Source organism: Candidatus Dorea massiliensis AP6 (assembly GCF_964245105.1).
Taxonomy (GTDB): domain Bacteria; phylum Bacillota; class Clostridia; order Lachnospirales; family Lachnospiraceae; genus Laedolimicola; species Laedolimicola intestinihominis.
Genome location: NZ_CAXTKW010000003.1, coordinates 57,672 through 115,342, shown reverse-complemented (window position 1 = coordinate 115,342; position 57,671 = coordinate 57,672). Strand labels below are relative to the sequence as shown.

The 57,671-nt window shown below is 50.7% G+C and carries 52 protein-coding genes, 1 pseudogene and 2 riboswitches (2 of these 55 cut by a window edge); of the genes and pseudogenes, 4 read left to right on the top strand and 49 right to left on the bottom strand.

Features of this window, described 5'->3' with window-relative positions:
• The 28 genes and pseudogenes from ACESZP_RS04415 to ACESZP_RS04280 form a co-directional block, all read right to left on the bottom strand.
• Positions 1–3,062: the 5' portion of a UvrD-helicase domain-containing protein gene (locus tag ACESZP_RS04415; RefSeq protein WP_499708145.1), read on the bottom strand. Its footprint begins 715 nt before the window's first position; only the first 3,062 of its 3,777 coding nucleotides appear in the window; the start codon lies at positions 3,060–3,062; its stop codon lies off the left edge, out of view.
• On the bottom strand, positions 3,059–6,526 hold the full coding sequence (gene addB, locus ACESZP_RS04410) for a helicase-exonuclease AddAB subunit AddB (protein ID WP_499708144.1): 3,468 nt from the start codon (positions 6,524–6,526) through the stop codon (positions 3,059–3,061). Before addB ends, ACESZP_RS04415 begins: the two co-directional genes overlap by 4 nt.
• Positions 6,527–6,556: 30 nt before the next feature.
• A complete protein-coding gene (locus ACESZP_RS04405) occupies positions 6,557–7,180 on the bottom strand; it encodes a type II secretion system protein (RefSeq protein WP_499708143.1) in 624 nt (207 codons plus the stop codon).
• 951 nt (positions 7,181–8,131) lie between these two features.
• Complete coding sequence (phoU, locus tag ACESZP_RS04400) at positions 8,132–8,779, bottom strand: phosphate signaling complex protein PhoU (protein WP_178039695.1); 648 nt, start codon at positions 8,777–8,779, stop codon at positions 8,132–8,134.
• 4 nt (positions 8,780–8,783) lie between these two features.
• Complete coding sequence (gene pstB, locus ACESZP_RS04395; RefSeq protein WP_499708142.1) at positions 8,784–9,533, bottom strand: phosphate ABC transporter ATP-binding protein PstB; 750 nt, start codon at positions 9,531–9,533, stop codon at positions 8,784–8,786.
• A 3-nt stretch (positions 9,534–9,536) separates the two neighbouring features.
• Entirely contained in the window at positions 9,537–10,412 is an 876-nt protein-coding gene (gene pstA / locus ACESZP_RS04390) for a phosphate ABC transporter permease PstA (RefSeq protein ID WP_499708141.1), read from the bottom strand.
• Positions 10,399–11,274 (bottom strand): phosphate ABC transporter permease subunit PstC, encoded by an 876-nt coding sequence (pstC, locus tag ACESZP_RS04385; protein ID WP_178039698.1) that lies wholly within the window; start codon positions 11,272–11,274, stop codon positions 10,399–10,401. Before pstC ends, pstA begins: the two co-directional genes overlap by 14 nt.
• Before the next feature lie 19 nt (positions 11,275–11,293).
• A complete protein-coding gene (locus ACESZP_RS04380) occupies positions 11,294–12,244 on the bottom strand; it encodes a substrate-binding domain-containing protein (protein WP_499708140.1) in 951 nt (316 codons plus the stop codon).
• Positions 12,245–12,510: 266 nt separating this feature from the next.
• Positions 12,511–13,209 carry a winged helix-turn-helix domain-containing protein gene (locus ACESZP_RS04375; RefSeq protein ID WP_499708139.1) on the bottom strand — a complete coding sequence of 233 codons (699 nt, stop codon included), beginning with the start codon at positions 13,207–13,209 and terminating at the stop codon, positions 12,511–12,513.
• Between the two features lie 51 nt (positions 13,210–13,260).
• Positions 13,261–14,508 (bottom strand): ATP-binding protein, encoded by a 1,248-nt coding sequence (locus ACESZP_RS04370; protein ID WP_178039701.1) that lies wholly within the window; start codon positions 14,506–14,508, stop codon positions 13,261–13,263.
• A 2-nt stretch (positions 14,509–14,510) separates the two neighbouring features.
• Positions 14,511–16,163: a Na/Pi symporter gene (locus ACESZP_RS04365; RefSeq protein WP_178039702.1), complete on the bottom strand. Its 1,653-nt coding sequence runs from the start codon at positions 16,161–16,163 to the stop codon at positions 14,511–14,513.
• 121 nt (positions 16,164–16,284) lie between these two features.
• On the bottom strand, positions 16,285–17,634 hold the full coding sequence (locus tag ACESZP_RS04360; RefSeq protein WP_499708138.1) for an esterase/lipase family protein: 1,350 nt from the start codon (positions 17,632–17,634) through the stop codon (positions 16,285–16,287).
• Positions 17,635–17,656: 22 nt separating this feature from the next.
• Positions 17,657–18,595 carry a DUF3878 family protein gene (locus ACESZP_RS04355; protein WP_178039704.1) on the bottom strand — a complete coding sequence of 313 codons (939 nt, stop codon included), beginning with the start codon at positions 18,593–18,595 and terminating at the stop codon, positions 17,657–17,659.
• A 26-nt stretch (positions 18,596–18,621) separates the two neighbouring features.
• Positions 18,622–19,491 (bottom strand): J domain-containing protein, encoded by an 870-nt coding sequence (locus tag ACESZP_RS04350; RefSeq protein WP_499708137.1) that lies wholly within the window; start codon positions 19,489–19,491, stop codon positions 18,622–18,624.
• A 73-nt stretch (positions 19,492–19,564) separates the two neighbouring features.
• Positions 19,565–20,458: a hypothetical protein gene (locus tag ACESZP_RS04345; RefSeq protein WP_499708136.1), complete on the bottom strand. Its 894-nt coding sequence runs from the start codon at positions 20,456–20,458 to the stop codon at positions 19,565–19,567.
• Between the two features lies 1 nt (position 20,459).
• Entirely contained in the window at positions 20,460–21,185 is a 726-nt protein-coding gene (locus ACESZP_RS04340) for an AAA family ATPase (protein WP_499708135.1), read from the bottom strand.
• 252 nt (positions 21,186–21,437) lie between these two features.
• Positions 21,438–22,460: a hypothetical protein gene (locus ACESZP_RS04335; RefSeq protein WP_499708134.1), complete on the bottom strand. Its 1,023-nt coding sequence runs from the start codon at positions 22,458–22,460 to the stop codon at positions 21,438–21,440.
• Positions 22,457–23,017: an RNA polymerase sigma factor gene (locus tag ACESZP_RS04330; protein WP_499708133.1), complete on the bottom strand. Its 561-nt coding sequence runs from the start codon at positions 23,015–23,017 to the stop codon at positions 22,457–22,459. Before ACESZP_RS04330 ends, ACESZP_RS04335 begins: the two co-directional genes overlap by 4 nt.
• A 78-nt stretch (positions 23,018–23,095) precedes the next feature.
• Positions 23,096–23,938 carry a MerR family transcriptional regulator gene (locus ACESZP_RS04325; RefSeq protein WP_499708132.1) on the bottom strand — a complete coding sequence of 281 codons (843 nt, stop codon included), beginning with the start codon at positions 23,936–23,938 and terminating at the stop codon, positions 23,096–23,098.
• Positions 23,939–24,027: 89 nt separating this feature from the next.
• A pseudogene (locus ACESZP_RS04320) lies at positions 24,028–24,213 on the bottom strand (type II toxin-antitoxin system HicB family antitoxin); the annotation flags it as partial.
• 75 nt (positions 24,214–24,288) lie between these two features.
• On the bottom strand, positions 24,289–24,636 hold the full coding sequence (locus tag ACESZP_RS04315) for a hypothetical protein (RefSeq protein ID WP_499708131.1): 348 nt from the start codon (positions 24,634–24,636) through the stop codon (positions 24,289–24,291).
• Positions 24,637–24,822: 186 nt separating this feature from the next.
• Positions 24,823–26,004 carry a MalY/PatB family protein gene (locus ACESZP_RS04310; protein WP_499708130.1) on the bottom strand — a complete coding sequence of 394 codons (1,182 nt, stop codon included), beginning with the start codon at positions 26,002–26,004 and terminating at the stop codon, positions 24,823–24,825.
• A gap of 12 nt (positions 26,005–26,016) precedes the next feature.
• Positions 26,017–27,123, bottom strand: coding sequence for a trans-sulfuration enzyme family protein (locus ACESZP_RS04305; RefSeq protein WP_499708129.1), 1,107 nt, complete (start codon positions 27,121–27,123; stop codon positions 26,017–26,019).
• Positions 27,124–27,152: 29 nt separating this feature from the next.
• Positions 27,153–27,752, bottom strand: coding sequence for an HD domain-containing protein (locus ACESZP_RS04300; RefSeq protein WP_499708128.1), 600 nt, complete (start codon positions 27,750–27,752; stop codon positions 27,153–27,155).
• A gap of 190 nt (positions 27,753–27,942) precedes the next feature.
• A complete protein-coding gene (locus ACESZP_RS04295; RefSeq protein WP_349164395.1) occupies positions 27,943–29,397 on the bottom strand; it encodes a DUF1846 domain-containing protein in 1,455 nt (484 codons plus the stop codon).
• 139 nt (positions 29,398–29,536) lie between these two features.
• Positions 29,537–30,556, bottom strand: a complete 1,020-nt coding sequence (gene galE / locus ACESZP_RS04290) for a UDP-glucose 4-epimerase GalE (RefSeq protein WP_178039708.1) — start codon at positions 30,554–30,556, stop codon at positions 29,537–29,539.
• A gap of 143 nt (positions 30,557–30,699) precedes the next feature.
• A complete protein-coding gene (locus ACESZP_RS04285) occupies positions 30,700–31,056 on the bottom strand; it encodes a VOC family protein (protein ID WP_178039709.1) in 357 nt (118 codons plus the stop codon).
• Positions 31,053–31,739, bottom strand: a complete 687-nt coding sequence (locus ACESZP_RS04280) for an MBL fold metallo-hydrolase (protein WP_178039710.1) — start codon at positions 31,737–31,739, stop codon at positions 31,053–31,055. The genes ACESZP_RS04285 and ACESZP_RS04280 overlap by 4 nt, the downstream gene beginning before the upstream one ends.
• A 205-nt stretch (positions 31,740–31,944) precedes the next feature.
• Here ACESZP_RS04280 and ACESZP_RS04275 point away from each other — a divergent pair, with 205 nt between their 5' ends.
• Complete coding sequence (locus ACESZP_RS04275; protein ID WP_499708127.1) at positions 31,945–33,249, top strand: TrkH family potassium uptake protein; 1,305 nt, start codon at positions 31,945–31,947, stop codon at positions 33,247–33,249.
• A gap of 11 nt (positions 33,250–33,260) precedes the next feature.
• Positions 33,261–33,977, top strand: a complete 717-nt coding sequence (locus tag ACESZP_RS04270) for a potassium channel family protein (RefSeq protein ID WP_499708126.1) — start codon at positions 33,261–33,263, stop codon at positions 33,975–33,977.
• 43 nt (positions 33,978–34,020) lie between these two features.
• On the opposite strand, the gene ACESZP_RS04265 is transcribed toward ACESZP_RS04270, so the two are convergent.
• The 15 genes from ACESZP_RS04265 to ACESZP_RS04195 all read right to left on the bottom strand — a co-directional run bounded on the left by ACESZP_RS04265 (position 34,021) and on the right by ACESZP_RS04195 (position 49,172).
• Positions 34,021–34,353, bottom strand: coding sequence for a hypothetical protein (locus ACESZP_RS04265; RefSeq protein WP_178039713.1), 333 nt, complete (start codon positions 34,351–34,353; stop codon positions 34,021–34,023).
• Between the two features lie 210 nt (positions 34,354–34,563).
• A complete protein-coding gene (locus tag ACESZP_RS04260; RefSeq protein WP_499708125.1) occupies positions 34,564–35,865 on the bottom strand; it encodes a type II restriction enzyme in 1,302 nt (433 codons plus the stop codon).
• Between the two features lie 52 nt (positions 35,866–35,917).
• A complete protein-coding gene (locus ACESZP_RS04255; RefSeq protein WP_499708124.1) occupies positions 35,918–36,913 on the bottom strand; it encodes a DUF5688 family protein in 996 nt (331 codons plus the stop codon).
• A 395-nt stretch (positions 36,914–37,308) separates the two neighbouring features.
• Positions 37,309–38,424, bottom strand: coding sequence for an ABC transporter ATP-binding protein (locus ACESZP_RS04250; RefSeq protein WP_499708123.1), 1,116 nt, complete (start codon positions 38,422–38,424; stop codon positions 37,309–37,311).
• Between the two features lie 3 nt (positions 38,425–38,427).
• The gene (locus tag ACESZP_RS04245) at positions 38,428–39,471 is read right to left on the bottom strand and encodes a FecCD family ABC transporter permease (RefSeq protein WP_499708122.1); all 1,044 of its coding nucleotides are present in this window, start codon (positions 39,469–39,471) and stop codon (positions 38,428–38,430) included.
• A gap of 102 nt (positions 39,472–39,573) precedes the next feature.
• Complete coding sequence (locus ACESZP_RS04240; protein WP_499708121.1) at positions 39,574–40,716, bottom strand: ABC transporter substrate-binding protein; 1,143 nt, start codon at positions 40,714–40,716, stop codon at positions 39,574–39,576.
• Entirely contained in the window at positions 40,713–41,171 is a 459-nt protein-coding gene (locus ACESZP_RS04235) for a hypothetical protein (protein ID WP_499708120.1), read from the bottom strand. The genes ACESZP_RS04240 and ACESZP_RS04235 overlap by 4 nt, the downstream gene beginning before the upstream one ends.
• Before the next feature lie 137 nt (positions 41,172–41,308).
• The gene (locus tag ACESZP_RS04230; RefSeq protein ID WP_441014973.1) at positions 41,309–41,878 is read right to left on the bottom strand and encodes a hypothetical protein; all 570 of its coding nucleotides are present in this window, start codon (positions 41,876–41,878) and stop codon (positions 41,309–41,311) included.
• Positions 41,879–41,903: 25 nt separating this feature from the next.
• The gene (locus tag ACESZP_RS04225) at positions 41,904–43,127 is read right to left on the bottom strand and encodes a sirohydrochlorin cobaltochelatase (RefSeq protein ID WP_499708119.1); all 1,224 of its coding nucleotides are present in this window, start codon (positions 43,125–43,127) and stop codon (positions 41,904–41,906) included.
• 212 nt (positions 43,128–43,339) lie between these two features.
• A riboswitch (cobalamin riboswitch) is annotated at positions 43,340–43,517 on the bottom strand.
• 82 nt (positions 43,518–43,599) lie between these two features.
• Positions 43,600–45,111 (bottom strand): Na+/H+ antiporter NhaC family protein, encoded by a 1,512-nt coding sequence (locus ACESZP_RS04220; RefSeq protein WP_158361820.1) that lies wholly within the window; start codon positions 45,109–45,111, stop codon positions 43,600–43,602.
• Positions 45,112–45,201: 90 nt separating this feature from the next.
• Positions 45,202–45,373: riboswitch (Lysine riboswitch) on the bottom strand.
• A gap of 57 nt (positions 45,374–45,430) precedes the next feature.
• A complete protein-coding gene (locus ACESZP_RS04215) occupies positions 45,431–46,531 on the bottom strand; it encodes an SIS domain-containing protein (RefSeq protein ID WP_440320672.1) in 1,101 nt (366 codons plus the stop codon).
• A gap of 14 nt (positions 46,532–46,545) precedes the next feature.
• Entirely contained in the window at positions 46,546–47,406 is an 861-nt protein-coding gene (locus ACESZP_RS04210) for a PTS system mannose/fructose/sorbose family transporter subunit IID (protein WP_499708118.1), read from the bottom strand.
• On the bottom strand, positions 47,406–48,191 hold the full coding sequence (locus ACESZP_RS04205) for a PTS mannose/fructose/sorbose/N-acetylgalactosamine transporter subunit IIC (protein ID WP_499708117.1): 786 nt from the start codon (positions 48,189–48,191) through the stop codon (positions 47,406–47,408). Before ACESZP_RS04205 ends, ACESZP_RS04210 begins: the two co-directional genes overlap by 1 nt.
• Positions 48,192–48,227: 36 nt before the next feature.
• Positions 48,228–48,716 (bottom strand): PTS sugar transporter subunit IIB, encoded by a 489-nt coding sequence (locus ACESZP_RS04200; protein ID WP_158361822.1) that lies wholly within the window; start codon positions 48,714–48,716, stop codon positions 48,228–48,230.
• Between the two features lie 15 nt (positions 48,717–48,731).
• Entirely contained in the window at positions 48,732–49,172 is a 441-nt protein-coding gene (locus ACESZP_RS04195; RefSeq protein ID WP_178039725.1) for a PTS sugar transporter subunit IIA domain-containing protein, read from the bottom strand.
• A 210-nt stretch (positions 49,173–49,382) separates the two neighbouring features.
• On the opposite strand from ACESZP_RS04195, the gene ACESZP_RS04190 reads away from it, so the two are divergent.
• Complete coding sequence (locus tag ACESZP_RS04190; protein ID WP_178039726.1) at positions 49,383–50,099, top strand: GntR family transcriptional regulator; 717 nt, start codon at positions 49,383–49,385, stop codon at positions 50,097–50,099.
• 95 nt (positions 50,100–50,194) lie between these two features.
• Here the strand turns inward: ACESZP_RS04190 and ACESZP_RS04185 are convergent, their stop codons facing one another.
• The 6 genes from ACESZP_RS04185 to ACESZP_RS04160 form a co-directional block, all read right to left on the bottom strand.
• Complete coding sequence (locus ACESZP_RS04185; RefSeq protein WP_158361825.1) at positions 50,195–51,190, bottom strand: asparaginase; 996 nt, start codon at positions 51,188–51,190, stop codon at positions 50,195–50,197.
• Between the two features lie 15 nt (positions 51,191–51,205).
• Entirely contained in the window at positions 51,206–51,865 is a 660-nt protein-coding gene (locus tag ACESZP_RS04180) for a GntR family transcriptional regulator (protein WP_441014965.1), read from the bottom strand.
• 149 nt (positions 51,866–52,014) lie between these two features.
• Complete coding sequence (mgtE, locus tag ACESZP_RS04175; RefSeq protein ID WP_499708116.1) at positions 52,015–53,388, bottom strand: magnesium transporter; 1,374 nt, start codon at positions 53,386–53,388, stop codon at positions 52,015–52,017.
• A gap of 406 nt (positions 53,389–53,794) precedes the next feature.
• The gene (locus tag ACESZP_RS04170) at positions 53,795–53,995 is read right to left on the bottom strand and encodes a hypothetical protein (protein WP_178039729.1); all 201 of its coding nucleotides are present in this window, start codon (positions 53,993–53,995) and stop codon (positions 53,795–53,797) included.
• On the bottom strand, positions 53,996–55,132 hold the full coding sequence (iadA, locus tag ACESZP_RS04165; RefSeq protein WP_499708115.1) for a beta-aspartyl-peptidase: 1,137 nt from the start codon (positions 55,130–55,132) through the stop codon (positions 53,996–53,998).
• Positions 55,133–55,209: 77 nt separating this feature from the next.
• A complete protein-coding gene (locus ACESZP_RS04160) occupies positions 55,210–56,535 on the bottom strand; it encodes an MATE family efflux transporter (RefSeq protein ID WP_499708248.1) in 1,326 nt (441 codons plus the stop codon).
• A 270-nt stretch (positions 56,536–56,805) separates the two neighbouring features.
• Here ACESZP_RS04160 and fliB point away from each other — a divergent pair, with 270 nt between their 5' ends.
• Positions 56,806–57,671, top strand: partial view of a flagellin lysine-N-methylase gene (fliB, locus tag ACESZP_RS04155; protein ID WP_499708114.1) — the 5' portion only. The gene runs 307 nt beyond the window's last position; only the first 866 of its 1,173 coding nucleotides appear in the window; the start codon lies at positions 56,806–56,808; its stop codon lies beyond the right edge, outside the window.

Genomic DNA, 57,671 nt, shown 5'->3' with positions numbered 1-57,671 from the left:
AGCTTCGCATACTCCTCGTCTGTTTCCGGAAGCTCCTCCGGGTGGGCGAAAATCTCCCACTGTTCTTCCCTTTCCATCTGCCGGATCAGCGCTTCTTCCGTCTGACCTTCCAGTGTCACTGTTTTTACTTCGAAGGGACTCTCCCCACTTCCCGCCACAGCCGGAAGCACCCAGTCCAGGTAAGTTCCTGCCGTGGAAATCGTACGAAAAGACCGGCTTTTTCCCATCTTTTCCTCCAGCTTCGCCGCACTGCCCAGCAGAATCAATTTTTCCTTCGCTCTGGTAAATGCCACATAAAGGACTCGCAATTCCTCGCCCAGCATCTCCAAATCCAAAGCCTTTTGCAGCACCCGTTTGGGCAGGGAAGCCGTGCGGGTGCGCATCGCCGCGTCCACCCAGTCTACGCCAACGCCCAGTTCCGGATGAATCACTACCCGGCTTCGGATGTCCTGGCGGTTGAAGCTCTTGCCCAGGCCTGCCACGATAACAACGGGGAATTCCAGACCCTTGCTCTTATGGATGGTCATAATACGGACAGCGTCTTCATTTTCACCCAGGATACCGGCCTCGCCGAAATCCTCATTGTAGCTCTGCAGCTGCTCCATATATCTGACAAAATGGAACAAGCCCCGGTAGCTGGTCTTCTCAAAGGCAATGGCCCGCTCGATAAGCATCCGCACATTGGCCTCCCGCTGGGCTCCCGCCGGCTCCGCCGCCAGGTAGTCGCCGTAGCCTGTGGTCTGAAGGAGCTCCTCGATAAGTTCGTGGATGGGGAGAAATTCGGCGCGTTGGCGGTAAGTATGGAGATTGAGGTAGAAATCATGTAGCTTTATCTGAATCTCCTTTTCTAATTGTGGCTGTTCTTCTATTCTTATCCCTTGTTCTGATTTTTTCTCCGTTGAATCCGTATTTTCTATCGTAATTTTCTTTCCTATCAATACGGTTCCTGACTCTTTTATACTGCCTTCTTCGTTGTCGCAAGCTTTCTCCCCTATGGCAGAATTACATTCCCCTGCATACCGCATGCACGCCTCATGAAACTTCACATCCGGATACGCGCTCTTAATCTTCGCCAGTTCCACATCCGTAAATCCGCCAATCATAGATTTCAGCACCGCCGCCAGCGGGATATCCTGTCTGGGATTATCCACGATACGCAAAAGATTTAACAGGGTCTGAATCTCGATCGTGGTAAAATATCCGGTCCTGGATTCCGTATGGGCCGGGATACCCGCCGCGTTCAATACCCGGGCGTACACATCACCCCATCCGGTCAGGCTGCGGAGCAGAATCACAATATCCCCATAGCGCACTGATCTAAAAGCTCCGGCATCCCGATCCCAGACTTTTCCCTCCGCCATGACCCGGCGGATGCAGTCGGCTGCCGCATGGGCTTCCAGTTCCCGGTCGGTCAGCTCGGCCTGGTCCGTGTCCTCTGTCTCGGGCAGGGAATCCTTGTTTTTCTCTAATAATAACAGTTCTGGCACGTTAATTCCACTCTCCGGCTCCGGCATCTCTGCCCCCAGATACAGCGCCGCCGCGCTGTCATAGGTGATGCCGCCCACGGCTTCCGTCATCAGCTTCTCGAAGACATCGTTCGTCCCCTCCAGCACCTCTCTCCGGCTTCTGAAATTCTTATGCAAATCAATCCGAATCTCCGCCGCCTCATCACTCTGCGGATAAGTATGATACTTCTCCATAAACAGCTCAGGTCTGGCCAGACGAAACCGGTAGATACTCTGCTTCACGTCACCCACCATGAACACATTGGGAACGCCCTGTCCGCGGCTTACGCTGTTTAGAATAATCTCCTGGATCAGGTTACTGTCCTGGTACTCATCAATCATAATCTGTGCGTACCGGGCGGACAGCTCCCGCGCCGCGTCGGTCGGCACGATCTTAAGCCCTCCATCCTCTCCGGTCTCCACATCCTCCACCAGAATCTCCAATGCCAGATGCTCCAGATCCGGGAAATCCGCCAGATTCTTAAGCCTCTTCTTCTCCTGATACCGATCCGCGAATTCCGCCGTCAGGAAAAGCAGCACCTCCGTGGTCGGCGCAGCTTTCTGAATGACCTCCAGCACGCCCGCCAGGGGCAGGTTAAAAAACTTTTCCTTCAGGTCCTTCAGGCTCTTTTTCATACCCTCCCGAAAGGCCTTAATCTGATTCTTCCGTTCTTCTTCCACATTCGGATCCTTCTTTGTGGAAAGCCGCGCAAAGGAAAGATCCGTCAACCGCTCCCGGATGTTTTCATAACCACGGCAGCTCAGAAGCTCCTGCACCTGAAGCAAATCCGCCTGTACCGCATCCTCATACATATAGGAACCGCCCGGCAGACGGCAGATCTCCAGCATCCGCCGAATCTCCTGTTCCAGATCCGCAAATGTCTGGTTTACATAATCCATCAAAAAACGCATCCAGGGGCTGCGCTCCAGCGCTTCCTCCGTCTGCGCCCTATAGGGCTCCATGCACTCCGCAAGCCATCGTTTCGGATAAGGATAGCTCACCGCAAACTCATAGAGCTGCAAAATCAGATTTTCAATGACCACATCGCTCTTTCCGGTGGCATAGGCCTCCACAAATTCCGTGAACTTTGCCCGTTCTTCCCCGTAATGCTCCTCCAGAAGCTCCTGCACCACATCACCTTTCAATAGCTTCAGCTCGCCCTCATCCCCGATACGGAACGCCGGATCCAGATCAATCTGATGAAAATAATTTCGAATCACATACTGGCAGAAGCTGTCAATGGTGGTAATCTGCGCGCTGTGAATCAACGTCTGCTGCTTCTGCAGATGTTCATTTTCCGGATCCGCCTCCAGCCGTTTCTCCAGGGCCAGCCCCACACGCTCCCGCATCTCCGCCGCAGCGGCTTTCGTAAAGGTCACCACCAGAAGCCGGTCCACATCCAGCGGTTTTTCGTCCTCGCCCTCTCCGCAGACCAGAGAAAGAATTCGTTCCACCAGAACCGCCGTCTTACCGGAACCGGCAGCCGCAGAAACCAGCACATTTTTATTTCTCACATCAATGACTTTTTTCTGTTCCTCGGTCCATCTGACGCTCACAGTTCTTCCTCCTCTATCCGCTTCCAGATTTCATCATCCCCGAAAATAGGCAGTCTCCGCCTGTGAAAGCCCCCGGTCTTGCTGTCCAGCCCACAGACGCCGCTGTAGGCGCAGTAATCGCAGGCCGTCTTCCCCTTCAGTTCGTATGGATTCACATCCATCCGGCCATCCAGCACCTCTGAGCCAATCTTCCGGATTTTTCGGTTGACATAACGTGAAAGTGCCGCGAACTGTTCGCCGCTGGCCACCGGAGAACCGGCACGCAGGGAACCATCTTTATTATAAGCAATGGGCAGCACCTGTGACCGTCCCGGCATAGACTGATCGAGGCGCTTAATAATCTCCGGATCCCCATTGATAAGCCCATTTGGTTTCAGCTTCTCCAGTACCCGGGCTGTCACATCCGCTTCCTCTCCATCCGTATCCAGTACCGGATCCTGTATCTGATAATACAGTACGCCAGCCGGGAGTACCTCTTTGTCAGGATGCTCCTTCTTCATCAGCTCCATGGCCGCGTTCAGATAAATCACCAGCTGCAGCTGCAGTCCATGGTACAGCGCCAACAGCTGAAACGACGTAGTTCCGGACTTATAATCAATGACCTTCACATACACATGCTCCGCATCCTCGCAGGTATCCACCCGGTCGATCCGTCCCCGGAGCTTCAACTGCTCCTCCGGAGATAATTCGATATTGATGGCTTCCAGATCCGACACGCCGGAAAATGAAATCTCATAATTTTCCGGTGTAAACATCCCTTTTCGAATCTGCTCCCCAAGCGCCCAGACCGTCCGTTTCAGAATCCGGGCCATTCGACGAATCATATAGCTGTTGCGGGCAGAGTTGTTCAATACCGTATTGCCATAATCTACGGTCAAAGAGGCCAGACATTCTTCCACCCATTCATCCGCCACTTCCCGGGGCAGGGTCTTCCAGGTATAGTCGCTGGCATCCAGCTTCTTCGAAAATGCCTCCAGCGTCTCATGAAAAATATTTCCCATGTCCACCGGCGCAAACTCGTACTGCTCCCGCTCGGACAACTTCAATCCATACATGAGGAAATGGGAGTAAGCGCAGGCTGCGTACTGCTCCAGTCTGGTCACGCTGTTCTCCAGCACCGTTCCGTACAGGGCATGGGCTACTGCCTTGCCAAGCTTCGTATCCTGATGGGCAGAAAATGCACCGTCCAGAAGCTGGGTCAGCTTTTCCTCGTACCGCTCCTGCTTCGCGTACCATCGGTACAGCTCATAGAACTGCGCGCTACCCCGACCCTCCCGGTACTCTTTCAGCCCCTCGATAAGCAGGCGCACGCCCTCCCGTTCCGTTCGCGGGAGTCCGTTTTCTCGCTGCACCTTCTCCTGCTTTAATTCCAGTTCCGGGAATAACCGTTTCATCACATTCATCAGATAGGACGGACGAAGCGCCTTGCCGCCGCTGTCCAGCAGCGTACAGGAAAGATAAAGCTGGTCCGATGGCTTCGTCAGATTCAGATACAGATAAAACCGCTGAATATACCCCTGCTCCCGGGCTGTCGGAGCCAGCTCCATACCGGATATCCGAAGCTGTTCCCGCTCCATATCCGATAACAGACCTGCCCGGGACATATTCTTTGGAACGCTGCCCTCATTGACGCCCAGGAAAAAGAGTACCTTAACGTCTTTCAGACGGGTACGCTCCATATCCCCGGCCATGACCTGATCGACTCCGGGCGGGATCACGCCGACCCTGACTTCCGCAAAACCGGCCTCCAAAATCTCCGTATACTCCCGAATGGTCAGTTCTTCCTCGCCCAGCAGATCCACCAGCTTATCCAGCAAATCCATCAAAATACCGTAAATCTGATGATACTCCTTGGCCAGCACCTCATTATGTTCCCGCTTGAATCGTTCCTCAAAAACGGCCAGCCTGCCCTGGATGCCCTTTTTCGCAATCAACTCATAGAGCGCCGTCGTCCTGGTACGGACATCCACCGCCTTTTTCCGCTGTATTTTCACAAAGGGAAGCAAGTCCTCTGCCACTCTTGTCCGGTAACTGTCGATCTGCTCCAGTTCTTCTTCCGTGAGTCCTTTATAACTACGAATAAAACGTTCTTCCCATCGCTTCGCGCCGCGAACACCCAGCGCCAGCACATAATTTTCCAGCAGATCCACCTCTTCCGGCTCCATACCGGACAGACCGCTCCTCAGGTACCGGAACACCGATTCGTAAGAGAAATCCTGCTCCGCAATCTCCAGCAGCGCCCGGATGAATTCTACAAAGGGATTCTTCAGGATGCTGCGCTTATTGTCAAGGAAGCAGGGGATCTCATAATCCGCCAGTATTCGCTCCAGCACCGGGCTGTAGCTCTCCATGTTTCCGGTAATCAGGGCAAAATCCCGGTAGTGATAGTGCTTCTCACGAATCAGCTCCCGGATCCGGCCTGCTGCCCAGGCTACCTCTTCCTCCGGATTTTTGAGAATATGAAGGCTGATCTGGTTGGGTGTCACTTTATTCTCCACTTTGCACTCCGCCGCATAGTCAGAACTCGTCTGTGTATCCGGTTGGGCTGCCTGCGGATATCTCTGCCACCGCAGCCGGAACAGATTCTGCTCAAGCCACCAAAGCTCTCCGCCCGCCGCGAACCGGCTCTTCTCCCCGGGATGAACCCAGACAGGCTCTTCTTCCTTTACGTCCACTTCCTGTGCCAGCCGTTTCAATCCCGCCACCGTCTTCTTACTCAGGTAAAAAAGCTGGTGCTCCCCCTCCACATGATAGGGATTCTCCCGCTCATCGATGGTCACCGTTACTATAACCTTCTTTGCGTACAGCATCAGCTTCTGCATCAACTTATTCTGAATCGGAGTGAAGCCGGTAAAGCCGTCCAGCACAATGACGCTCTCCCGGATCATCTCTGAGCGCTCCACCACCCGGCACAGCACCTCCAGCAGCTCCTCCGCCGTAATATACTGATCCGCCAGATAGGCATGGAACGCCTTGTAAAGCACCTGCACGTCGCATAATTTATAATATAGATGAGGCTTCTCCTTACTCTTCTCCAGGAAATCCGCCAGCGCCTCCTCCGTCACCGCGTACTGGGTCAGCTCGGAAATCAGCGACTTGATCTCGCTGATGTAGCCCATTTTCTTCAGATTCCCACCGAGAACCCTTAACTCCCCCTTTTTCTCCTGGGCGAGCTTCCGAAGCACCAGGTTCTTTCCGGTTTCCTCCAGCACTTTTCCCACCTGGGTTCCGGTCTCCTCGAATACCCGGTAGGCCAGCCGCTGAAAACTTAAGATATCAATATTCAGGATACCGCCGTCCGGATGCAGCCGCACCAGCTCCTTCTGAGTCTGCATGGTAAACTGCTCCGGCACGATCACCAGATAGCTTTGATCCGGATGCCGGATGGAATCCTCGATCACACTCCGAAATAAAGTATAGGATTTTCCCGCGCCGGAATTGCCGAAAATGAATTGCAGGGACATGGCGTTCTCCTTCCTTGCTTTCGCCCATCTTTAAAGCACCTTTCCGTTTTTCTCACAAACAGGATCCTGTCCCTCCGTCATGGTTACCAGATAGCCCTCTTTCCCAAAGTTAAGCGCAAGAATTCTGCAGTTTTCATCATAAAATATCTGGATAAATACTGCATTTCCAGGTACGTTGCTTCCAAAATTATTCAGAATATTTTCTTTTAAGGTTTTCCCCGGTTTTGGAACACTGGCATTGCCAAACTGATACTGGGGATTCGTCTTGTCGGTGCTTTCCAGGTAGATCAGTACCTGCTGGCCAATCATCTGGCTGGCAGTCAAATTTTTTGTATGCCAATTCTTCAGTTCATCCGAAAATGTCGCGTTTGAGATTCTGCCCAGATTACCGTATCTCGTCCCATTGATTGTACAGAAATTTGTCATGGATTTCTCCATGGCCGCATCCGTGATATGCAGTCCGTAATACTCAGAAGCCGCTGCCTGCGCAGCCGTCCAGACTCCCTTTGCTTCCGCTGTAAGCTTCTTTTCCCTGGCTCTGTCAATGTATCCGGTCAAAGCCGGCACAAGCAAGGCTGCAAGAATTGCCAAAATAACCAGTACTACAATAAGCTCCACTAAGGTAAAACCCTGTTTATTTTTTTGAGACTTCATCTTTATCATTCCCCTTGTATATTCTGTGATACTTCATATCGCTTTTCTGCGAATTTCACTGCGTTTATATGATGGTACGCGATGTCTATATGGATTATAGCATATTGTGTTATGCTTTAGTAGGGGAATTTTCCCACACAACAAATCAGCGGGCATCAACTCTGCTTTCATTGATACCCGCTGCTAAACTATGCTGTCCATTGGACTAATACCTCATTTCTTTATTCTGTTTTCAGTTTCTTTTATTTCTTTTTATTTTGAAGTCTCATAGACTTTTTCCGTTCGATTTCTTCTGTCTTCGGTTTTTGTTTTTCGATCTTCTGTAAAGTTCATTTATACCGGTTTGCTTTTTCTTTCTTCTTTCTCATCCGGCTTTTTCTTCTTTTTTACCGATTCTCATCGAACGATTGATTTACGGTTACCTTTTTTCCTGCCTTCCGTAATTCTGCTTTTGATTAAGATTGACATCTTTCTGAAAGCTTTCTTAGGAAGTCCCTCTTAAGTCTTCGGCGGTCCGTACCTCTCTTTTCTCAGATTATAGGGTGATTCGTTACGTTCCTGTTGGACTGTACCTCCTTTACTTAGATTACTCATTCTCTATGTTAAATATAACTGGGTTATATTTAAGAAGATAGTTGAGTTGTTTTTCGCTTCCTTTCTTCTGAAGCTTTAGTCTTGTTTTTCGTGTTCCTTATCTTTAATTGTATTATAGCGGGACTTCTTCCGTTTGTCAATACTTATTTTTAATTTTTTCTTCTTTTATTGTTTTATTTGTGTAAATATTTTATTATTTTCTGATAATTTTAATTAACAAGTCAGCCATAAATGACAAGAAAGCCAGAGAGCTGCCGCTCTCTGGCTTTCATTTTGTATTCTCTCGAAATACTGCTATCATTTGCCTGAGATAACTATATCTCAGCTTTCTCAGGAATTCAAGCATTCAGACGATATTTAGTTCTCGTTGGACCGCTCCCCGGTAATGGAATACTCCACCCACTCTGCAATATTGGTGGCGTGGTCGCCGATCCGCTCATAATACTTCGTGATCATGAACAGATCGAGCACCTCCTCGCCCTTGCTGCCGCCGTCGCGGATGGCGTCCAGGATTTCCCCTCTTACCTTTAAAAACAGTCCGTCCACAATATCATCATCCCGAATTACCTGACGGGCCAGCTCCAGGTCTTCTTCCACATAAGCAGTAACACTGTCTGTCACCATTTTCATGGCAGCCACGCCCATCTTGCACACATGCAGGAACTTATCCGGAAGCTTTTCGTTCATATCAATGACGATGTCTGCGATATCTGCCGCCTGATCGCCGATACGCTCCATATCCGTCACCATTTTCAGGGCCGCGGAAACCCGGCGGAGATCCCCGGCCACTGGCTGCTGATGGAGAATCAGCTTCATACAAAGACTCTCGATGTCACGCTCCTGACGGTTGATGATCGCGTCATTCTTCATAATTTCCTCTGCCAGCTGCAGATCACCGTCTGTCAGCGCTTTTGTAGCATTGGAAATGGCCTTTTCGCACAGACCGCCCATGGCAATCATCTGTGTATGCAGCTCGGTAAGCTGCTCCTCATAAAAATCTCTCATAGCATCAACCAAACCTTCCTGAAATATAATTCTCGGTACGTGTATCCTTTGGCATGGAGAATATCTGATCTGTGTTGTCGTATTCGATGACCTCGCCCAACAGGAAAAATGCGGTCTTGTCAGAAATACGGGCAGCCTGCTGCATATTGTGAGTAACCATAACGATGGTATAGTCCTTCTTCAGCTCCATACACAGATCCTCTATCTTCGATGTGGAAATCGGATCCAGCGCTGACGTCGGCTCATCCATCAACAAAATCTCCGGTTTGACTGCCAATGCCCTGGCGATGCAGAGACGCTGCTGCTGACCGCCGGACATGCCCAGGGCGCTCTTCTTTAAGCGATCCTTAGTCTCATCCCAGATAGCTGCATTCCGCAGAGATTCCTCCACGATTTCGTCCAGCTTTGCTTTATTTCGAATGCCGTGGGTCCGGGGACCGTAGGCAATATTGTCATAGATGCTCATAGGAAATGGATTCGGCTTCTGGAAAACCATGCCGACTCTGCGGCGCAGGTCGTTCACATCCATTCCCTTATAAATGTCCTGGCCATTCAGGGTTACCTTTCCGGTAATCTTACAGCCGGCCACCATATCATTCATACGGTTCAGAGATTTTAAGAAGGTAGATTTACCGCAGCCGGATGGTCCGATGAAAGCGGTAATCTCATTTTTCTCAATCTCCATATTTACATTTTTGAGCGCCTGGAAATCCCCGTAGAACAGATCCAGATTCTCAATGTTCATAATACCCATACTTTATTCTTCTCCTGTCTTCTTCGCCAGCTTCTTTGCGATGAAGCCTGAAAACGCGTTAATTCCGATTACGATGATGAGCAGCACTACGGCTGTGGCTGACGCCTGATCCACATGCAGGGCCTCACTGGTCAGCACATACATATGTAAAGCCAGGGTACGGCCCGATTCCATGGCTCCCGCATACTTGGCCACCGTTCCGGAGGTGTACATCAGCGCCGCCGTCTCACCCACGATACGGCCGATTCCCAGGATCACACCTGCCAGGATACCCGGAATCGCGCTGGGCAGTACCACCTGAAAGACGGTCCGGAGCTTCCCTGCTCCCAGTCCGAAGCTTCCCTCCCGGTAGGAATCCGGTACTGCAAGAAGCGCCTCCTCCGTGGTCCGCATAATCAGCGGAAGAATCATAATCGCCAGGGTGAAAGCGCCTGCCAGCATGGAGTAGCTCCATTTCAGCTTCGTTACGAAAAACAGCATACCAAACAGGCCATAGACGATAGAGGGAATACCCGACAGCGTCTCCGCCGTTACCCGCACCACGCCGACGAATTTATTTCCCTTTTTCGCGTATTCCACCAGATAAATGGCAGAAAAGATTCCCACGGGAACCGCCAGAATCAGCGCCAGGAAAATCATTTCGATGGTGTTGAACAGAGCCGGCATCAGGGATACGTTATCCGAGGTATAATGCAGGGAGAACAGCTCCGGCGTCAGATAGGGGACTCCCCGGATCAGAATGTAGGCTATCAGGAAAATCAGTACGGCAAAGGTCACGCAGGCTGCCAGCGCCACCAGCAGGAACAGAATCAGGGAACCCGGATGCTTCCACAGGGCATGGAGCTTATCGCCTGCCGTCTGCTTATTAATTGCTTCCATTTCCGCCCCTCCTTAACAGTGATACGCTTAAGTTGATAATCAGAATAAATACAAAGAGTACAACCGCCGTAGCAATCAGAGCTTCCCGGTGCAGGTCTGTGGCGTAGCCCATCTCAATGACGATATTGGCCGTCATGGTACGGACGCCCTTAAACAGGCTCTCCGGCATCTTAGTCTGATTTCCGGCTACCATAATAACTGCCATGGTCTCGCCGATGGCCCGGCCGATTCCCAGTACAATCCCGGTCAGCACACCGGATTTTGCCGCCGGGACGATAACCGTAAATACGCTCCGCTCCTTGGTTGCTCCCAGTGCCAGCGCTCCCTCATGGTACATGGCCGGTACGCTCCGAAGAGCCGTTTCCGTGGTTCCGATGATGGTCGGCAGAATCATGATACCCAGAAGGATGCATGCGGTCAGCATGACATTTCCCTTGCAATGGGGAATCTGCCGGAGCAGGGGAACCAGAACCATCATACCAAAGAAGCCGTACACGACCGACGGGATTCCGGCCAGCAGCTCGGTGGCTGCCTTCAGAGGACGGTAAATTTTCTTCGGGCAATAGTACGCCATGAAAATCGAGGTCAGGATTCCGATGGGAACTCCGATGAGAATCGCTCCCGCTGTCACATAGATACTGCCCAGAATAAAGGGCAGGATTCCGAAAATGTTGTTGCCCGGCTTCCATCTGGTTCCCAGCAGGAACTCCATCGGTCCGATTTTTCCGATGGCCGGAAGTCCGTTGGCAAACAGAAATACACAAATGAGTATTACTGCCAGAATAGAGGCGCAGGCGGCTATGAAGAACACCGCCTGCATAAATACTTCCTTGATACGCGCTTTCCAAGCCGCCTGTTTCATATCATTTGCCCTCTTTTGCTTACTCTACCTCGCTCCAGGAAGTAGTCTCGCCTACGTAAATGCTCTTTACCTGGTCTTTGGTCAGGTTGTCGATGGGGTTGTTGTTATTCACAACTACCGCGATACCATCCTGTGCGATAACTGTTGCGGTAAGCTCAGCTGTCTCTGTGTCCTTCAGCTCTCTGGAAGCCATTCCGATGTCGCATACGCCGTCGATAGCGGAGGTCATACCTGTGGTAGAATCACTGGTCTGAATCTCAATCTTTACGTTGCCATTCAGCTTCATATAAGCCTCTGCCAGCTTCTCCATCACCGGAGATACGGAGGAAGAACCTGCTACTGTCACGCTGCCGCTTGCCTCGCCGCCTGCGAATGCCGGAGCCGCGTCGTCGATGGTGATGTATCCCTCATCGCTTACAATCTGCTGTCCCTCTGCGCTCAGGATATAATCGATGAAATCCTGCGCAGCCTCGCTTACCTCGCCCTTGGTTGCGATGTTGAAGGGTCTGTATACCTTGTAGCTGTCGCTCTTGATATTTTCTACGGTCGGCTCTACGCCGTCAATCTTCAGTGCCTTTACGGTATCGTTCAGGGAACCTAAGGATACGTATCCGATTGCGTAATCATCGCCAGCCACGCCGGTCATCATAACGGAGGTATTGTTGGTGATGGTGGCGTCCTCGGTGGTGTTGTCAATCTTTTCTCCGTTGGCGTCCTTCTCTTCTACGCCGAACAGCTCGATGAATGCGCCTCTGGTTCCGGAACCGTCCTCACGGGAATATACGGAGATATCTTCCTCAGTATCAAAGTCGGTTGCTGCTGTATCTGCCGCTGCATCAGTGGTCTCTTCTGCGTCTGCGGTTGTATCAGTGGTTGCTGCTGTATCTGCTGCATTGGAGCTTCCGCATCCTGCAAGCATTGCTGCTGTAAGTGCTGCTGTCATTAATAAGGTAACTGCTTTCTTTTTCATAATGTTTTCTCCTTTTCGCCGGGTGAACGTTTCCGGCCTCTTCTCTCTTTTCTTCTCCAGGGCGTTTGGTTTCTCTTGTCCGCCCTGTGATTACCATCTTAGACCGCCAATGTTAAGGGTAAAAGCCTGGTTTCGTTAAGGGTATGTAAAGAAGCGGTAAGGGTTTTGTTGTGCCATCAGAACTATGTGGAAATAAAAAAAGCCCGGCAGAGGGTCTCTGCACTGACGCCTCCGCGAGCTTTTCTTCTTACATTTCCTATTCTGTTTCAGACGAATTTGTATCCCATTCCGCGCACGGTCTGAATATACTGGGGGTGATCCGGATCCTTTTCGATCTTCTTACGGAGATTCCGCACATGGACATCTACAGTCCGGGTTTCTCCGGAATATTCATAGCCCCAGATCAGTTCCAGAAGCTGCTCCCGGGTGAATACCCGATTCCGGTGGCTGGCAAGAAGGTAGAGAAGTTCAAACTCCTTCAGGGACAGGAATACCGGCTTTCCTTCCATATAAACCTCCCGGGAGGTATTGTTAATGATCAGGTCTCCCGCTGTGATCTTATCCTCCGGTTCCGACTCGATTTTTTCCAGGGAGCTTCTGCGAAGCAGCGCTTTCACCCTGGCCAGCAGCTCCCGGATACCGAAGGGCTTGCTGATATAATCGTCGGCGCCCATCTCCAGTCCCAGGACCTTGTCAATTTCCTCGCCCTTGGCGGTCAGCATAATCACCGGCATAGCAGACAGGTTTTTGTCTGCCCGCAGGCTTTTCAGCACCTCAATCCCGTCCATGCCGGGCAGCATATAATCCAGCAGCACCAGATCCACCTGCATGGTTTTCAGAATCGCCAGGCCCTTTTCTCCTGTCTCAGCCCGCAGGACTTCGTATCCATTTTTTTCCAGATTGTACTCCAACAGATCTAAGATATGTTCTTCATCATCTATGGTTAATATAACTTTTTTTGCCATGATATCTCCTCTGCAATGATTCAGTGCCTTCCATTATTTCTATGATCTTTTTTAGTAGGGCAGCTTCACTGTAAATTCGGTTCCGACGCCCGGTTTACTGGTCACATGGATGGTGCCGTTATACAGCTCCACAATGTGCTTCACGATGGACAGTCCCAGTCCGGTACCGCCCTGGGCCTTGGATCGTCCCTTATCTACCCGGTAGAAGCGTTCGAAAATCCGCTCCAGCTGCTCTTCCTCCATTCCGATACCGGTATCCGAGATTTCCAGCACCAGCTGATTTCCCAGTGTATGACACACTATCGTAACCGCGCCGAACTCCGTGGCCTTCAGGCCGTTGTCTATCAGATTAATCAACAGCTGCTTGATCCGATCCCGGTTGCAGTTATAGGGCTTCAACGTCGGATCCGGCTGAAAAATCAGACGGACATGCTCCTTAACCTTGGGCTGCAGAAGCTCCACCACCTCGGCAATCACTGCGTTGACGTCGCAGGGCTCCCGGTTGGTGTCCTGCTTACTCTCAATCTCGGACAGCAATAAGGTGTCGCTGATCAAGTTACTCAGGCGCTCAGTTTCAATCTCGATAATATCCAGAAATCTATGGGCCATTTTCGGATCCTCAATGGCTCCGTCCTTCAGGGTCTCTACGAAACCCCGGATAGAGGTCAGCGGAGTCTTTAGCTCATGGGTCACATTGGACACAAATTCCCGGCGCATATTTTCCACCTTCTTCATGGCCTGCACATATTTCCGGAAGTAAGCTCCCAGGAAAATAACAACCACCAGAAGCACCAGGGTTGCCAGTATGGTGGAACGGACAAATTCATTGTCCATATTTTTCAGTTCGCTTAAGGGCAGGGCCACACGCATGACCCCGTGAAAATCACCGCTGTCCACCGGTACCGCGCAGTAACAGTAGTCCACGTCAAAGGTGTCCGACTTCCGAATCAGGCTGTTGCTCTGACCTTCCAGGGCCTTCTGTACCTCTTCCCGGTTCAGATGATTGCTCATCAGCTGGCCGGCTCCCTGGGACTCTCCCAGCACATTGCCCTCGGAATCTATAATGGTGATCCGGATATTGTAGGCTTTCGCGTAATTCTCCGCGAACTGCTCGTAACCGTTTTCCCCGGCCACTTCCTCCGCCTGGAACAAATCCCGCAGCATTTCCGCCTGGGTCAGATAGCTTTTCTCGCTCTGATGCTCCAGATAACTGAAGCCATTTGTCCAAAATGCGTATTCAAACGCGACTAACGCAATCATTGCCGCAATAATATAGCCTACCAGAACCTTCTTTTTCACGTTTATCCCTCTTTCTCGTCTGCCACGTAGCCTACCACGTTGTTTGCATGATCGGAAATCCGCTCAATATTGCTGAGCATATCCAGGAAAATGACGCCACGGGCCGCGGAACATTCATTGTGCGCCAGCCTGTTAATATGCTGGGTTCTGAGATCCTCCTCCAGGTCATCGATCTCATCCTCAATCTGAACCACCTGCTGCACGTAGGCCATTTTCTCAGTCTCACGGGCCAGTACCGCCGCCTTCACCGCGTCCACGGTCAGGCTGGCGATTTCTTCAAAGCCGTGCATGGCCTCCATGGAGAAATGCAGTCCTTCGTTAATCATGGTCTGAGTCAGTTCCGCCAGATTATCGCAGTGATCGCTGATCCGCTCCAGATCGCTGACAGTGTAGAACAGATCATTGATGATGAGACGCTGATGATCCGTCAGGGAACCCTTGCTGATTTCCGCCAGATATTCTGTCATCTTTTTCTCGTATTCATTCATATTCTGCTCTAAGCGGACCGCCTTGTCAACCCGTTTCTGGCTGCCGGTCCGAATGGCGTCAAATACAAGCTCCACATGGGCAATCGCCAGCTCGCCCATGCGAACCACTTCCTTCAGGGCGCCCTCCACCGCAAAGGACGGAGTCTCCAGAAAACGAGATTCGATATGGGGAAGCTCGAAGGCCTCCTCTGCCTGCTCCTCCTCCCCGTCGTCCTTCACAATCATTCCGGACAGCTTCACCAGAAGATTGCCAAAGGGATAAAGAAGAAGCGTATTCGTAATATTAAAGAAGGTATGGAACACGGAAATTCCCACGCTGTTGATATCGGAAGCTGCCCACGCTTTATTGATGGAAAATACGATGAACATACCAATGCCGAACACAATTGCGCCAATGGTATTGAACATCAGATGGATGACTGCCGCACGCTTGGCAGTCTTATGGGCTCCCAGACTGGACAGAAGCGCGGTTACGCAGGTACCGATATTCTGTCCCAGGGTGATAAATACCGCCGAGCTCCAGTTGACCAGGCCGTTGGCCGCCAGCGTCTGCAGAATACCCACCGACGCGGAAGAACTCTGAATCAGAGCCGTAACCGCCAGACCGGCCAGCATACCCAAAATAGGATTCCGGCCCAGTACCCGGAAGGCCTCAGAGAAAATCGGCGCGTCCCGGTAAGGAGTAATCGCGCCGGACATAAAGCTCAGTCCGATAAACAGTACGCCGAAACCAATGAGAATTTCACTCACATCCACGATTTTTTCCTTTTTGGAAAACAGCAGCATAAAAGCTCCGATTCCAATCAAAAGCGGAGCGAAAAATTCCGGCTTCAGGAACGCCCCCCATTCGCTCATGGACACCAGCCAGGCCGTCACCGTGGTACCGATATTGGCGCCCATGATGACGCCCACTGCCTGGGTCAGATTCATCAGACCCGCATTTACAAAACCGACGACCATAACCGTGGTCGCCGAGCTGCTCTGAATAATTGCGGTCACTCCGGCTCCCACCAGAATTCCCATCAGACGGTTCCTGGTCAGGAACTCCAGTAAATGTTTCATTTTATTGCCCGCGGATTTCTGCAGTCCGTCCGCCATGACGTTCATGCCGTACAGGAACATACCCAGACCTCCGATAAAACGAAACAGCATTTCTACATGTTGCATGTTCTACTCCCTCCTGATATTACATTCATGATAACTTCTCAAAGTTAATTTTTTCTTTTGTTTCTGTTATCACCTTATCAAGGAGAGGTAAAAGAAGATCGCAGGTTATGTTAAGTTTGTGTTAAAATCCTTTTTCTTTTAAATCCTTTACTAAGTTTACATAAAACTCCCGCACATCAAACCCTTCGATATTCTCCCGGTTCAAATCAATCATATCTCCATGAGAAATGCCGCGGGGGCCGGGCGCAGTCAGATAGGTGTAGGCTTTACCCCATGGGAAGGACGCTTCGCCTACCAGGCCGTCGTTTTCGCCGTCAAATAAATGGACGAAACGGTTGGTCAGGTTCAGCGGAAAGCGGCCGCCGGAGGCGTGCTTTAAGCAGGAACCGGTGCTTTGAATGTAGACGCCCTCCGGATCCGGCAGTTCTTCGTTCAGCTTCCGGCAGGCGCTGGCTGTCAGATCGCCCACAGCCGCCAGAAAATCCGGGTTATCGTCACCCAGCTTCTTCAACGTGGCATTGTAAGCGGCTGCTACAGCATTTTTCTGTTTCTCAGGTATCAGATTCAACAGATAGTCTGCGAATTCGCAGCCCCGGTGGGGTGTGTTGATGGTGGTGAGGGACGCCACATAAGGAGCCATCCCAAGCCTGGAAATGGCGTAGCGGCTGTCCAGACCACCCTTGGAATGGGCGATGATGTTCACCTTCTCACTGCCAGTCTCCTGAAGTACGGCCTTAATCCGGGCCGCAATCTCCGCTCCCGAATCGGCCACAGAGGCCGCCGACTGATGATTTCCATAGTAAATAACGGTCCCATTTTTCTCTAGTTCCGCCGGAATCCGTCCCCAGTAATTCAGGTAACGGAAATCCCGGAAAAAGACGCCATGAACCATTAGAATCGGATATTTCGTCGCGCAGACCTGATCTGCCGCACGGTTTTCGTCCAGCACGATTTTCTCATTTTCAAACTGCACTTCCCGGGCTGCCAGTTTTACCAACCTGCCCAGGACGATGAGATGCACCACCGGAATCATACCGCAGACGATACCGATAAGGCGCCATTTTATCCCGATCTGCGCCGAAGACAGGTAAATCCGTAGAATCCCGCTCCAGAATACCACGGCTTCCACCAGAATCAGAACTGCCGCCGCTCCCAGCCAGAGTCGCCAGTCCGCCTCCGCTTTCACCTGCGGTAACGTCCAGCCTACAAATGTCGCCAGCCAGAATCCACCGGCCAGCACGCAAGAGCTTAGGAACAGATAGATAAGCTCCACACCGTTCTGACAGGTCCGAAGCCGCCGGGAATGTAGAATGTCCATATAACAGCCCGGTTTCATGCAGATGAAAATCAGGCACAGGAATAATAATAAAATTCCCCACGAATTCAGCCAATTACTCTTCCATAGCAATGGGCTGACTGCCAGGGTAGAAATTACTGCAATATTGAAAATTCTGGGGATGTATTTTTTCATCGATGCTCTTTCCCTTCCCTATCTATTTTATCGTCTCAATCCGCACCCTGCGGTCCCGTCCTCTGGTTTCCCAGATCATCAGATATACATGGAATTCCAGATTATCCTGCGCGATGGTAAAGGGTTCCTCCCGTAGCACCTCCGCGCGGATTCCCTGTCGGGCCAGCTCCTGCCGACGCTCTTCGGCCTGCTGCTCCAGCCGTTTTATCGCGTTATCAGTTGCTTTCCCAAAGGAACGTCTGGGATAATCCTGCACTGCTTCCCGCAATCGCCGGGACAACAGGTCTACCACCTCCTCGCATTCCGTGCGATGCAGCATGGCCGCAATCCGTTTTGCCAGAAGGGGCCAGGGATGTCTTCGGTAAAACTTTAGCCGCCACCCAAGCTTTTTATTTCCGCATTCCCGCGCCAGCTCCTCCATGACATTCAACGCTTCTTCCGAAGGATTCCACGGATCCGGAATCGGCACAATGTATTTCGCCGGGACAGCCGGATAACAGCAGTAATTCAGCGGTGGAAAATAGGCCAGATGCGCCAGTCGCCGCTCTTCCGGGGTGCAATATTCCGGCCCCAGATATTCGCATTTATCCCGGAGAATCGCAATCCGATATTCCAACTGCCGCAGATATTCATATCCAGGCACCCAGAAATGCGCGATTTCTCCATAATTATAGAGATGCACCTCCAAATCCAGATTTTCAAACAGCAATGTCACCGCGTTATCGCCCTGCCGGACCACCAGCACATACCTGGCCGCATCCCGACTCATGGACCAGGTCAGCGCTCCCTCATAATCCTCCAGATAATGGCCGGTCAGCGCTGCGCCACGAAATACCAGAAAGCTTTCCACGGCATCGTTCATCAGATAAACTAACCTGCGCTCCGTATCGCCCTCTTTTGCTGGCAATAATTCAAACTGATCCTGCTCCAGCAATTCCTCCAGCATTACAAATGTATCCATGTATAACCTCTTTTGTTTTTCTCATTTTACGCTCTTCTCAGCAGCTCCGCGATCTGCAGATTCCGATCCGGAATCCGATACTCCTCCGCGCTCTTTTCCAGGCGGAAATCAAACTGTATCTTTCCGTTTTTGACTTCCATTCGAACTCCGGCCAGCTTTTTCTTCAATAACGGAATCAGGCAGAAATATAGCCTGTCATCCTCGAAGGAAAGGTGGCCATACTCCGTTCCCTCCCGATCGCGCACCAAAATGCGGTTTTCCTGAAATCCCTTGGGATATAGTAACGTTCCATCCGGCACTAACTTCTTTCCGCTCATTTTCAACCGCGCCGGGAACCGGTAGATGGCCCGCCCCTCTTTGTCCAACCGTTCCGGCTTCGCTATCGCCCGCAGGGTCTTTACCGGATCGATGAACTGCTCCGCCAGGTACTGGAACAGCCTGCCTCGAAACAAAACCTCCTGCTTCGCCTCCGGCAATAGCTCCTTCACAAGTTCGTGAATACTAACCAGAAACAGGGAGAACTCTTCTTCCAGCGGTTCCCACAGATAGCGTCCCCGCGCCGCCCGGTAATAGGGATGGCCCTGCTCGATTTCCATACTGTAATACAGATAAATGTTCCGTTCCCGAAACGCATGCTCGTTGACGGCGCCCAACCAGGTCAGTTCTGGTTCCACTTTTTTTGCCCTTTTCACAAGCGGCGTAAACGCCCGGGGACTGGTTTTCAAAAGCCCATATGCCTCGTTAATCTCCTGCGCCCGTCGGATATGCTCCGGCCGCTCCGACCCCAACGCGTCCGGGTGACAGGCGCTCATCAGACGGTGATATTTCTTTTTTAAGGATTGTAGATCGTCCTCCTCGGTGATGGAGAGAAGGCGTCTGGCCTGGGTGATGTTCATATACGTTTTCTCTGTTTCCTGTTATTTTCTATGTTCGTTCCTGTCCAACCTTTTGATTCAAACGGAGTTTTCTTTAAAAAAGATCCAGCATATTATCCAGATAAATCTCTTCTCTGACTTCCAACTGATGCTCCGGCCTCGTCATGTAGTAAAGCAGAAACTCCAGAATCAGGGCGCTGCCAAGACCCCGGCCTTCGATTTTGAACTGGGAAAATCCCAGGGACAGATAAATGTTCTGGATATCGTCGATGCTGATAAAGGCTGGATTTTTCATAGCTTTTGAAAAGCGATAGCCTTCTGCCGCGTTGGTAGCCTGACAGATGTGCTCCACGTTTTCTCCGAGGTTTTTCCGGCTGACAGTCTCGTAGCACCGTTTCCGGTCCTTGCAGCCAGGCCAGCAACATTCGTTGCAGAGAAATTCGACCTTGTCTTTCTCCGGCTGTGATAATGTCTCCCATTTATCCAGTGCCTTGTTCAGGCGGAAGTCCGGCACTACATAGCGGAACTCCGTTCGTTCAATTTCCTCATGGCATTTCTGAAAATCCGTCAGAACCTTTGTGGTAGAAGAGACAAAATAAAGTCCCGGATAAGTCTTCTTTAAATAATCGAGCAGCAAATCCGAATGGATAATGACGCCGTTTTGTACCGCGTTTTTCTGCTCAAATAAAGCGCAGAGCGCATTACATTTTTTGTCGGAAAGATGCTCCTCCCGAAGCAACGAATTACTGAAGGTCAACCGGGCAGAAATGCCGTATCCCTGCATGAGTTCCAGAACCTCCTCAGGCTCTGCTTCCCCAAACCCGGCGCGGCCGCCGCCCCAGATACAGTCCGCCGGAGCGCCGTAGATGGAGCCGATGTCGCACCAGTCGTAAAACCAGTTCCGGTGCCGACGGAATAATGGCAGGAATACCTGATACAGCTCGTAGAATTCGAACAAACCCGGTAAGTAATAATATGCTTTTTTCATTTTAATTGTCTTCCTCTTCCAAAAGTCTCCGTAGCAAAGCCTCCCGGTTATTGACAAACATCTCCGTTACCTGATAGCTCTCTGTCTCTTCATACGCGCATCGGTGAATCGCTCCATCATCAAAGCAGTAAATATCCGCGCCCGGGATACCAAGCAGGATCGGAGAATGCGTCACGATCAGGAATTGGCTGCCGCTTTTCGCGCAGCGATAAATCTCCATCAGCAATGTGAGCTGCCGCTGGGGTGACAGGGCCGCCTCAGGCTCGTCGAACAGATACAGGCCGCCCGGTCTCAGATAATTCTGGGCCAGCGCCAGAAAGCTCTCGCCATGGGATTTTTCATGATATCTGGCGGATGGATGAAGTGGATCGGCATAGTCCTCCTCCTTGGTCGCCACATTATAGAAGCTTTCCGCCCGCAGGAAATAGCCGATTTTCTCCTTGCGATAGCCCTTTATCAACCGGATGGCGTCGCAGAACTCCGAGTGAGTATCATGGGTGGAAAAGGCATAATTTTTCGCTCCACCTTCGGGATTGAAGCCGTGGGCTACCGCTATAGCTTCTAATAACGTAGATTTTCCGCTGCCGTTTTCACCTACGAAGAAGGTAATCGGATTTGTGAAATTCAGGCGTTCTATGCCCTGAAATGCTTCAATATGGTTTAAATAGCTGTCCGGATCGATTCGGTTCCAGTCGAACTGGACGGCCTGGATGAATTGCTGGTTCATGGTTTATTTGCTCTCCGAAATTATTCTGAATATGATCTTCAAATAATTAATTTATTTTTTACACTTAAAAGCATCCTATCATATATTTACATTCATAAGCAATATGCACTGTTCGTCACTCATACAGATATGCTAACTCATTTGCGCTCATTATACCATATCCCTCATTCTCCCACCATATCAACCACTACTTAACGTGCAAAAAAAGCCCCATAAACAGCTTATCACTACTGTTTATGAGACCTTTTTACTTTACTCCTCTGTAATCGGAAATGTCACCTGCCAGTCGCCTTCTATGAGTTCGCCGCCAGTCCAGAACTCTCCCCAAACTTCATAATTAGAAATTTCTTCCGCTGTAACCAGGAAAATATATTCTTCGTAGCTGTCCACGCCGCTCTCATCCCAGAACGAAATGCTTTTTTCACAATTCAAGATTTCCCCGCTATTGCTTTTCAGATAAATATCACCGTGATTATCGGTATTTAAAATGTCGGCGTACCGGACCTGAACATGCAATTTTCCATCCACAAGCCCATATCCGCTCAATGTTACACCATTTTCCAGCTTCATGGAATTGCTTTCATCCGACATCATGAGCTGCGGCTCTTTCTCATCCACTGCTTCCTCTGTCGCGCTTCCATAACCTCTGATATCTAGATTTTCGATAAAATCCGTTATCTCCGACAGATTTGCGGTATCAATCTGTGTCAGCCGCTCCTCGCTGTGCGTTTTCCCCGTCAGCAGTTCCTTTACCGAAAAAGTGATCTTATCCCCCGGTATCAATACATGCTTCATCTGTTCGATGGTCAGCAGAAACGTCACCGTTCTGGTATCGCTGTTAAAATCCACCAGTTCGCAACTGCCTGTTTGATCGTAGGGCGTGTGAATACTGTAGCTGTCAAACAGATCCGTCGTCTCATCCAGCCGTGAGCCCGCCGTATCCCGCATGGATACCAGAATCTGCGCCGTTTCATTTTCTACCTGCGCCGCCACCACGCGCATTTCAATTCCCTGATCTTCGCAGGCAACCTGAACCGGCTTCAGCTTCTGCGCAACTCCTGGAGCAATCGAATACAGCATTTCATAAGCTGACTCATTTCCTGCTGCCGCCAATGCCGGAACCGACAGGCTCAGGCACAAGCAGATACACGCTGCTACAGCCAGCCATTTTCGGACGTGCGGAACCGCCTTTCTCCTCGAAAATGCTGTCTCCGCTTCCCCAATCAAATCCGCATCCAGCTCCGACATATGATACAATAACTCTTTTCCAGTCATAATTGGTAACCCTCCTTCTCCAAATACCTGCGAAGCTCCTTCCGCATCCGAAACAGCCGTGTTTTCACCTTGCTCTCGGAGCACCTGAAGCCTTTTACAATCGCCTCTATCGTATCCAGATAGAAATACCGCCGCACAAACATGACCCGCTTTTCCTTCGACTGTCCGTGTAAAAATAAGCTGATTACACGGCCCAGTTCCGCGCCGTCCAACTCCTGCCCCACATCGCCGGACGCCGGAATACACTGCTCCAGCTCCTCCGTAAATTCCGTGACCCATGCGCCGCGCTTCAGGCATTCCCGCTCTGCGCAACGGTTCAGTGAAAGATTTCTCACAATCCGCGAAAGGAATGCCGCCAGATAGGATCTCGGTTCATGGGGAGGAATCCGATTCCAGGCTTCCAGATAAGTGTCATTTTCGCACTCCTCCGCAGTCGCCGCGTCGCCCGTGATCCGCTGCGCGATTCCGCGCAGTCTGGATCCGTATTTTTCTGCCGTATGGGAAATGGCGCTTTCGTCGCGAAGCAGATACAGGGATACGATTTTGTCGTCTTCCATGGTTTTTGTTGTTTCCTTCCTGTAATTTTTAAGGCCTTCACCTTATATAGCAGGTTTTATAGGAGGGAGGTTACACTTTTATTTATAAAATAACTCTATAGCTTCAGCAAAATATTCCGCCGCTCCATCGCCGTAGATTTCGTCCGTTTTCTTTTGCGTCAGCGGATCCCGGTAGGACTGCGCCACCGACTGCATCAGCGGCTTTTCATCCTTTATCTGATAAAGCATTTTCATGACGAAGCCGTATTCGGCCACCGGCTCTTTGAATTCGAAGGAATCTCTGGGCAAATTTTTTCGTTCCATCAATTTCCGCAGAATCGAATCTACCCGTTTGCCAAAGCTTTCCGCCACTTCTCTGCTCACTGGATGACCAGCGGCCTCCAAAAACGCATCCTTACTGCCATACCACTCGATTACCTTTGCATAGTTTTCCTGCATTTTCTCCGAAGACATCACTTCCAGATAATGCTTTCTCCATTCCTCTATGCTGCCAAATTCGCTGACCGCCATACCCTTTATCTGCTCCGGCATACGCTCTACCATAGTCTGAAACATTTCTTCGGTCTCCTGTTTTGTAAATACTGAAAAATCCATTCTGTTTTCTCCTCTCAAGATGTCATCGATGCTTGCAATCAGACGCTCCATGCGTTCTTTTTTTGCCACAAGCATCTTCCTCTGCATTTGCAGAATCTGGTTTCGATCAAACACAGGCGAATTCATCAGAGCTTTGATTTCCTTCAGGGGAATATCAAATTCCCGGAAAAACAGGATCTGCTGCAATGTCTCCAGAGCTTTATCGTCATAAAGCCGATACCCCGCCTCACTCTTCGCTGTCGGCTCCAAAAGCCCGATTTCATCATAATAGTGAAGCGTCCGCGCGCTGATATGAGTAAGTTCCGCAATTTCCTTGACTGTCATCATAGATGATAGACCTCCTGTCTTTGATAAAGCTGACTATACGCTATGACGTGGCGTGAAGGTCAAGAGGGATTTTCCATTTATTTTGAAAACAATACTGCCTCTATCCATGCTTTTTTCGCATCTAACGCATTGGCCTCCACACTTTCCACCGTCTCGCCGCAGGTTATACATCCGGGCAAATCAGGATAGGAGGCCACATATCCTCCTTCTTCTTTATCTTCCACAATTTCCATACGATATGGCATTGCCATATACTCATCCAGCGTTTTCCTCATTTTTTGCCTCACTTTCTACAATCTGCCTCACCATTTCCACATATACTTTCTTGATTGATTTGTTCTTTAATATTATCACAACCCCGTAGCCACCCTGACATACATCTTGACCTCTTTCTCCAGCCAGTCACCGTAGTCCTCCATTTTTAGCAGCATCCAGCGCTTGCCGTTTTCCGCGGACTGGATTCCTATATAGGCGTCTTCGTCCTTTCGGTAAAAAACATAATCCTTATGCGATATTTCTCCCATCGCGCCATCTTCCGCTGTAAACGCATCCTGTACTTCCCTTAGCCAGATGTGGGAGCTTGCCCAGAAATTAACCTTGTTCGTAGTTTCCTCCGTTTTCTTTCCGCACGCGCTCATGGTCAATGCCATACACACAATTACCACCAGCAGTCCTAAATATCCCCGTCTCTTCATCATTTTTCTCCCCTCTGAAAATGTATTTTCCCAGTTTTCCTTATTTCCGGTATGAATTACCTTTATTATACTATAGCTTTTTGCGTAAAAAACTGAATTCTTTTTTAGATTCTCCTTAATTTTTACAGATACTTCATAACGAAAAAAGGAGCCGAAGCCCCTTTCTCCAATTCCACTCTATTTCGTTTTTTACAATGCTCTTTCTATTCTCTCCAACGCCTCCTGAAGCGTACTTCTCGGGCACGCCGCATTGATTCTCTGGAAGCCTTCGCCGGATGCTCCGAAGATTCGGCCGCTGTCCAGCCACAGGCCGGCTTTGTGGACAATCAGATTCTCCAGCTCGTCCGCACTGAGACCCAACTTCTGAAAATCCAGCCAGAACAGATAGGTTCCCTCCGGCAAATTCATCTTTACATCCGGGATACGCTGATCGATAAAATTCTTCGCGTAACAGATATTTTCCCAGACATATTTTTTCATGGCCTCATACCACTCGTCTCCATGGTTGTACGCTGCCTGAGTCGCCGCGATTCCAAAGGTGTTGAGCTCGTCCAGGCCGGATACCTGATACTGGTGAATAAAGGCTTTCCGGATTTTTTCATTCGGAATAAAAATATTGGACTGCTGCAGCCCGGCCAGATTAAAGGTTTTGCTGGGGGCTGTCGCCGTAATCGTAAACTCCCGGAAAGAGGGATCCACCTCCTGAAAAACGTGATGCTCCCCGCTCCAGATAAAATCAAAATGAATCTCGTCGCTGAACACAAGTACCTGATGTTCCCTGCAAATGGTTCCGATTCGCAGAAGCTCTTCTTTCGTCCACACCCGTCCCACCGGATTGTGCGGATTGCACAGAATAAAAAGCTTCACCTGATTCTCCACGATTTTCTGCTCAAAATCCTGAAAATCAATGGAATATCTATCCTCTTCATCGCACACCAGATCCGAGCTTACCCGTTTCCTGTCATTTTGCACAATGGTACTGCTGAAAGGATAATACACCGGCTGGTTAATCAGCACCGCGTCGCCCGGCTCCGTCACCGCCCGGATGGCATTCGCGATAGCCACGCACACACCCGGCGTCTTCACATGCCACTCCGGCCACACCTCCCAGTCATGGTGCCGCTTCATCCATCCTGCCACGGCCTCGAAAAAGCCGTCGCCGTCCTGGGTATTGGTATAGCCGTAGATGTTGTGGTGTGCCAGCTGGACAAGCGCGTCCTCCACATAGGATGAGGTCCGGAAATCCATATCCGCCACCCACAGGGGCAGTACGTCTTCGGGATATCCACGCTTCACCGCAAAATCATATTTCAGGCATTTTGTGCCCTTCCGATTCACTATTTCATCAAAATTCAGGTTTCTTTCCGCCATGTTCCTTATCCTCTACTTTTCCGCATTTTCAAACGCCTGTTTCAGATCTGCTATGATATCGTCCGGATTCTCGATTCCCACAGATAATCGAAGCAGCGTATCAGTAATTCCCAATTTTTCTCTCTGTTCCCGCGGCACATCCGGGTGGGTCTGAACCGCCGGATAGGTCAGCAGGCTTTCCGTTCCGCCCAGACTTTCCGCAAAGGTAATCAAACGGATATTTTTCAAAATCGCCACCGCTATCTCCGAAGATGTTACCGTAAAGGAAATCATGCCGCTTCCCGCGTAATACACATTTGTAACCACACTCTGCTCCCGCAGCCACCGGCTGACGGCCTCCGCGTTGCTCTTATGGCGCTCCATGCGAAGAGCCAGAGTCTTCAGTCCCCGCAGACAAAGCCAACTTTCGAATGGTCCCAGAGTCGCGCCCGTGGTCTTTGAGAGAAGCCGGAACCTGTCGGCAAGCTCCTGATTTCCGCTACACAGGAATCCGCAGACCGTGTCATTATGCCCGGATAGATATTTCGTGCCGGAATGTACCACCACGTCCGCGCCCTCCTTCAGCGGATTTTGAAAATAGGGCGTCATAAAAGTATTGTCCACGATCACCAGCGCGCCCGCCTGATGCGCAAGCTCAGCTACCGCCCTAATGTCCGTGATGTGCATCATCGGATTCGTCGGCGTCTCAAAATAAATAGCCCGGGTATTCTCTTTCAACGCTGCCTTCAGCGCATCCAAATCCGTCGTATCCGCGAATTCCACCTCATAGCCATTTTTCCGGCAGACCTGCTCGAGCAGCCGTACCGCGCCTCCATACAGATCTTCCCCGCAAATGATATGATCCCCCGGTTGAAAATACTCAAATACCGTGGAAATCGCCGCCATGCCGGAAGCGAAAGCGATGGTATCACACGCGCCCTCCAACGAGCTCAATGTCTCCTCCAGATAGACCCTTGTGGGATTGGATTCCCGGGAATAATCAAAGCCGGTGGGATTGTGTCCCGGCGTCAGATGGGAAAAGGAGGCCGTCTGATAGATCGGATAACTGATGGCGTAATTGCCGTCCTGATTTTTATGCCCTTCTCCGTGAATACATCGTGTGTCAATTGCGTACGCCATAGTTGTTCTCCTTATATCTGTTTCTGCTTCTATTCCGCTTCCAGCTCCCGGTTGATCTCGTCCTCGCTGTCCGCCATGGCCTGAAGCGTCATGGTCAGCAGCTTCTCCAGCGGCCAGCCAAGCTGCTCCGCGCCCCGCTCAATGACTTCTCTGGAGCAGCCTGCCGCGAAGCCCTTACTCTTGTACTTTTTCTTCAGAGATTTCAGTTCCATATCCTTGGTGCTCTTGGACGGACGCATCAGTGCAGCTGCCCAGATAAGACCGGTCAGCTCATCTGCTGCAAACAGCACCTTTTCCATCTCTTGCACCGGCTCCACATCCAGGGTCTTGCCGCACTCCACGGTGATTCCATAGCCATGGGAAACGACTGCGTGAATGATATCCTCCGACACGCCGCCTTCCCGCAGAAGCTCCGGCGCTTTCAGGCAGTGTTCTGCCGGATACAGTTCAAAATCAATGTCATGCAGCAAACCCACAATACCCCAGTGCTCCTCCTCAGCGTCGTAGCCCAGCTCCCGCGCGTACCATTTCATCACGGCCTCTACGGTCAGTGCGTGCTGAATATGAAAGGGATCCTGATTGTACTTTTTTAATAAGGCAAATGCCTCTTCTCTGGAAATATCGCTCATGCTTCATCGTCTCCTTGTACTCCCTCCGAAAGGCCTGGCGGCTGTCGGAGCGGCTTCTTCTAATTCTGTATTTCATTCATCATATACTTGTATTCCTACTTTGTCAATAGGATTAATATGTGATGAATTTTCTGTTACATAAAAAAGGCAGAGCCGCCTGACGCCAACTCTACCTTTTCATATTCTATATCTATTTCGCCTCAGAGGTCAGCATCACGCCCAGCTTCTGGAAGGTCTTCTCATCGGCTGCACTCAGCATACGGGAGGTGTGGACCTGGCTGCCGCGGAGATTCGGGAGCTGCCGGAGGGCAAGGTCGGCCAGCGGGTTGCTCTCGGAGCTGGATGAAAGGGCGATGAGCACCTCCTCCATATGAAGACGCGGGTTACGGCTGCCCAGATAATCTACCTTCAGCTTCTGAATAGGCTTGATCACATTGGGCGTAATCAGAAGCACATCCTCGTCAATGCCTGCCAAATGCTTCAGGGCCTTGATAAGCAGGGCAGAGCAGGCGCCCAGCAGTTCACTGGTCTTGCCGGTGATGATGGTGCCGTCGGGCAGCTCCATGGCTGCAGCGGTGTGACCGGTGGCTTCGGCACGGGTCAGGGCTGCAGGTACCACCTTGCGGTCCTTCACGGTTACGCCTGCGTTGTTCATCAGAAGCTCGATCTTGTAAGCTTCTTCTTCCTTGGATTTACCCCTTGCAATGTTCACCAGAGTCTGGTAATAACGGCGGATAATCTCCTGTCCGGACGCCTCACGGCAGGCCTCGTCGTCTACGATACAGTTGCCGGCCATATTGACACCCATGTCGGTGGGGGACTTGTACGGACAGTCGCCGTAAATCTCCATGAACATGGCGCGCAGTACCGGGAAAATTTCCACATCACGGTTGTAGTTGACCGTAGTCTCACCGTAGGCTTCCAAATGATACGGGTCAATCATGTTCACATCGTTCAGGTCTGCGGTGGCAGCCTCGTAAGCCAGATTGACCGGATGGCTGAGGGGCAGGTTCCAGATGGGGAAGGTCTCGTATTTGGCGTAGCCCGCACGGACGCCCCGCTTGTGCTCATGATAAAGCTGGGACAGACAGGTAGCCATCTTTCCGCTTCCCGGTCCCGGCGCGGTGACAACTACCAGCGGCTTGGTGGTCTCGATGTATTCGTTGTGTCCATAACCCTGATCGCTTACGATAAGCGGAATATTGTTCGGATAGCCCGGAATCAGATAGTGACGGTACACCTTCACGCCCATTTTCTCCAGACGACTCTGGAACATCTGGGCGCTGTACTGGCCTGCGTAGTGTGTAATGCAGACGCTGCCCACATAGAGGTTCTTGGACTCGAAAATGGCTTTCAGACGAAGCAGATCAGAATCGTAGGTGATACCTAAGTCGCCTCGTACCTTATTTTTCTCGATATCCTCTGCGCTGATTACGATGACGATCTCCACCTGATCGGCAAGCTGCATCAGCATCCGCAGCTTGCTGTCCGGCTCGAAGCCCGGCAGTACACGGGACGCATGGTAATCGTCGTAGAGTTTTCCGCCGAATTCCAGATACAGCTTATTATCAAACTTGGCGATACGCTCCCGGATGTGTTCCGACTGCATAGCCAGATATTTGTCATTGTCAAATCCTTTTCTCATGTTGCTTCTCCCTTTGTATTTTATTTTCACCTGCAGAACCTGCCGGCGACAGCTTCTTCCGGGTACTTTTTAACCCAAAAAGGGGACACTGCCACGCTTAAGCAGCAGTATCCCCAAACAGTTCTATATTATGAAAAATTTAGTCTGCATAACCGTTCGGGTTCATGGTCTGCCATCTCCAGGAATCCTCACACATCTCCTCGATGCCATACTGCGCTACCCAGCCGAGCTCATTCTTCGCCTTGGTGGGATCCGCGTAGCAGGTAGCAATATCGCCCGCACGGCGGGGCTTGATTTCATAGGGAATCTCCTTGCCGCAGGCTTTTTCAAAGGCATGCACCACGTCCAGGACGCTGTAGCCCTTGCCGGTGCCCAGATTGTAAATCAGTACGCCGGGCTCGGTTTCCTCCACCTTCTTAATTGCCGCCACATGGCCCTTTGCCAGGTCTACCACATGAATATAATCACGCACGCCGGTTCCGTCCGGAGTATCGTAATCATTTCCAAAGACGCCCAGACACTTCAGCTTGCCGATGGCTACCTGCGCTACATAGGGAACCAGATTGTTCGGGATACCCTTCGGATCCTCGCCGATGAGACCGCTCTTGTGAGCTCCAATCGGGTTGAAATAGCGAAGCAGTACCACCTTCCACTCCGGATCGGATACATAAATATCGGTCAGTACCTGCTCCAGCATGCCCTTGGTCTGTCCGTACGGGTTCGTAATCTTACCCTTGGGGCATTCCTCGGTAATCGGGATAAATGCCGGATCACCGTATACGGTAGCAGAGGAACTGAACACAATATTCTTTACGTTGTGCTTTCTCATCACGTCACAGAGAATCAGAGTTCCGGTAATATTATTATAGTAATACTCGATGGGCTTGCGTACCGACTCGCCCACGGCCTTGTAGCCTGCAAAATGAATAACGGATTCAACCTGCTCCTTATCAAAGATGGCGTTCAGGGCGTCACGATCCAGAATATCCGCCTCATAGAACGTAACCTTCTTTCCTGTAATCTGCTCCACGCGTTCCAGCGCTTTTTCACTTGCATTATACAGATTATCTACAACTACTACTTCATAGCCTGCATTCAATAACTCTACACAGGTGTGGCTTCCGATAAAGCCTGCACCGCCTGTTACCAAAATTGACATTTGACTGTCCTCCTGTTTTCAAAGGTTAGTTTCTGCTAACATTTGTTTCACTACTATTCACTGCTAAATCATAACATGGTTTTGTAGGCGGTGCAAGTGCCATTTCCTCCAAAAAAATTGCAGCGTTTTCATAACAGACAGCTTTACGGCAAAATTTCAAGCCAGTAGCCATCCGGATCTTCGATAAAATAGATCCCCATTTCTTCATTTTCGAAGCAAATGCAGCCCATCTCCTTGTGCTTTTTATGCGCCTCTTCATAATCGTCCGCCCGGAATGCCAGGTGAAATTCACATTCGCCCAGATTATAGGGCTGCGGATGCTCTTTCAGCCAGGTAAGCTCCAGCTCAAAATCACTTACCTCATTACTCAGATATACAATGATAAAATCATTGGCCGTCTTTCGTCTCACTTCGTGCAGATCGAGAGCTTCGTTATAGAATTTTATAGAACGGTCCAGATCGGATACATTATAGTTTTCATGAATCATCTTAAATTTCATAGCACTTCTCCTTTTGCGCATTCTGTGTTTTTTATACGTGATTTGTATTGCGGATATTCTGTGATAAACCGCTTTATTACGCTGGCGTCCTCCCAATAATGCATGGGAAAAACAGCATTGCAATCTACATTTTCCAGAAAATACAGAATTCCATCGGCATAGTGGGCTTCCTGCCTCGGATCAAGGGGAACGAATGCAGCGTCAAAGTGCATACCCTTAATTTTCCGGATTTCCGCACGATACGCCGAAGTGAGCCTCCGGTTATCCGCTTCCGGCTCTCCTTCCCAATACCAGTCATTTAAGTCGCCGGCATGGTAAATCGTGCCCTCTTTCGTTTGAACGATAAATGCGACGCCGCTATCGTTAGAAAGTAACGTATCGACCCGGGTACCATGATCCAGTTCATAGGTTTGATCGTGATAGGCGTATGTAATTTTTATATTCGACAGGTGGTTCCTGTTGCGTATATCTTTCGCCAAAATTGCCTGATACGTCATCCCCATATGGTCAAGCATTTCGAAGATTTTGGGATTAAAATGATCCTTATGGAAGTGACTGCAAAAGACAATTACCTCTTTTTTTCTGTCGAGAGAGGGCAATTCACCCCTGTAATAGTCGAAAATATAGTAGCAGTCGCCGGATTCAACCAAAAAGCCACTGTGGTTGATATAGGTTATTTTCATGATATCACCTGCATTTTATAATGGAGCGCTTCCATAAAATTTTACAACCTTATTTTATACATTATTACGTTAGTATGTCAACTCTGGTGACCGTTGGCGTTGAAAATAGAGTTTGATTTTTTCTTAAATTTTCCCCGAATCTCTTGTTCCTTCCACCTTTTCCTCGTATAATAGAGACATGTCGTTAAAAATCAAGGGAGATCCTATGAAACATATTTTACGCTTTATTAAAAACCAGCCGCCCGCAAGACTGATTGTCGCGGGCTTTTTCCTGATTATCCTGACCGGAGCCTGTTTTCTCATGCTGCCGGTATCCTTGCGCCCCGGCGTCCATACCAGCTTTCTGGACGCGCTTTTTACCGCCACCAGCGCCACCTGTGTCACAGGCCTGGTGACCGTAGACCCCGGAGACACCTATACGGTCTTCGGCCGGGTGATTCTGGCGCTGCTGATCCAGACCGGCGGTCTGGGCTTCACCTCCATGGGCGCAGGCCTTATGCTAGCTACCAAACGACGGGTAGGCTTTAAGAGCCGGCTTCTCTTAAAGGAAGCCCTCAATGTGGACAACTTCAGGGGCATCGTCCGGCTGTTAAAGGCTATCTTGCTTACCACCTTAATTTTCGAAACAGTGGGCGCGCTTCTGAGCTTTCCGGTCTTTGTCCGGGACTATCCGCCCCTGGAGGCTGTGGGAATCAGTATCTTTCATTCCATTTCCTCCTTTAATAACGCCGGCTTCGACATTCTGGGCGGTGGCCAGAGCCTCATTCCTTACCAGAACGATATCCTGCTGAACCTGGTTACCGGCGGCCTGATTATCTTCGGCGGCCTGGGCTTCCTGGTGATCCTGGACGTCCTGAGAAACCGTTCCTTCCGGAAGCTGACCCTCCACTCTAAGGTAGTCATAAGCACCACCCTGACGCTTCTGATTGCGGGTACCCTGGTCTTTCGTTTTACGGAGCATATGCCCTGGATTGGCGCGTTTTTCAACAGCGTCACCCCCCGGACTGCCGGCTTTGCCACTTACCCTATAAATGAGTTTTCCCATGCGGGACTCTTTGTGATGATTCTGCTGATGTTTATCGGCGCGTCCCCCGGCTCCACCGGAGGCGGTATCAAGACCAGCACCTTCTTCATCCTGATACAGACCATGCGGAGTGCCCTGAATAAGCGGCACATGGGAGCCTTTCACCGGAGTATTTCCCCGGAAAACACCTCCCGGGCCTTTCTGATTACCCAGCTGTCCCTCAGTGTCGTTCTCATCGGAACCTTTCTGCTCTGTCTCCTGGAGCCTTCCTTTGAAATGAGGCAGCTGCTTTTTGAGGTTGTCTCCGCCTTCGGCACCGCAGGACTGTCCACGGGAATCACGGCCAATCTGCATGCAGCCAGCAAGCTGCTCCTGATTTTCCTGATGTTTATCGGAAGACTGGGCGCATTTACGATTATTGCCATGTGGATTGAACGGCCGGAGCAGAACGCCCGATACACGGAAGAATCCATCACCATCGGTTAACATAACATGTTTTGTCAGGCTCTTTTGCCTGCTATCATTATAGAAATGAGGAAGCGAAAAAGATGAAGAAAAATGCAAATTCTACCTTTGGAATCGTCGGCCTGGGCCGTTTCGGAACTGCTCTTGCCATCACTCTGGCGGAGGCCGGGAAAGAGGTCATTGTCGTTGATCAGAATGAAGAAAAGGTCAAGGCTATGCGGCAATACACGGAGTACGCCTTTGTCTGCGACAACCTTTCCAAGGCTACCCTGTCAGAGGTGGGAATCCAAAACTGCGATACCGTCATCGTCTGCATCGGCAGCCGTATCGATACCAGTATCCTGACCACCCTGAACGTGGTTTCCCTGGGCGTGCCCCACGTGATTTCCAAGGCCACCAGTCAGGATCAGGGCGCTGTTCTGGAGAAAATCGGCGCGGAGGTGGTCTATCCGGAGCGGGATATGGCCATCCGTCTGGGCAAGAAGCTCCTGTCCGGAAACTTCCTGGATTTCATTTTCCTGGACAACGATATCGAGATCCAGCAGGTACCGGTCAGCGGCTTTATCGAAGGAAAAACCATCCAGGAGATCAATATCCGTAAAAAATACGGCCTGAATATCATTGCCGTTGAGCACGACCAGAATACCATCATCGAGCTCTCCCCCGACTATAAGCTGCAATCGGAGGATATCATCGTTGTCATCGGAAAAGTCCAGAATATCCGGAAATTAGAGCGGGCATTATCATAAACCAGAAGCTCCGGCCAGCCAGGCCGGAGCTTCGTCCGTTCTATTATACCTCTACATAATCCAGCATCAACGCCAACGCAATCTGAAGTCCATTTTCCAGACTGGAAAGCTCAATCCACTCTTCCCGCGTATGCGCCAGCGCGCCTCTCACGGTTCCTACCGTATTCGCCACGATTCCCAGTGAAAGCGGCACATTACTATCGGTAGAATAAGCCGCAAAATCAATCGGATCCTGATACCAGGTTTCAATGACATCCACCGTATGCTCTGTAAACGCCTTCAGCGCGTCCGCGTCCACCGGTCCGTTACCCGGCCGCACGCCTAAAAGCTCCACCTCGATCTCGCCGCCGCGTCCCAGGCCTTCCGTCGCTACCATGAGGAACCCTCCACCTGGATTATCCCCATCAAAGACTGCGATCTGATGGCCGAATACGGCTGGATCAAGCCCAGCCGCACGATTTTGCCGGAGCTGGGGCAGGAGTATCTGGATATTTTGGTGGGACTGTATTAACCGTTCTCCTCCGCCAGGCGCCGCTGCTATGCCGCATATATGCAGTCCGTCAAAACTAATCTCCTGTGTTCTCTCCTACAGCCTGGTCAGATTAAAAATCCACTCCAACCACCGCTCCACCGAGCTGGCCCGCCGGGCGATCTGCCCTTCGCTGCAGACATGCAATTCCCGCATCCGCCGCCCGATGACCTTCTTATCCGGATACCGGCCCGTCTTAGCGCCCATGTCAAAAAATTCCGCGAAAATCCGGTGCTCCAGCATCAGCTCCACCAGCTTCAGCTGTCGGGGCTTGTAATTCATCCGAAAGACCCTCTCGCCGAGCCCGGTCAGCCGCACCAGCACCTGACCGTCCGCATTTTCCTTCTCGAAGAGTCCCAGATACCGCCCCGCATTATAATAATAATCTGACTGCCGCAGGTCGAAATCCATCAGCTCCGCAATTTGCCCCGGCGTCATGGGATTGCCGTACAGATTCTCCAACAGAGAAATAATACGCTCCATGGAGTTGGCCTGGATAAACGGAACCGACGTATCATCCATGTCATCGTCTGTCCGGATAACTGTCTGCTCCCGCACCTCCCGGAGTTCACGCAGACTGATCCGCGTATCCTGCAGGGAATAATTTTTCGCCTGCACCAGCTCGATGGACGAGTAATCCTCCGGATCCGCAAACCGGTACTCAAACAGTCGATAAATCAGATTGGAATACACAGAAAAAACCAGCCGGATGGGCTTCTTCACCCGCGTCCGCCACAGCCGGTACGGATAGTAAAGCTGCCGCACATGGAAATCGGAATGCACCACATTTTTGGCTTCCATAATCACCACGGAACGGGCGTTTTCAAAGCCGCCGTCGATCTCGCACTGGGCATTTTCCACATGAATCTGCTGCGCCGCGCCCCGCACCGTATGAACCCGGAAGTCAAAAATGCCCGTCCCCATGCGGCCATTAAAGGTAGCGTCATTTCGCCCGTCCCCCAGAAAATCATCGAGAATCCCGGACAGAGTCAGCGCATGAATGGCGTTGGCCTCTGAACTGATGTTATTGACATCGATGGACTCGTACTCCGGCATGTCCACATGGGTCATCCGGGCCACATGCTCATGAAGCTCCGGAATCGGCTCATACAGCAGGAACTCTCCCATCACATAGGAAGTCCTGCTATCCGGCAAAAGATTCAGCTTCTGCTTCCGAAGGGCGTCCGGCAATGCGTCGGAGCTGTCCCATTTGGCCATCAGGCGGGGCTCCCGGAATTCCCGGATCTGGTCCGCCTTGATTCTGTATACACCGTTTTTTTCCACCTCTTCTGCGATAGGGTATTTCTCCAGAAGCCGTTTCCAGGCCTCATTTGCAGAAAGCGTCGTCTTCTCCGCCATATCGGTACCTCATTATTTCCCATAAAAAGAGCTGTTCTATAAAACCACATTTTTAAAATTCGACTGTCTTAAAGCTCCCATTCTCCGCATTATAGAAGAACACCTTCTGGGACAGTCGCTCCTCTTCGCCGCAGGTGCGGTTCAGATGCTTCAGGCTCCGCAAAATCCGGATGGGAAGAATACTCCCGGCCGGATGAATGCAGGCCTCGTGGACACTGGTAAACGCCACATAATAGCTTCCTCCCGACAGCTTGGCCAGCCGTTCCTTCACACCCGGATAAAACATGGCGATGGCTCCGTTCAGCTTCCGGGTGGTGGTCAGAAGCGGCGCCCGCTCCGGACTGAGCATCTGAATTCCACTATTTTCCGACATGAATTCTCCCTTTTCATAGGGAGCGCCCACACAATCCATGGGATCCAGATACAGGCGCGGCGGTGCCGTCACGTAGGTGTTCAGCATGGCGTCCTTCCAGACGCGCTTTCTGGGCAGCCTCCAGCCATCCACGGTCGTTCGGGGAACCTTTATGGTCCCCAGGCCATTTTCACCGTCATACACGGTCAGATAGAGTACCAGAGCCACGTCACCGTACCGCTCATACACATACTCCTTGAGCTCCCGTCTGCAGTCGCTGAAATAGATGGGCCGAATCAGCAGCTTGTCCCTGATCAGCTCATAATTCTGCATCTGTTCCAGCACGCCGGTCTCCAGCATCTCACCTGCCGCTTTTATGCTGCCCTGCACATAGCGCCAGACGCTGTCCCAGCCCTCTTCCTCCTGCCGGTCATAAAGCTCTTCCAGGGAAAACCGGGAAACCTGTGAGAGCTTCTCGCTTTTTGTTTTGGTAACCGTCACATAATCGCCGATCAGCACGTCGGATTCCGTCTGATTGTACCGCAGATTCGTCTCCCTTACAAACCGCTCGTCGTACCCCTCATCTCCATCTGAAAGGCCTTCCGGGTAAAACTGAATCTCGCCGGGCTTCACTCCCAGATCCTTCTTTTCCGTAAGCCGGGTCAGAAAACTGCTGCAAAACTCCTGATATGTCACGCCATATCCTCCTTTATTTTAGCTGTATTGGTCGGAACTTTCAACCTCCTTATCTTCTGTAGGTGTAGACACCCGATGAGCAATGAATTTTGCACGGGCTTTTGAAGCTTGTTTGTCAAAAAAATCATGGGATCATTGGGAAGAAGCACCCTGTGATACAAAAGATTAATCTGATAGTTAAAGAATAGCATATTGTAATGTTTTTGTAAATTATTTCCATCCGGCAAATTTCGTAACGATTCGACAATGAATTTGCTTTTCTGCGAAAAGTCTGTTCTATATTATGAAAGCTTTATACTTGCACCCACAAAAAAACGTGGTCCGTAAGCCCTCTCTCCACTGATTCTGCAGCAAAACCGAGGTTATCACTTTCCACGTTCTCTTTTGACTTTCTACTATATTCCTTCTAATTTACCCTGCCGTGCCGCATACTCCTTAAGCTCGCACAGTCCTGCTGCCATCCCGGCCTCTGCGCCTGTCTCAGGAAGTTTCACGGTACAAATCGCCCGTTCACAGCCATCTATAAGCCGTTTCGCCTCCGCGATCTGCTCTTCTCCGATCGTCCGAAAAGCCGATACCCTCACCGTCTGCACTGCCAGCGCCTTCGCCGACGGATAATCCAAATCATTTTCCCACAAGATCCCGGCTGCAAAGGGGATTCGCTCCCGCTGAAGCTTTCGGAATACCGCCGTGCCCGTGCCATTTCCGGCGATAACAAAGACCCGCGGCTCCCCATCCACAGCCGGGAGCTCCAGGTCGCCGGTCAGCTCGTCGTAGGTTCCCACGGTCATGCCATACAGCTTCGGAATATACCCTTCGGTGAAAATCTCCTCCGGCGTCCCGAACCGATCCACCTTATCGCCCCGCACGCAGGCAATTTTATCCGAGATACGGCCTGCCAGATCCAGTTCATGTAAGGACATGATGACAGACAGATTTCTTGTCCGTGACATATTTTGAATAATGGAAAGGAATTCCAGTTTGTAACGGATATCCAGAAATGAAGTGGGCTCGTCCAGCACAATAATATCCGGCTGCTGGCAGAGCGCCCGAGCCAGCATGACCCGCTGCTTCTGGCCGTCGCTGGTCTTCGTATAATCCCGATCTGCCAGCTCATGGATATGCACCAAATCCATGGCCTCGTCCACCACGGCCCAGTCCTCCCCGGAAAGTACGCCAAACTTGCCCGTATAGGGATAACGGCCTGTGGACACCACGTCCCGGCAGGTCATCATTTCCGGATGGATGCGCTCGGTCAGCACTACAGAAAGCTTCTGAGACAGTTCCTTGCCGCTCAAATCCCCCATAGCCTTGCCGTCCAGCACCGCCACGCCGCCTAAGGGCGCCAGCTGTCGGATGATACTTTTCAGAATCGTAGTCTTGCCCGCGCCGTTGGGGCCGATGAGAGTCAGGATTTCACCCTTTTTCAGGCTGATTCGGATGTCTTTGATCAGGGGAACGCCGTGGTAGCCGACAGTCAGTCCTTCCGTGTAGAAATAATAGGTATCCATATGCTACTCAGCCCTCTCCTTCTTTCTGTGAATCATAATATAGATGACCACCGGCGCGCCAAATACTGCTGTCACCGTACTGATGGACAATTCGGTGGGGGCAAACATGGTCCGGGCCAGTAGATCGCAGAACAGACAGAAAGCCGCCCCGCCCAGGAAACAGGCCGGTATCATCAGGATGGGCTTCGCTGTCCCGAATAAATTCTTGACCAGGTGGGGCACCGCGATTCCCACGAAGGATACCGGGCCTGCAAAGGCCGTCACGCAGGCGGACAGAACACTGGACAACAGCACCAGCAGAATCCGGAACACCTGCACGTTCAGACCCATATTTTTCGCGTAGGCCTCGCCCATCTGGTAAGCACTGATGGGCTTCGACATGAGAAAGACGCAGATAGCCGTGATACCCACCACGATGGCCATAATCAGCACATTGTCCCAGGTCATGCCGGAAAAGCTTCCCTTGGACCAATTGTGCAGATTGACGATGTCCGCATCGTCAGCGAAGGTTACGACAAAGTCCGTCACTGCAGAACAGATATAGCCGATCATGACGCCGCTGACGATGAGCATAGACATCTGATCCATCACCTTCGACATGAGAATCACGAAGCCCATACAGATCATGGCTCCCACAAAGGCCGCGATGATCATGACCCAGGAGCTTAAAACAAAAGCATTTCCCAGGGCCGCCACCATCACCAGAGCTACCACCAGCTTCGCGCCGGAAGAGATTCCCAGGGTAAATGGGCCCGCAATCGGGTTATGGAAGAAGGTCTGCAGCAGATAACCGGACAGGGCCAGGCCGCCGCCCAGGATGCCAGCAGCAGCCGCCCGGGGAAATCGGATACCCATGACGATATCCGTATAGGTATCGTCGCCTCCATTTTTGCCCAGTATCCTTGGAATCTCCGAAAGCGGAATATTTACGGTTCCAATGCAGATGCTAAGAATCAGAAAAACCAGCACCAGCAGGGCCAGTATCAGAAATGCCGCCCAGTATCTTCCTTTGTTTCGGGCATTTCTGCCTCCTGTTGTGTCACGCATCGTTCTCGTTCCCTTCTGTCACTGTGCGAATCCCCACAGCTACCGTGTCTCTGTTATCCGGCGCATACTTTCCGGAGCCTTCTCTTTGCGCTCCGAATCGTATCAGTTTAACTTGTAAAGATAAGTCAAATCTCCGTCGTCCCCCTCCAGCATCCGGTGAATATCCGACGTGATTGTGCCCAGCTCCATAGTGGACTGATACAGGTTCTTGGTCGTACAGTACACATGCCCCTCCTGCACCGCCTTGAATTTCTGAAGCAGGGGGCTCTTGGCCAGAAGCTCATCCACCGAGGAAAGCTGTCCCTCTATGGTGCTGTTGTAAATGATGTAATCCGCGTCCTTCGCTCCTGCATAAAACTCCTCCATCTGCATGGACAGGGTGGACGTGGCGTCATCCTCATCTCCCAGATCCCGGAAAATGTAAGTGCCGCCAGCCAGCTCAATCATTTTCGGCAGATAGTCGGCAGATTTCCGCACGTTGGCCTCGCCGTTGCTGGTGATATAGAAAAATGCCACCGTCTTACCCGTGGCCGCCTCGCCACTGATGGCCTCGAAGGCGTCCGCCTCTTTGGCAAAGGCCGCCTCGGCTTCCTCCTCATGGCCGGTCAGAAGGCCGTAGAGCTTCACCCACTCGGTCCGTCCCAGGGGATTCGGCTCATAACTGGAGTGATCCACCAGCACTGGAATTCCAAACTTTTCCAGCTGTTCCTGTACCTCCGGCGTGTGGGAAATCATGGTATTCTCGATGGCCAGACCACAGTTCTGGGCCAAAATCTGCTCATAATCCGGCGCGGAATATTTGCCTGCATAGAGAATGTCGCCGTTCTCCATGGCCGCCTTCGCCGCGTCGATATACCAGCCCTCCGTCTTGGTGCCGCTGAATCTGATGGTGTCCAGGGCGTCCAGAGACACGAACATGTCCATAACTGCTGAAGCCACCAGATATATATTCTGAATGGGCTGCTGTAACACGGTGATATCCTTCGCCAGATCTGCCGGCGCTTCTTTTCCTTCCGGAACCACCAGGAAACGTCCGTCATCCGCGACGGTAATCAGCGCGTAGCCGCCCTCATAATTGTCGATAGTAAATTTCTGCGCGTATTCCAGCTTTGTGCTGTCTGTATAGGTCAGCTCGTCACTGATATCCGTGCTGTTCTCTGCCGTGCCGGAACCGCCTGCTCCACAGGCCGTAAGTCCCAGACACATAGCCAGGCACAGAAAAAGTGCCATCAGTTTCTTTTTCATGCTTTCGTATTCCTCTTTTTCCGCATTACAGTCGCTGCAATCGCTGCCGCTACTACGATAATCACGATACCTGCTGCCGCCGTGGTGGAACCCGATCCACCCGTGCTGCCGCCGTTCTCTCCCTTGATAGAATTCGACGCAAAGGTCAGCGTATATTCTACCTCATGGGGCGTACTCATGGCCGTGGTATCACCAATCACATCGATCTCCTCGTCAAACACATCTACCGGAATCTCAAAGACAGAATGTTCCTCTGTACTCACCGGAAGATATTTCTCGCCGCCCACGATCATATAATCGTAATGATTGCTGCTCCAGGTAATCTGTGCGGTTGCCTGTCCGTCCTCTACGGACAACGCGGTGGGCGATTCAATGGTGGCCCGGCCACTGCCGCCCTCCATAGTCACTTCTACTGTGTAATTCCCGTCTGCCAGCTGTAATTCATCGATTGTCATAGCTTTACCCCTCGAATCTTATTTGAACAAGGGGGCTGCCGCAAAACGTTCTGCACATTCCACAACAGCCCCTGCATTTTACTTATTCGTAACAGTTCAATCCCCTGAACAGTTACATTTATTCTGCGTTTCGCGTATTAGTCCTGAAGAAGCTCCGGATTGGATACGCTGACCTTATGGTCATACCATACGCCCTTGGTTCCGATCAGCGCCAGATCGAATTCCTCGTCCAGTGCCGGTACCGGTACATCGAAGGCATTGGCCTCCTCCGGCTCTGTACCATCGCCGAAATCTACAGTCTCTACGGTCGGCTGCAGAAGCTCTGCGCCATCCTTCTGGGCGTCCTCTGCCAGACCTTCATACAGATTCACAATGTTCTTGGAAGGCATAACCACATGAATGGTCATCTGTCCGTCTTTTACGGTCAGCGTTCCCTTTCCCTCGTAAAATTCATTTACATGGAACATACTGCTGTCTGTATTGAAATCTGCTGTGTAAACGCCGTCCTCCAGTGTCACAGCTGCAGCTTCTTCTGAATCAGCCTTTTCCGGCTCCGCCGTTTCTTCTGTCTTGGCAGTTTCCTCATCGGAGCTTTCCGCCTCTGTGGTAGTCTCTGCAGCCGGCGTCTCCGCCTTGCTGCCGCAGCCCATCAGCAGTGCGCAGCTTATAACTGCCATTCCCATTAACGCGATGATTTTCTTCTTCATTTCTTTTCTTGTCCTTTATCCTTACTTATTTCATAGCCTCTGCGGTATGAGCAACATAGAGATTCTGGATTGCCTCGATCTCGCCCAGACCTGCGATCTGGCAGTCTACGCTCTCGAACTTACCGGATGCGTTGAACATGCTCTTCCAGGAATCGTCATCGTCGCCTGCCATGTCGTTGTTTGCATGGTCGCCTGCAACTACCATCAGCGGACGAAGTACAACCTTGGTGTAACCAGCCTCAGATACAGCTGCGATCACATTCTCGCATGCGGTCTCCTCCGGCTTGCCCTCTACGGTTCCGATAAATACGTTCTCATATCCCAGATCCTTCATCTGTGCCTGCATCTGGCTGTAGGACACCTTTGCGTTATGGGAAGTACCATGTCCCATAAATACGAATGCAACGCCATCTTCCTTTGCTGCATCCAGAGTATCAAAACCAGCCGTCTTTACAGCCTCAGCAGTAATAGCCTCAGCAACAGCCTTCTTATCTGTATTTACAGCGGAAGCGTCTGCTCCAACCTCGCCCAGAAGCGGCTCAGCTACCTTTACAGACTCAAATTTATCCTTGTATGCGTCTACCGCCTCCATCAGCTCGTCGTACTCAGCGCCGTGCATCAGATGGGTCGGCTGTACAACCAGGTTCTTTACGCCGTTGGCAACTGCGCGATCCAGAGCCTGATCCATGTTGTCAATTGCCTCGCCGTCGCGGGCCTGGATATGGTTGATGATGATCTGCGCGGTAAAGGCACGTCTTACGGACCAGTCCGGATTTGCCTCTGCCAGAGCGTCCTCGATACCCTTGATATCAGCTACACGGCTGTCATTGAAGGAAGTACCAAAGCTTACTACCAGCAGCTCGTTCTCGCCGATCTCGTCCTGGTTTCTCGGATCATCCTTGGAAGCGTCTCCGGTGTCGCGTCCGAAGTAATCCGGGTCAGCGTTCTCGCCCTCTACCAGCTCCTTCTGAGCGTCTGTCAGAGCGTCCCATGCTTCCTTGGCTGCCTTACAGTCAGCGTCTGTGGTCTCTGTTCTCTCCTGCACATAGATCTTGTCAATCAGGGCTGCTACGTTGTCAGCTGCAGCCTGATCTGCGTCCGCGTCGTCTGCAGTCTCCTCTGCAGCGTCTGTGGTCTCTTCCGTAGTAGTAGTGTCTGCAGCCGGCGTCTCAGCCTTGCTGCCGCAGCCTGCCAGCATGGATGCTGTCAGAGTTGTTACACATAACAGTGTTACAAGTTTCTTTTTCATTTTCTTTTCCTCCTGCAAAAATTTTTCAGTTAAATGAAATTCATAAGATCAGAAGGAATCTGCTAAAAAATCCGACGTTCCTGTGGATCGTCGGATTTTCAGTCGTCAGCTTTACATCTGTTCGCCCATCCACGCAAAACAGCGCTGTGCGGAACAGCTGTGTCTATACCCCATCTGGCACTATCAATCCTCGTGATCCGGAATCTTTCGACTCCATGCGCCGCAGTCTGGCAGGTCTCCTGGCTTACAGTACAAGCGCTGCTTATCGTCTTCCCGATGGCTCAGTGACGTATGATAAGCCGCTCCTGCATACAGTGACGAGATCGCGCAGGTCTCTCACCTGCTTCCCTATTCTCCGTTTTTTAACGGCACCAGCTGCTTCTTATTTGATTTCACATAACCTACACAAGCATTATAGCAGTCTTTCTGAAATAATCAACTGTTTTTCCGCTATTTTTTCTTCCTTTTTGCATTATTTCGCCCGTTTTTTCATAAATAACAGATAAGCGAGCAGCAATATGATTCCTACCGGCAGAGAAATCAGCGCAGACTGGGTAAATCCTGCCACAATATAGGTAATAAAGGAAATCACTGCTACACTGACCGCATAGGGAAGCTGGGTGGACACATGGTTTACATGGTTACACTGGGCTCCCGCAGACGCCATAATGGTCGTATCGGAAATCGGGGAGCAGTGGTCGCCGCAGACAGCGCCCGCCATGCAGGCAGAGATGGCCACGGTCATCAACGCCGGATGGGTGGTCTGGAACGCGTCTACCACAATCGGAATCAGGATACCAAAGGTTCCCCAGGAGGTTCCGGTGGCAAAAGCCAGGAAGCATCCAACCAAGAAAATAATAGCCGGAAGCAGAGCAACCATACCCTGAGAGCTGCTCTTAATCAGATTAGCCACGAACTCCGCGGCGCCCAGGCTGTCTGTCATGGCCTTCAGGGTCCAGGCGAAGGTCAGAATCATGATAGCCGGAACCATGGCCTTGAAGCCCTCGGGAATGCAGTTCATGCACTCCTTGAAGCCCAGGACCTTACGGCTCACATACAGCAGAATCGTGATGACCAGGGCGAAAGCACTTCCGATGGCCAGACCGATGGACGCGTCGCTGTTGGAGAAGGCGGTCACGAAGTCCGCGCCGTCAAAGAAGCCGCCGGTGTAAATCATGCCGATGACGCAGCAGATGATCAGGGAAAGAATCGGAATCAGCAAATCTTTTACGGAACCATTTCCCACGTTATCCAGGCCTTCTGCGTTGCCGTAAGGTCTGTCCGGCGTAGTAAACAGGTCGCCCTTCTTTGCGTTGTCCTCATGGACCTTCATGGAACCGAAATCAATGTTCAGAATTGCTATCGTAATCATCATAACGATAGTCAGAATCGCGTAGAAATTATAGGGAATCGCGCTGACAAAAAGCGCCAGTCCGTCCTCACCCTCTACGAAACCGGTTACGGCCGCCGCCCAGGATGAAATCGGGGCGATGATGCAGACCGGAGCCGCCGTGGCGTCGATGAGGTACGCCAGCTTGGCACGGGAAATATTGTGCTTGTCCGTCACGGGACGCATCACGCTTCCTACGGTCAGACAGTTAAAATAATCATCGATAAAAATCAGCACGCCCAGGGCTACGGTCACCAGCTGCGCGCCGGTGCGGGTCTTGATATGCTCGCCGGCCCACCGTCCGAAGGCCGCCGAGCCTCCGGCCCGGTTCATCAGTGACACAATGGCTCCCAGGATAACCAGGAACACCAGAATTCCCACATTGTAGCTGTCGGACAGAACGCCTACGATTCCATCCTCAAAGATGTGAAGCACCGTTCCCTCGAAGCTGAAGCCCGAGTAGAACAGGCCTCCCACCAGGATGCCAAGAAACAGTGAGGAATACACCTCCTTGGTAATCAGGGCCAGAACAATCGCTACTACAGGCGGCACCAACGCCCAAAAGGTAGCATACATAACAGGTACATAATCCATTTTTAAAATCTCCTTCCCTCGAAAACAGTCGAAAAAAAGACCGTGAGCACATACTTCCCGACTGTACTCACGGTCCGAACTTCCCCTTCGACCTATGATAGCTCTCCACAGTCCTGTGACAGTCTGACGCATATTCTGCGGCAGCCCAGAAACCCATCCTTCGGAACGGATGAATCCCTTCGGCGGTCTTCCCTTTCCCGGCTGACTGGTTCCGACCTTATGTCAACCGATACTCCTGAAGCCCCGCGCCTCTATCATTTTCTAAAATTGCCTATGTGGCTATCCTATCACGGAATGGGAGGAAGATCAAGTGTTTCTACTATTTCTCTGCAGGATAATGATCCCGTACTCCATCCAGCTTCTTGCTGCCAATCCGTACGTGGAAATTCGGATCTTTCGGAATATCCGGATTGATACCCAGATCCTGCGGAGCCAGGCATGCAACTACCTGCATGGGAATGATATACTCCCACGCGGAAAACAGCGGATCCTCTACAAAATCACAGAGCAGATACTTGTCACTATATTCCTCTACTCCCTCCGGAGATCCGATGAAGTAATTATGGGGTGTCCAATCGCTCAATATCTCTATCAGCTTTAATACACGGGGCTTGTAATCTCCCTTGGAAGCCAGATAGAAAATATGTGCGCTGTCTGTAATGGAATTGTAGATACCATGGAAAAATTCTTCAATATCATATCCGGTTACACCCTGACGGACAGTTTCCAGAACCTTTAAGGCTCCCTCCAGTACATCGGCATACATTCCATCGTATCCGACTACAATAATTCTCTTAGCCGGGAGGAATTCTTCCTTGATCCTGCCATACCATTCTGTTGCGGCCTTTGTCACATTTCCCAGGTTATCGATGACCTTATTCATTCTTTTCAGATAAGCATCTACAGTAGCCTGATCGGTAATGCCCTTGGCCAGAGCCAGCTCCGTCAGCATCATCATCAGCGTCACAGTAGTTCCTGCATAGCCCTTCGTTTTTGCTCCGCACTTTTCATTACCCACCTCAATCCGGGTTTTCGTATCCGCATGCTCAAAAACAAGTGCTGTGGGATTTTCAGACACTGCTGCTGTATACAGTCCTTCTGCAATAGCAGCGTCCAGGCCTTCTACTGTAGAAAGGCTTTGTCCACCCTGGGACATTCCGATCACCAACGTATTCTTATTGAATACCTTTTCGCTGCGTGCAAACTGTGTCGGATACATGCAGAACACCTTCCGGTTCAGCAGCTCTTCCAGATAATTCTTGGCAGAAAGTCCTGCATGATAACTGGTGCCTGAACCAAGCACATAGATCTGCTCAATATTTTTATCCTTAAAATATTCTACAAATTCCTTTGTGATCTCTTTTCTGTTCTCAATGATTCCTCTCAGAACAACCGGAGTTTCACAAATATAATCATACATTTTTGTCTTTTCCATTAGAAAATACCAATAACAGAACCAATAATTCCTACGATAATCATACCCCAGAGAATTGTGGTTGTCTTAATTCCTTTCTGTAATAATTTGTAAGTCCCGAGTGTCAGACACAACGGCAGGAATCCTGTAATAATCGCATCAAAGATATCCTGCACTACAATTTCCGCACCGGAAATTGTAAATACCAGCGGTGTGGAAAGTGATACCATGGACGCTGCCATAGAACCAACTACCACCAGACCCAGAATCTTTGCGGCCTCGGTTAACGCTGCAATTACGCCTCCCTGAGACAGGCCCGCCAGGAAATTTACACCGCTCTTATAACCAATACGCAGTCCCTGATAACGCACCAGGAAATGCGGGATATTGTAGATAAGGAGGAACAGAATGGCACCTAAAATGCTTCCCTGTGCTGCCAGGCTGGCACCGATACCTGCACCGATACCTGCACCGATAATACGGAAGGTTCCCCAGAAAAAGGAATCACCAATACCTGCCAGAGGCCCCATCAGTGCTGCTTTTACTGCATTGATAGATTCCTCATCACATTCTTCCCCTGCGTCCTTGGCCTTCTTGAATTTTTCCTCCATAGCAATTGCTGCACCTGTGATAAAGGATACAATAGCCGGTGTGGTATTGAAGATAGCCAGATGCCTCTTCAATGCTTCGGAAGCCTCTTTCTTATCCGGATACAGTTTCTTCAGAGCCGGAACCATCTGATAAGCAAAGCCTACATTCTGCATTCTTTCATAGCAGAAGCATGCCTGCAACGGGAAAGAACGCCAGAAAGTTTTCTTAAAGATATCTTTTGTCATAACGGATTCTTCATTAGCCGTTGTGTTCGTCATATTCTCTGCCATTACAGTTCACCTCCCAAATCATCAGATACTGCAGGAGCAGCTGCTTCTTCTGTTTTCTTATTTCCTGCATACTGGAAAATCACATAGGCAATTGTCGTACCGATGACAGCTGCTCCTACGGTATTCACACCGAGAAGTGCTGTAATTGCCCAGCCCATGAAGAAGAAAGCTACATTCTTCTTGTTAAACAGAAGCTGCATCAGAATGGCAATTCCAAGTGCCGGAAGCATACCGCTGGCTACAGAAAATCCATTGATTACACTCTGCGGAATTTTATCAACAAATGCACTGATAACGGTAGACCCAAGCAGTGCACCGCAGAATACCAGCAGGAAATAAGCAACAAAGAACAGAATGGCGCCGCCCCAGAGAGCGCGGTCAATTCCTTTATAATCACCATTTTCTGCTGCCTTATCTGCCTGATGTACGAAGTAGCCATTGGCAGTTCTACAAAGAATACCTACCAGCTGTCCTAAGGTTGCAATGGGCAGTGCCAGGGCTACTGCTGCACTGACATCCAGCTTGGCACTGATGGCAAATACGGTAGCAAGAATACTTCCGGATACGGTGTCAGGCGGTGTGGCGGAACCAATTCCAACTACACCCATCATAACCAGCTCCAGAGAAGCTCCAATAATAATACCTGTCTGTAAATCTCCCAAAATCAGACCTACCAGTGCTCCAAGAACCAATGGCCGATCCAACATACACATTCCGAATACACGGCTGTCCCAAATACCGATACCGCCCAGAATACCAAGCAGTACTGCATGAATTATACCCATAACCTACACTCCTTCTTTTGAATCTCTCTGTTTCTGTTACCTTGCAAAACTTTTTCTGATATCTGCTGTGGTCAGGCGCTTTGATGTAGGATCTGCCTGCATCACAAGCTCAGCCCCTTTTTTCTCCATGCTGTCCATCACAGCGATATCATCTGCATCCATGTAAGAATTCATATCAATTTTTTTCTTTCCTTCTCCGCTTCGGAGTCCGCCCAACAATACATCCTTGATCGCTCCGTTTGTCCGATCGTACAGATATTCCGCATCCTTCATATCTTTGCAGATTACCATAATCGTACGTGCTGCATGCTTTGGGTTGTTGATCACTGCTACTGCTCCATCCAGAGATTTCATGGAAAGTGTTACCTCCGGCGGTGTGGCCAGTTTAAAAGCCATCTGCATGGTCGCATCTGTAATCAGCTTATCGTTTGCCACTACAATCGTGTCAATCTTGTAATAGTTTGTCCATGCCACGGCTACCTGTCCATGAAGAAGTCTATCGTCTACACGCAATACTTTAATCATCGTTTTCCTCCAATCTTACAGTTCCCCGTCATCACTGATGGATACGGGTTCTGCCTGCTGGTCATTGACCAGTATAATCGTATCTCTGGCTTCCGCCAAAGCTGTACGAATCTGCCTCAGATTTTCTTCTCTGTCATCCGTAAGTTCCAGCATAACCAGTGACACCAGCAATCCCAGATTCAGGCCGCTTACCAGATAAATCTCCGGATGCTCCGCCATAATTCCAATGGCTGCCTGTGTGGTACTGCCGCCCGGCAGATCTGTAATCAGAATCGTCGGCCAATCATTCTCAAAGGAAGCGATCGCATCATTCAGTTTTTGCTTCGTCTGTGCAATGTTTTCATCCATGGTAATGCTCAGCGCTTTCAAATTCTGAACTTCACCGAGAATAAATCTGCAGGACTGCGCAATTCCCTTGGAAAATTCCCCGTGTGTCAGTAAAACAATGTTCTTCATAAGCACCTCCTATAAATGTATATACATTTTACTATATGCTACTATACTTTTACCCTCTTGTCAATCCTATTTTTATATACTTTTAATAATTTTTATTCCATTTCCATTATTTATATCTGCCTTTTTTCTATCTCCCTTGACTTTTTTCATTTCCCCAGCTATCATAAGTATATACAAATATGTGTAAATATAGAAACAAGGAGATTACGATTGAAAAATTCACCGCGGTATCTTGCCATCGCACAGGATATCATCACTCAAATTCAGGAAGGAAAACTTCGCCCTGGTGATCAGATTATGACAGAGGCACAGCTGTGTGAAGAATACGTAGTCAGCCGTATGACCGTCAATAAAGCACTGACTACCCTGGTTACTAAAGGATTTGTGCGCCGTGTCTCCGGAAAAGGAACCTTCGTTCTGGACCAGCAGGTTACCAAATACATCGGAGCTGCCTCGCCCGGAAGCTTTTCCCGTGATATGGCTTCCATTCACACCAAGCCCGGTGCCATTCTGGTAGAATATCGTGTAGTCCGTGCTTCTGAATTTCCGTCTGTAGCTCAGCAGCTGGAGCTGCATGAAAATGATTTTCTGCACTATATCCATCGAATTCGTACCAGCGACGGGATCCGGATTGCTTTAAGTCACACTTATATTCCCTGCAAATATCTTCCTGCTGTTGATGTCTCTGCTTTGGAAGGATCCCTCTATGAATATCTGGATGAAACCTACCATGTACATCCCCAGGCACTGGATTACAGCTTTGCAGCCCTGCTTCCTACCAACCGGCAGAAGGAGCTGCTTCAGGTGGACTCCTGTGCCCTGTTAAAATCTTCCCATCGTAGTATTATCGAGACAGGGGAACTGTTCGAATATACAGAGACCTACTATGCGGGCAACCGCTTTACCTACAAATTTGCCCCACGTTAGGAACCAATGATTTTTTTATAAAAATAGAAGGAACTGTGAACCTGTATTTCTCATGCAGCTTCGCAGTTCCTTCTATTTTCATTTTTTTAAATCAGCTATTCTGAAATTTCCCCTGCATAATTCCGCGCAAAGATTTCCTTTACCTCTTCCGGATCCTCTGTCTGTCCCAGCGCCCACATCATTTTCGTCACAATGGCTTCCGTGGTCATATCACGGCCCGGAATGACCCCACAGTCCAGAAGCTTGCGTCCCACCTCATAGAGGGACAGATCGCTCTTCTCATAGAGACACTGGCTGCACACCGCAATGCTGACCCCATGATCCGTCAGCTTCTTCAGCTTGGGAAGGAGGTTCCGCCGCTCAAAATGGGTGCCACCCGCGCCAAAGGCCTCGATGACAACGCCCCGGTACCCCAGCTCCAGCAGGCTGTCAAAAATCTCCGGCTTGGTTCCCGGAATCAGCTTCATCAGAAATACGTCCGTACAGAGCTTATTTTTCAGCTCAAAGGGAGCCGCCGCCTCTTCTCCCGTCCGGCTGTGCTCCAGGTGTACGCCGTCCGCATAGATTTTCCCGATATAGGGCGCGGAAATGCTTTCAAAGGCGTCAAAGCCCATGGTTCGCACCTTTACCGCGCGGCAGCCGCCCATAATCTTATCGTCAAAGGCCACCATTACCCCGCTCAGACCTGCGTCCACCGCCGCGAAGGCCGTCTGCAGGTTCCGCTTGGCATCGGTAAACATCTGGCCGATGGGAATCTGCGCTCCGGTCAGCACCACCGGCTTCGTCAGGTTCTGCAGCATATAGCTGAGTGCGGAAGCCGTATACGCCATGGTATCTGTGCCATGGGTGATGATGATACCGTCATAATCCGGCAGCGCCTCCGCCACCTGCTCTGCCATAAACTGCCATTCCTCCGGCTGAATATTGGAGCTGTCCAGATTCAGGATATCCCGGCTTTCGATCGCGAAGCCTTCCCGCAGCTCCGGCAGAAGTTCCAGAATTCCGTCTCCGGACATTCCCGGGGTCAGCCCCTCCTCTGAATGGGTACAGGCAATGGTTCCGCCTGTCGCCAGCAATAATACCTTTTTCATTCTCTTTGTTCCTCCTTACCCCTGCCAGGGCGCTGCCGCCCGGTCATGAAAATACAGTCGGTATTCCACACCGCTCAGTTCTTTATCCACAAAGGCTCTCGCTTTTTCCACATCCCGTTCCTTCAGGGCCTCCACCAGCTCCAGATGCGCTTCCATCGCCCCCACCGCATCCGCGCTTTTCCAGTCCCGCACCAGCACCCGGCGCAGCTTGTTCAGGGTTCCCTCCAGGGTAGAAATCAGATAGGGATTCCGGGACAGATAGGCGACCGACATATGAAACTGCATATTCATGTCGCTGTACTGCCGGTAGGTGCCCTCCTTCATGGCCGCTATCTGCTTATGTACCTCCGCCTCCAGGTGTGCCAGCTCCTCTTTCCCCGCGTACTGGATCGCCAGCTCTGCGGAGGCCTTTTCCAGGATTCCGCGGAACTGAAACAGGCTCTGCAGCTCCGCCACTGAAAGCCCTCTGACCAGATAGCCCTTGTTGGGAATCTTGTCCAGGAATCCCTCCATACAGAGGTAATTCAGCGCCTCCCGGGACGGCGTCTTGCTGACGCCGAACTTTTCTGAAATCTCCGCCTCGGTAATCATATCATTTTCCTCATAAACCCAGTTGATGATATCCTCCCGCAAGGCTTCGAGGACCTTTTCTGTCATAGACTGCCGTTTCGCCATAATGAGCCTCCTGTATCTTAAGTCTGCCTGTTGTTTTGGAATATCAGTGATATATCACTGATATTTGTACCGTACACCCGGGCTTTTCTTCTGTCAAGCAAAAAAAGACCTTATCGTATCCATACGACAAGATCTTTTCTTTCTCTCTTTTACGCCAGATGGAACATATCAATCAGCACCACCGCCACCAGTCCGTAATACACCACGATGGCCACCAGATCGTTGATGGTCGTAATCAGCGGGCCGGAAGCCACTGCCGGATCCACTCCCACTTTCTTGAAGAAAATCGGGGTCAGAGTGCCCACCAGGCTGGACACCACCATGGCGCCCACCAGGGACACGCCCACACAGGCGGAAATCATCAGAGAATAGCCCAGGGTGAAACCTTTGAACAGGTGGATGTACGCGCCCAGGAATACCAGGGCCATCACCGCCAGAATCGCGCCGTTGAAGAAGCCGATCTTCATCTCCTTGAACATAAGCTTCACCTTCTGTCCGGTGGTCAGGTTCTCATCCATCAGCACCCGGATGGTTACCGCCAGGGACTGGGTGCCCACATTACCGGCCATGTCCAGAATCAGGGACTGGAAGCACATGACGATGGGGAGCACCGCTACCACGGACTCAAAGACGCCCACCACAGCGGACACCACCATGCCGAGGAACAGCAGAATCACCAGCCAGGGCAGTCTTTTACGGATGCTCTCGCCTGTGGTCTCGTTTAAGTCCTCCTCGGCAGTCAGACCAGCCAGCTTCGCGTAATCGTCGCCCATCTCGTCGTCTACCACCTCTACAATATCCTGGGCTGTGATGATACCGCCGATGCTCCGATCCTCCAACAATACGGGAATAGAATCCTCGGCGTAGTCCTTGATTTTCTCAATGCAGTCACTGATTTTCTCATGGTCCATGACGAACGGATAGGAACGGCTGATCAGATCTTCCAGCTCCACATGCTCTCTTGCGATGATCAGATCCTGCAGCTCGATGGCTCCGTAGTACTGCTCCTGCCGATCCACCACATAGATCGTGGAAATGTTATCATTTTCTCCGGCCTGACGCACCAGCTCCCGCATGGCCTCCCGGACGGTCAGATCGTTGTGAATCAGGATAAAATTGGTGGTCATATAACTACCGATCTCATCCTCGTCGTAGGACAACAGAAGCCGGACGTCCTCGCTGGCCTCTTTGTCCAGCATCCCCAGAATTTTACACTTTGTATCGTCGTCCACTTCCTCCAGGATGTCCACCGCGTCGTCGGAATCCATCTCGGAAATGACTTTCGCCTGCTGCTTTAAGGACAGCTCCTTCAGATAAATATCGCCGTCGTCCAGGTAAGCGAAAATCTCCGCTACCCGCTCCGCGCCCAGAGCTGAGTACAGGCGCTTTCTCTCCTCCGGCGTCAGAAGCTCCAGAGCCTCCGCAATATCGTTATCATGGTAATCGAAGAGCCGGTCAATCAGCTCCTCCCGGGACAGATTTCCCCGGATGATCGCAATCAGTTCCTCTACATACTTTGTCATAGCCTACCTCCATTTGAGCCGCATTTTTCCAGAACCTTCCACTGGAATTTTCCGAAAAATGCCCGCAAAAAAACACCGCTTCAGATTTTCCAAAGCAGACTTAACGGTTACACGCTGTGAAGTCCGGATCTTTCTGAATACGGTGTGAATCAAATGCTCATATAAGCCAGCCATGACACGCAAAAGCATGCAGCTATTTTATGATTCCTAAGGGAATCTTCACGCACAGCTGCACGTTTTTGCCTGTCCTGTTCGCACCGTACTTTCTACTTCGTCCCGTACTATCGCAACTGTCCATGAAATTCACCTCCTGAAAATTAGAATTCATTTTGTTTCCTTTGTGAGTATAACATCAAAGAAGGGGGTATACAACCCCCTTCCTTAAAAACCTTCTCTTTTTTCGCTTTTACAGCTCCATGTGTTTCATTTCTTCCAGGAAATCCCGGATATAGGAAACTGCCAGATAGGACGGTACCATAAAGTCCGTTCCCAGCGCGCCCTGGAAGCCCATAGCCAGTGCCTTCACAGACGGATTCAGAGTGAAGAGCAGCAGAGTAATAAGGCCTGCCACCACCGCTGCGACGGCTCTCTTTCTGCCTTCCTTCACCTATTCATAGGTTCCTTTTTTTACAACTTTTCCGTCTTTCATAAAGATCTTGCCGCCTGCCACAAAGGTATCCAGCGTCAAATCCGGTTCCCAAAGCAGAATATCCGCGTCCGCGCCCGGTCGAATTACGCCCTTCTCCGGCAGCAGATCCAGTCCTTCCGCCACCTGGCTGGTAGCATAGGGAAGCGCCTCCTCCAATGGCATTCCAAGCGTCTTCACCATATACAAAATCTCTTTTCGAATTGCGTCCACGCCGGATACACCAATCTCCAGAAGTGTACCATCCTCCGCATAGTTGGACCAGCTTCCGTGCCCGTCAGAGCTGATGGTGATATGCTCTGTGGGAAGTCCGCGCTTCTTTGCCTCCAGAATACAGTCACCCGGAGTCGTATGCATACAGCAGGTCAGATCCACATAACCGCCTTCCTCCAGAAGCTGATAGCCTTCCTCCAACAGTGCGTCATTGCGGTTTACATGAGTAGGGCGGAAGATCCGAACCGGAACGGAGCTTTCCCTGAGTGCCCGGAATACCGGCTTCAATCCCGCCTTGTCGTCACCCATATGCAGCGTCACCATGCCCGGCTTGCCACTGAGCATACCGGCCACCCTGGCCTTACTTGCAATCTGAATCAGTTCATCTTCTGTCACATTCGGCGCCCTGTGATCAGAAATCGCCAGTTTTACACCGAGCACCTCTTTCACAAATACGATATCCCGTTCGATTTCTCCCGTAATCGTCGGACTCGGATATCCGTAAGAGCCTGTCAGCATATAGGCGCTCACGCCCTCTTCACAGAGAGCTCTTGTTTTCGCATAGAGATTATCCACACTCCTTGTGATTCCATCGGTACCCAGAAGTCCTACCACCGTTGTGATACCGTTCTTCACCAGCTCTGAAAGCTGAAGCTCCGGCGTCCGCGTATGGAAGCTTCCTTCTCCTCCGCCTCCTGTAATGTGGACATGCTGATCGATAAGTCCCGGCGTAAGAAGCTTGCCTGCCGCATCCAACACCCGGCACTCCACCGGGAGTGCTCCGATCGTATCCTGAATCTGTTCAATCCTTCTGCCACAGATCAACACATCCTTTTTCCCGAGATATTCCGGAGCATAGACCTCTGCATTTTTCACCAATAACATGATCGTTTCCTCTTTTTCCCTTTTATTTTCCCTGTAACTTCTATCCAGTATTTACGATAAAATCCGTCTTGTCCATCTTACATATAACGCTCCCGCTCCTGTTTTCGCACGATAAAGAAGCAGATCACCTGCATGGCAATCGTAATCAGCCAGGATCCCGGATAGGAAATAAATAGTACGAACAAGGACCGATGCAGCGGAAAGATCCCGTAGATCCAGACGATTCTGGTTCCCACCGTTCCGATAATCGACAAAATCATCGGCACACCCGACCGTCCCATGCCGCGCATGGCGCCCGGGAACAGATCCATGATGCCGCACAGAAAATAGGGAATCGTTGTAATGGAAATAATTTCCATTCCCGCTTTGATAACTTCCGGATCCTTTGTATAAATCTGCAGAATCTCCGATCCGAACACATAGAAAATCGTTCCCAGTGTTCCCGCGAACACCACTGAGATAAGCGCGCAGTCTATCAGCACCCGATCCATCCGTTTAAATTTCCCCACGCCATAATTCTGGCTGGTGAAACTCATACAGGCCTGAGTGACGGAATTCACCGACGCGTAGAGGAAGCCCAGCAGGTTGTTGGCCGCTGTGTAGCCCGCCATGGCTGTGGATCCGAAGGAGTTTACCGAGGACTGGAGCATGGCGTTGGAGAAATTAATGACCACGCTCTGGATGCCCGCCGGGATACCCACCTGGAAAATCTGACTCAGATAAGACACATTGACCCGTAGCTTCGAAAACCGCAGCTGATAACTGCTCTCTGATTGATACAGGCAGCGCAGCACCAGAATACAGGAGATAAGCTGCGACACTACGGTGGCAATCGCCACGCCTTCCACGGCCATATGGAATTTTACCACAAGAATCACATTCAGCATCGCATTAGTGATACCCGCCACGATCAGGAAGAGCAGCGGCCGTCTGGTATCACCCACCGCACGCAGAATCGCCGCTCCATAGTTATACAGCATGAAAAATGGCATGCCCAGAAAATAAATCCGCATGTAGAGCGTAGATAAATCAATCACATCATCAGGCGTCGCCATCACTTCCAGCGCCCACCGGGCCATCCCCACTCCCACAAAGGTCATGATCACGCCGCTGATCAGCGCCACCAGAATTGCCGTATGAACGGTCTCAGACATCTGCTGATCCTGGCCTGCTGCGTAAAACCGGGCCGCCAGTACATTGACGCCCATAGAAATACCGATAAACAGATTCGTAAAGATATTGATCAGGGCTGTCGTGGAGCCCACCGCCGCCAGAGACTGGCTTCCGCTGTACTGCCCCACCACGATAATATCCACCGCATTGAACATCAGCTGCAGCACACCGGAAATCATCAGCGGCACCGCGAACACGATCAGCTTGTCCATCAGGGTGCCGTTGCACATGTCGATTTCGTATTTATTCTTTTTCACTTTTATCTCTCCCGTTGCTTTTCTGTCTTTTCTTAAAGCCCTTCTTATCTGTTATGTTACACAGATTTTTCGGGAAATGCAATATCTCATTCACAGAAAAACTGACGTTCATCATCTCACGCTTCGATGCAGCCTCTATCTGCTCAGGAACTGCTTGTATTCACTTTCTGTTTATGATAGCATTGATCCTGAGTTTTGCCGGAAGGAACCGGTGAGCCATCCATTTATCTGGGAGAATTTTCTATGAAACGATTATGTCCTGATTACTATGAACATTTTACCTGCATCGCCGGAGCCTGTCCCATTACCTGCTGTCAGGAATGGAAAATCGCTGTGGATGACGACACCGCCAGGCGCTGGAAGAAGCTGGCTCCCCCGGCTGATGTGGAGGAACAGAAGAAAAATCTGAATGCTTATACTATACACAAAGACGGCGAACGGGTCATCGGACTGACCCCGGAACACAAATGTCCGTTTTTAAATTCAGGCAAGTTATGTAAACTTGTATGCACCTATGATGACACAGTACTTTCCAGGACCTGCCAGGATTTTCCCCGGGAGATTCTGAAGTTCCGCACCCATGAAGAGGAGAGCCTGATGGCTGCCTGTCCGGCGGTGTTGGATATCTGGCGGGAAATGGATGGGCTTACCTTTCCGGAGCCGATGCCGGAAGATCTGCCCTCCGAACGAACCCGACTTCTGTTCCGTCTGCGTTCAGAGAGCATCCGTCTGCTGGACTTAAGCCACCGGGCGCCGGAAAAGGATACCCTGGAGCAAGCCCTGCTGGAGCTCTCCTATATCCTTCAGGAACTGAACCGGATTGATACTCTGGACGACGCCCATATCACCGAATACTTTTCCGATAGTTCCCGCGCACAACTCCGCGACGCCATCTCCAATATCGATCTGCCGCCCCTGGACACCCTGGACGAGTGCAACGAGCTTTTACAGGATCTAGCCGTGAATTACCGTAAGGAAGGCCTGTATTCCGGCTATCTGGAACCGATTATCCGGCTGGCAGAGGAACTTTCCAAAGGCTGCGACGAAGAAGAACTGCTCCGTGACTGGGACGCATTCCGACAGGATTTCACCGTCTGGCGCCCCTTATT

Coding starts and splice junctions, on each gene's coding strand:
- ACESZP_RS04285 (WP_178039709.1), bottom strand. CDS start 31,056: ATGAAATTTAAGATGATTCATGAAAACTATAATGTATCCGATCTGGAC.
- ACESZP_RS04240 (WP_499708121.1), bottom strand. CDS start 40,716: ATGAAAAAGAAACTGATGGCACTTTTTCTGTGCCTGGCTATGTGTCTG.
- ACESZP_RS04335 (WP_499708134.1), bottom strand. CDS start 22,460: ATGACTGGAAAAGAGTTATTGTATCATATGTCGGAGCTGGATGCGGAT.
- ACESZP_RS04215 (WP_440320672.1), bottom strand. CDS start 46,531: ATGTATGATTATATTTGTGAAACTCCGGTTGTTCTGAGAGGAATCATT.
- pstA (WP_499708141.1), bottom strand. CDS start 10,412: ATGGAAGCAATTAATAAGCAGACGGCAGGCGATAAGCTCCATGCCCTG.
- ACESZP_RS04160 (WP_499708248.1), bottom strand. CDS start 56,535: ATGTGCAACGGCACCCTGATGGACAAGCTGATCGTGTTCGCGGTGCCG.
- ACESZP_RS04260 (WP_499708125.1), bottom strand. CDS start 35,865: ATGGCGGAGAAGACGACGCTTTCTGCAAATGAGGCCTGGAAACGGCTT.
- ACESZP_RS04345 (WP_499708136.1), bottom strand. CDS start 20,458: ATGAAAAAAGCATATTATTACTTACCGGGTTTGTTCGAATTCTACGAG.
- ACESZP_RS04230 (WP_441014973.1), bottom strand. CDS start 41,878: ATGAAGAAGAAAATCATCGCGTTAATGGGAATGGCAGTTATAAGCTGC.
- pstB (WP_499708142.1), bottom strand. CDS start 9,533: ATGGGTATTATGAACATTGAGAATCTGGATCTGTTCTACGGGGATTTC.
- ACESZP_RS04205 (WP_499708117.1), bottom strand. CDS start 48,191: ATGGGTATAATTCATGCAGTACTGCTTGGTATTCTGGGCGGTATCGGT.
- ACESZP_RS04180 (WP_441014965.1), bottom strand. CDS start 51,865: ATGGCGAAACGGCAGTCTATGACAGAAAAGGTCCTCGAAGCCTTGCGG.
- ACESZP_RS04315 (WP_499708131.1), bottom strand. CDS start 24,636: ATGATGAAGAGACGGGGATATTTAGGACTGCTGGTGGTAATTGTGTGT.
- pstC (WP_178039698.1), bottom strand. CDS start 11,274: ATGAAACAGGCGGCTTGGAAAGCGCGTATCAAGGAAGTATTTATGCAG.
- ACESZP_RS04325 (WP_499708132.1), bottom strand. CDS start 23,938: ATGATGACAGTCAAGGAAATTGCGGAACTTACTCATATCAGCGCGCGG.
- ACESZP_RS04300 (WP_499708128.1), bottom strand. CDS start 27,752: ATGAGCGATATTTCCAGAGAAGAGGCATTTGCCTTATTAAAAAAGTAC.
- ACESZP_RS04210 (WP_499708118.1), bottom strand. CDS start 47,406: ATGGCAGAGAATATGACGAACACAACGGCTAATGAAGAATCCGTTATG.
- ACESZP_RS04280 (WP_178039710.1), bottom strand. CDS start 31,739: ATGAAAATAACCTATATCAACCACAGTGGCTTTTTGGTTGAATCCGGC.
- ACESZP_RS04185 (WP_158361825.1), bottom strand. CDS start 51,190: ATGAAAAAGGTATTATTGCTGGCGACAGGCGGAACCATTGCCTGTACC.
- ACESZP_RS04245 (WP_499708122.1), bottom strand. CDS start 39,471: ATGCGTGACACAACAGGAGGCAGAAATGCCCGAAACAAAGGAAGATAC.
- ACESZP_RS04220 (WP_158361820.1), bottom strand. CDS start 45,111: ATGGATTATGTACCTGTTATGTATGCTACCTTTTGGGCGTTGGTGCCG.
- ACESZP_RS04310 (WP_499708130.1), bottom strand. CDS start 26,004: ATGGCGGAAAGAAACCTGAATTTTGATGAAATAGTGAATCGGAAGGGC.
- iadA (WP_499708115.1), bottom strand. CDS start 55,132: ATGTTATTGGTGAAAAATGCAGAGGTCTATGCTCCGGAATATCTCGGG.
- ACESZP_RS04350 (WP_499708137.1), bottom strand. CDS start 19,491: ATGAACATCACCCAGGCCAGACGCCTTCTCTCCATCACCGAGGAGGAC.
- ACESZP_RS04305 (WP_499708129.1), bottom strand. CDS start 27,123: ATGGCGTACGCAATTGACACACGATGTATTCACGGAGAAGGGCATAAA.
- phoU (WP_178039695.1), bottom strand. CDS start 8,779: ATGAGAGATTTTTATGAGGAGCAGCTTACCGAGCTGCATACACAGATG.
- ACESZP_RS04375 (WP_499708139.1), bottom strand. CDS start 13,209: ATGGCAAAAAAAGTTATATTAACCATAGATGATGAAGAACATATCTTA.
- ACESZP_RS04380 (WP_499708140.1), bottom strand. CDS start 12,244: ATGAAAAAGAAAGCAGTTACCTTATTAATGACAGCAGCACTTACAGCA.
- ACESZP_RS04250 (WP_499708123.1), bottom strand. CDS start 38,424: ATGGATACCTATTATTTCTACACGGAAGGACTGACTGTCGGCTACCAC.
- ACESZP_RS04360 (WP_499708138.1), bottom strand. CDS start 17,634: ATGAAAAAATACATCCCCAGAATTTTCAATATTGCAGTAATTTCTACC.
- ACESZP_RS04405 (WP_499708143.1), bottom strand. CDS start 7,180: ATGAAGTCTCAAAAAAATAAACAGGGTTTTACCTTAGTGGAGCTTATT.
- ACESZP_RS04330 (WP_499708133.1), bottom strand. CDS start 23,017: ATGGAAGACGACAAAATCGTATCCCTGTATCTGCTTCGCGACGAAAGC.
- ACESZP_RS04235 (WP_499708120.1), bottom strand. CDS start 41,171: ATGACAATCGATGAATTACAGCTGGCAGACGGGAATTACACAGTAGAA.
- ACESZP_RS04195 (WP_178039725.1), bottom strand. CDS start 49,172: ATGAAGAACATTGTTTTACTGACACACGGGGAATTTTCCAAGGGAATT.
- galE (WP_178039708.1), bottom strand. CDS start 30,556: ATGTCAATTTTGGTAACAGGCGGTGCAGGCTTTATCGGAAGCCACACC.
- ACESZP_RS04265 (WP_178039713.1), bottom strand. CDS start 34,353: ATGGTAGCGACGGAAGGCCTGGGACGCGGCGGCGAGATCGAGGTGGAG.
- mgtE (WP_499708116.1), bottom strand. CDS start 53,388: ATGACAAAGTATGTAGAGGAACTGATTGCGATCATCCGGGGAAATCTG.
- ACESZP_RS04365 (WP_178039702.1), bottom strand. CDS start 16,163: ATGCAACATGTAGAAATGCTGTTTCGTTTTATCGGAGGTCTGGGTATG.
- ACESZP_RS04200 (WP_158361822.1), bottom strand. CDS start 48,716: ATGATTAAAGTATTGCGTGTAGACGATAGACTTCTTCATGGACAGGTA.
- addB (WP_499708144.1), bottom strand. CDS start 6,526: ATGTCCCTGCAATTCATTTTCGGCAATTCCGGCGCGGGAAAATCCTAT.
- ACESZP_RS04355 (WP_178039704.1), bottom strand. CDS start 18,595: ATGGATACATTTGTAATGCTGGAGGAATTGCTGGAGCAGGATCAGTTT.
- ACESZP_RS04340 (WP_499708135.1), bottom strand. CDS start 21,185: ATGAACCAGCAATTCATCCAGGCCGTCCAGTTCGACTGGAACCGAATC.
- ACESZP_RS04295 (WP_349164395.1), bottom strand. CDS start 29,397: ATGAGAAAAGGATTTGACAATGACAAATATCTGGCTATGCAGTCGGAA.
- ACESZP_RS04275 (WP_499708127.1), top strand. CDS start 31,945: ATGAAACATATTTTACGCTTTATTAAAAACCAGCCGCCCGCAAGACTG.
- ACESZP_RS04225 (WP_499708119.1), bottom strand. CDS start 43,127: ATGAAAAAGAAACTTGTAACACTGTTATGTGTAACAACTCTGACAGCA.